The organism is Methanolobus sp., assembly GCF_016278365.1.
Lineage (GTDB): Archaea > Halobacteriota > Methanosarcinia > Methanosarcinales > Methanosarcinaceae > Methanolobus.
In genome coordinates, this window is record NZ_JADQBZ010000007.1 from 173,015 (window position 1) to 230,258 (window position 57,244).

Below are 57,244 nucleotides of genomic sequence, written 5' to 3' on the forward strand. Positions count from 1 at the left end.
ATGTTGAATATTACATTTGATCTTGACAGTGATCTTTTTAAGATTACTGATGCTACACTGTAGCACTTTATTCTTTTTGCCATGGCCGGACTATTTACTAATCGACCCAGTAGTCTTTATCCCTCTTTTCGCCACAGGGCATCCGAAGGATTTCAGGATATGGATACAGTATAGTATTATTATTCATATCCGTTCCACCATAAAGCACTACAGACAGTCGGAGAACTTCCGTCAGGGCATCCTCATCAACCCTATTCTCCCTGTAATTTACAAAGAGGTCTTCATAGTAATCCTTTTCGTGGGAGGACATCGATTCCTCGAAACAGGATAAGATGCTTCTTGCGGTATTAATCCTGGAATCGGCGTCTCCAGGCTTTTTCATGAGACTTTTAAGCAATTTCTCATAGGAGTCAACGGCCTCTATAAACTGTTCATACCCACCATTGGTATCATTTGCAAGTATGTTCGCAAGTAGCTCGCACATCTTCCCATACGTAGCACTATCGTAGAACGAGAACAGGAACATATTCTTTTTGTTGAATTCCACAATCTCTTCCATGGAGCCTGAAGCTTTGACATGCCTGAAGTCCGCAAAAGTGTACAGCTGGGTGAGAAAGTGGTGCCTTATCCTGTAATTGCGCAGCCTGTCATCCTCTTCCATCGGAAAACCGGAGTACTTAGCCAGAATCTTCTTTGCGAAGAATCCCGCACCTTTCTCAACTACGGGAGCCATTTCATTACCTGCGTAGACTTTTATGTTGCGTATCCCGATAGTAGGGGAGCCGGATTTGAATATGAAGCCGTCCACATCGTCCATGGAAGCCAGGAACTGATCAGTGAAAGCATCCATCCTGTCAGTCAGGTCTTCTCCGGTGGCTGGCTGGATCAATCTGTATTCATGCCCCTTTTTAACTATCCGAATGGGATCTCTCGGGACCCCCATACCAATATCACATTCCGGGCAGACCTTGAGGAAATCCACCAGCGGCATGAGATCCCTTATTATCTGTGACCGTACGAGTTGCCCGTTATACCTGACATTCTCAAATTCAAGACACTTACTTACAAGTACTATTGGACGCGGAAAATCTCTTTTCTCGATCATATGAAATTTACTCCTATCTCTTTGTATTGGCTTTTAGATCCTGCCCGAATGATGCAAGAAGAGCAAGCAGGAATTCCCATACCTTGAGAACCGAGGGAATGTAGAGCCTTTCATCCGGAGAATGCGGATTTCTTATGGTTGGCCCGAAAGATATCATATCCATACCCGGGAATTTCGAGCCTATGACCGCGCATTCAAGTCCTGCGTGTATCACTTCAGTTCTCGGTTCCCCTGCAAATGTTTTGGAATAAATATCCTTGCAGCGCTTCATAAGGAATGAGGATAGATCAGGTTGCCACGGAGAATATCCACTGCTGTGTGTAATATCCGCTCCTGCTGATCCTGCAATTAGTGCCACTTTCTTAGTGATTTCCTGTAACTCGGTATTAACAGAACTGCGCTGGCTTGTGACTATCACAAACCTGTCACCTACCTTGGCATCTTCGGCTCTGCCTGCCTCGGTCCTGATAGTCGCCAGATTGCTTGATGTCTGTACAATCCCGGGCATGTTTTCCGACATCCTGACAACTCCATGTGGCAGCTTTTCTAGGAGGGATACGATTGTCAGCCCCTGATCCCGGGACACTGGCAGCAAGCTCTCATCTGCGACCTGCAAGAAGATATTTATCGACAGGGCAGGATCGTACTCACTATACTCACTCCTGGCTCCTTCTTCAGTCTGCCTGATTATTGACACGGCGCTCTCATATTGATCAGGAGGCATGCTCACCAGAGCTTCAGCATGACGAGAAATAGCGTTATGGGCAGAACCGCCATCGATACTCAGGAGAAGCAGGCTGGTGCTATCCACGAGACTGTTGAGGGCAGACACCAGAAGTTTGTTGGCGTTAGCTCTTTTTTCATGAATATCCACACCTGAGTGACCTCCGGCCAGGCCGCTCACCACCAGGCAGTAAACACGGTGATTCTCCGGAAGTGATGTACGCTCCAGCGGCATGCTTATGGTCGTGTTCATGCCGCCGGCACAGCCGGTTATGAATACGCCTTCTTCCTCTGAGTCAAGGTTAAGCAGTATCTTCCCGGAAATAAAATCCGGCGTGAGCTCATTTGCACCTGTCAGCCCTGTTTCCTCATCTACAGTAAAAAGCAGTTCAAGTGGGGGGTGGGGAATCTCCCTGTGACGTGCAAGCACAAGAACTATCGCAAGCGCTATACCGTTATCAGCACCAAGCGTTGTGCCATCCGCTCTCACCCAGTCGCCTTCGATGATATGCCTTATGGGATCCTTACTGAAGTCATGTAGCGAGCCTTGCTTTTTCTCGCATACCATATCCATATGTCCCTGGATCACCACCAAGGGTGAGGTTTCATAGCCTTTTGAGGCAGGCACACTGATAATGACATTGTTCACGCTGTCGAACTTGAAGCTGAGGCCTGCTTCCAGGGCCTGTTCCTTAAGCCAGTTGGCTATGTTTTCCTCATGCCTGGAACATCGCGGAATGGTGTTAATATCCTCAAACACTTCAAGTATTTCCTTTGTGACCGTGTCCATGATTATTCTCTCGCTTACTTTTATTAGTACTTACCGTTAATAATGATCTATCCCTAAACCATGCCCTCTGAATAATAAAGAACAGGAGCTATCAGAAGAATGTTCTGCAAAGACCAATGCATAATAAGTGTAATTATGGGCGACATAGTGGAACAGAAAGTTGATGCGATAGTTAACGCAGCCAACAACTCGCTCCTGGGAGGAGGCGGGGTCGACGGGGCAATACACAGGGCTGCTGGCCTACAGCTCCTTGAGGAGTGCAGTATCTTGGGTGGCTGTCCCACAGGCGAGGCAAGGATAACCCAAGGTTACAGACTGCCTGCGAGGTGGGTGATACACACTGTAGGCCCTGTATGGGATGGAGGAAATTCCGGAGAGGAAGTGATGCTGGAAAGTGCGTACAGGAACTCGCTTGAACTTGCTGTGGAGTACGAGCTGCAGAGTATCGCGTTTCCTGGAATCAGCATTGGAGCGTATGGTTTCCCGGTGGGAAAAGCTTCAGTCATCGCAGTTAGAACAATAAGTGAGTTTCTTGCAAGTAATGACACTCTCACAGACATCCGGCTTATCTGTTTTAACGAAACAGCACTCTTAAGCTATTCAAAGGCATTAGATGAACTATTCCCGAGATGATCATTGGCAGATGCCTCCATCATTATGATGAGTACTATCATATTACGGGGTATAGAAATAATTATATATCAGAATATTAGAAGAGATATTGAACATATCTCAAAAATAGAGGGTCCAGGAAGGATTCTTAAGAATCAGAAGTGATATGGACATGGTGGTACGGGTTACCCGAACCCGTGGAAAACGGCAGACCCCGAAGAACAATTGCATTCATACCTAGTTGAGTATGAGCCTAATACCTGGTGGTGGGGTTCTTCGGGGTTCACTCTCATTTTTCGGAGTAAGCATTTATCTTTAAGGGGCATCTCTAGCACTCATGAAAGTCCTGATCATCAAGAACGCACAGCATGAAGGTCCGGGAATCCTTGAACACCTCCTGGAGAAGAATAGCATACAGTATGATATCATTGATCATGAACCCGGAATGATTTTTCCTGATCCAACCCAATATAATGCAGTCTTTGTTTTAGGGGGCTCGGACAGTGCTAACGATACAACCAGAAAAATGATTGACGAGCTGAGAATGATCAAGCTGGCAGTAGAAAGCAAAATACCATACCTTGGTATTTGCCTTGGGATGCAGGCTCTTGTAAAGGCATGCGGTGGAGATGTGCACAAGAACCCTATAAGAGAAATTGGGACAAGAGGGCCGGATGGTAATTTATTCACAATGGACATCTGCCCGGGAAAAGGAAATGACCCCCTGTTCAGCGGGCTGACCGGCCCCCTGAAGATATTCCACCTTCACGGCGAAACCGTTAGTCTGCCTGAAAATATGGAATTGCTTGCAACGGGAAAGTTCTGCAGGCATCAAATAATAAAGGTCGGCAAGAATGCTTACGGGATACAGGGACATTTTGAACTTACCCCGGAGATGCTCAATGAATGGATGTCAATAGACCCGGAACTTAAATGTGGGAACAGTGAACGAATTACACGCGACTTTCTTTCCATCTATGAGGAATACAGGAGCGACGGGGAAAGACTGTTCACTAACTTCCTGATGGCTGCAGGGCTTACTGAGTAGATGATATCACTTTAACAAGCTTGTAATCCTTTGCAAGTAAATTGAGCGCAATTAAATAAATTTAATAAATATATTTATCTGTACATGCACCTTATATGCTTTAAGGTGTACTGATGACAGGGATAAAGAAACATTCATACTTTGGGCAAATGCTGGCGCAGATATCTATTGTATTTATGCTTGCGCTATTATGTTTTGCTTTTATGACTCCCGCCTGCGCACAGGCAACCGTGACCATCTATCCATCCAGCCAGGATGTGTATACAAACAATACTTTCAGTATTTATGTCGATATTGAGCCGAAAGACTCTTTTCTAGGTGCACAACTCGACATAAGATTTGATAAGGACATCATTGTTGCAAACAAGGTGGAAGAAGGAAACCTCTTTGGCCGGGATAGTACCCCATATATATTCAACAGTGGAGCCATCGATAATTCTGCGGGTTCGGTCACTGGTTCATATGCCGTAACTTTAGGAGGGACATACATCACTGAGCCAGGTAATTTTATCCGGATCGACTGCACAACTCAAGGTAAAGAAGGATATAGTCCTCTTGAGCTCTCCAATGTCATACTGAGCAATTCTCTTGGTCAGCAAATCCCTGTTACCGTGAGAAACGGAGGGATTTTTGTTCGCAATGAGAATGAACAGCCGGAAACAATTGAAGATGGGCCTCTTGGAGGAGATGGAGGAGGGAGCGGAGGTGGCTCCGGCACATCAGAGGATGCAGCAAATATCAGTCTGAAAGAAGTGAAAACGGTTAATGTCATGAGCAACACAAACGTTTCCTATCCGTTCAGTGAACAGGAAAATCCTGTTCAATATATTACTTATTATTCCCTCAAGAATGCGGGCCAGATAACAAGCAGTATAGAAGTACTGAAAAACGTCTCAGTGACTGCGACAAATGTTCCGCCTGGAACGGTTTACAAACACGTTAATATTTGGGTTGGAAAACATGGATATGCAACAGAAGAAAATATAGAGGGAGCGGTTATTGGTTTTAGAGTGTCAAAGGAATGGATGAAAATAAATGGTTTTGATTCCAGTTCCATCAGAATTTACAGGTTTAATAATGGAGAGTGGAGAGAACTTCAGACCAATATTGCAGGCGATGATCAAGAATTCGTTTTCTTCAAGGCGGATACACCCGGCTTTTCTCCATTTGCGATTACAGCTTTTGCACTGGCTACAAGCAGCATGGAAAGCAATTACCATGTGTTCATGGATATGAAAACAGATACTTATGAGATAGCAGAAGGCCCCGATCTGGAAAATGAAGCATCTGTAACCGGACAAGATAGTGATAATAAGCAGACGCTTGGTCAGAACTCAGCATTGTTCCTTCTAGTGGCCCTGATAAGTATTACCATAATAAATGTCTTCCTGAGAAAAGAATGATCTTCTCCCAGGAATCATCTTCTTTTTAGCAAAACCCAGTTTAAGTTGTACTGTTAATTGTATTGTCAGCATTGCCAGGGATTGTTTCCGATGCTGGAAGGGTATTATTTTCCGGACTGCTCGAATTGTTCAAATTGCTCAAATTGCTATTATTCGTGCTGAGGGAAGAGACCTTCAGGAGATCATCGAGTTCCCTCACTGTTTCGTCACTCACATCATTTCCAATTATCCAGGCAAAATTGAATACCTGTTGACTTGGATGTGTCGGATCTGGCTTGAGGACCTGCAGGTAAGAACGCAGGGTATCCTGAAGTTCACCGTCAGGCCCTGTCAGGAGGAGAAAACCATGTTTCCCCATGTGGGACAGCACTCCGCTTGGCACTATGACCCTCCAGTCATCCGGGCTTGCCAGCAGCATATTATGCCCGGGTTCTGCATATCCCCATCCAACACTACGAGGCCTGTAACCCACAAGCCATGAGGTCCTGTGGCCGCTGTCTTTATAGCCTGCCCACCTTACTGCCATTTCCTGAGGTGTGTCCCCCGGAATACGCTGGACGTGACCGTACTGTGAAAGCTCTGCCATGACATCTTCATCAACAACTGATGACGGAGCAAACACATATATGTAAGGGTAGTAAGGCCAGCGTTTCTCAAGCATCCTGCGCGTTTCCTCAGGCACACCTTCAGGAGTAACAAAAGCAAATCCATCCCCTTGGTGTGCATTCCAGTTCGCTGCAGGATATGCATACTCAAGTGCATCGGTCGAAGCGATAAAGACGATCTGCCGGTGATTGGATTCAAGGACTGCAATATATTCATCCAGTACCTCTGAAAGCTCGATCGGATTTGATGCAGAGATAACGCGAGGTTTCATTTTCAACTGTTTAACCTCTTCAGCCACGCTCTGGTCAATATCCCCTACAATATAGACCTGCACGTTATTATCCATCATCACTCCCTCAGGCCTGAGTCTTTCAAGCTCATCCCGGGTTTCTTCCGGGATGGTTGTGCCATTCTCCGTGACAAAGAGCATAGGCGCATTGACCGGCATGTGCTGAAGCCGGGTCGTTGCAAGAGCCACTGCAGGGTCATCGTCCCTTACAAGCACGACGGCGCCGGGCCTGTCCTTATCCTGGGCAGAAGCGTATATCGCCTGGGAATATGCCGTTGCGGTCAGCAGGTAGTTATCACCCGAAAGCCTGGCTGTGCTCCCTGTTAACTCAAGCAGGTCCTCATTCTGCAAGGTGCTTACATTAAGCGGCTCACCCTGAGGTTCCCACAGTGAGACATATACCAGAGTCAGTAATAGTGAGAGAATAGCTACTGTAAGTAAAGTGTAGACAGGCTTCATCACATATCTCCCTCCTTCCATCCAGCTTTCACCATGAAGTAATTAGGAACAAGGGCGACGAAAAAACCCACGCTTGCAGCAACCCACAGAGGTGTCACCCAGAGCCATATGTCTTCACCGGACATCCAGCCCCTCCACATCATGACATACCATGCGGTCGTGAACATCCCGATTGAAGCAGCAATCATTGAAACAGCAACTACAGGAAACGCTTTGCGGACTCCTGCAAAGTAATTCATTTCCTTCATATCAGCCATCATAGGCCCCATGTAAAAGAGGGTCGAAAGAATGATAGCAGGAATTACCATTATGAGCCACATAATGGTGGTCATGGGAGAGCCTAACCAGAATACCGATGTAAACTCGAAACTTCTCAAAAGAGGCAGTCCAACGAACTGGAAAAAGTACATGGAGGCTATCATAAGTGGCATCCCGATTCCGATACTCATAATTGTAGCTGATAAGGCTCTTGCCCATGGAGGGCGGGTGAACTTTATCATCGGACCGGAAATTATCGGTCTTTCGTGATAGGACATCAGAAAAGCCAGAATTCCAACGGGCCCGAGCACCAGGATAGCCATTGGCCAGTAAAGCCGCGGGTAGAAGGAGCTGTATGGCAGCCGCCTGGGCATTATGAACAGAGCCCATATTGCTCCGAAAAGTCCTATGAAGAACCAGGACCACCCAAGTAAGGCGAGTCCACTTGCACCTGCAACCTGGTCTTTGAACGAATGGACTTCGAGTCCAAGGTCAGCTCTTGCCTGCGCATTGTAACTCACGCTTTGAGGGCCTCCCACAACCCTGACATTCATGAAGGGACCGTCCGATGGAAAATTAAAGAAATCAGGAGATAGTCTCCAGAAGTACTGGTCCACATAATCGTTCAGGTCTCCTGGAGCCGTATACAACAGAGGTCCGTAATTACCCTGGTATGCCATGGGTATGCCGGCAGCTGCAAACTCAGGTGTCTGCGGGTTTGCAAGTACGAAATTGTAGTACGCATCAAAGTGATAGGTCTCATCCATGCCCCACCCGAAGTTACCCCAGCGGCTTCTTGCCCAGAGAAGAGAGTGCTTGTAGATATTCTCATCTGCTACCCGGTTTACCTCGCCGTAAGCTTCCAGCTCTTCAAGGGAAGTGTCAGATAACAAATATTCCGGGGCTGCTACCAGTATGAGTTTCTCATTCCCGGCGCTTCCATCGCCACTCCCAAGCGTATTTTGCAGGCTTTGAGGTATCGAGCCTTCTTCCACAGGAACTACAGGCGCACCGAAGAAAGCTGCGGTGTAGGCTGCGGGCAGGGCATAGGCAGGCTCATCCGCCGAAACGATCACAATAACAGGGCCATCACTGTAAAGCGACAGGGACTCCTCAACAAGCGAATCTATATCCACCGGGTTTTCTCCCATGCCATAGACCAATGTCTGGTTCCGTGCCGAGGCTATAGGTGCCATTACTGCAGCTGCCAGCGGGTCAGCAGGAGCCTCCAGTAACTGGGAGGGGAACATCCTGGACATGTAGCTACCAAGCTGAGCAGGTGTGTCTCCCGGCACTCTCTGCACATTCTTAAGAGTATATCCTATGCGTGTGTCCTGGTCTGCCCCGTTTCCATAAGCAGCAGAAAGAACCCATATGTATCCAACGGCACTAAGGATCACTGCAGCTGCCAGGACCGCAATTCCCCAGCTAAGCCACTTATTTATGTTCTGTCCTTTATGCCTGCTTTTTTCACCTGAGCTCCCGGTCTTGGCGGTAAGGAAGACCTGATTTGCAGAAGCCAGAGAAGCTATCATTGCGCCAAGACTTGCGCCAAATATAATAAAAAAAATGGTAACACTACTGTAAGGTGATGCGAAAAGCGGCTCAAGCCTTGGGATTGTGATCGCACCTTCTTCTGAAAGATATCCTGGCAGGCCGAAAACAAGCCCCCCAACAAAGGCTCCAATCAACGTAACCAAAAGAGACCTGGAAGTAAAGATCCTGCTCTTTCCAATAGTTTTGGAGTCATCCTTCTTGTTGTGACTATCCTCACTACCCATCTATTATTCCCCCCATGGAACCAGGTTGCTGTTACCTTGTAACAGCCAGCCTGTGAATAATAATCATTTAGGAATTAGATTTCCATCGTATAAATTGTTAAGTGCAGAGTGTTATGAATCTCTTTTTCGGAGCATTGTATTAAAAAAACAGGCATCTTGCTGATTATACTTACAGTACCGTTCCCGTCTTTAGGCTTTGCCTGGATAACCGTCCATATAATCAAAATACAAATAGTTTTATCCTTGTAAAAAAATCAGGTAGTATGTCATTCAAACCAATAGGTAAAGTAGTGAATTTTGCTGATGAAGAGACTATGGAACTGCTTGCACTATGGAGAGATGCTGTTAGTGAGGTCGAGCTAAATAAACATTCTCATGCATCATCATATGTGTTCGATGAATATTCACATTATATTGTTGTCCATGACCCTCTTGATATGGAATTTCCAAAGAGCAGAGATGAGTGGAACAAGCGGTTCTGCAGGGAAACAGGGATTTCGGTTGTAAAACTTATCAAACATGATGGTGACAGGCTTTACTTTAAAGGTCTGCTTGCTTTGAATAATTCATCAGTTTATGGCATTGTTCCCTACACGGCATTCGACCACCAGGAAGCTGCATACCCAAAGCTGGGAATGGAGAAACTCAAAAAAGAAGTTTTTGCTGAAGTAATACCGCTTGTAAAAGGAAAAGATATCCTGGATGTTGGTTGCGGGCTAGGGGCTGCGACGATGGAAATAGCACAGCACAGCAGGCCATCAAATGTTCTTGGAATCGACCTTCTGGAAGGGCTGATAAGACAATGCCGCATCAACGCTGAGATATATGGAATTGAAAATGCCACGTTTGAAGCTGCAAGCATATACGATCTGCCTTATGAGAATGAGAGATTCGATATGGTAACGTGCTTCTTCATGCTCCATCACCTTGATGATATTCCTAAAGCCCTGAGAGAGGTAAAAAGAGTGCTGACAGACGGAGGCAAAGTATTCGCAGCCGAACCGCTTGATCATCACCATGGTGCTAAGAGAGAAGGAAGAGACTGGGTAAAACTTTTTGAGGATGCGGGTTTTTCGGCCATATCCAGGAACATAAGCAAAGCAGTGTTCATTCAGGCAACTGCTGAGAAGTAGATCCAATGGAGGAAGCAGGTGCATAAGCACCCGCTTTCGAGTCTGTGTGCAACTTCATTTTTTAAAGGTAAATTGCTACTTTGGTTAGCAGCTCTATTGCACCCGGTTGTTACAAATACAACCCTTTGTAACACAATTTCTACTATGTCCCCATCTGGTATATAAAGATTGTGTGGCCGCTGATAATGTGAAAACGCAAGATAAGAAATGGAAAAGTTAAAGTATGTATTGTGCTAACAAGTAACATTCTAATTTTGAGGAGACAAAAAATGTTAGGCATAGACGACCCACAGATATGGATTGCATATTTGTTATGCTTCCTGAGTGCAATTGGATGTATTATCTACGGAATGATACACTGGAACGATGGCGGCGAAAATGAGGAGGGCTGCTGATGGCAGTCAGTACACCGATTCTCGGTATTGCAGTACTTATATACCTGATGGTAATCTTCTATCTGGGATGGCTGGGCTATAAACAGACAAAAAGTACAGAAGATTTTATGGTAGCTGGTAGAAAGGTTAATCCCTTAGTACTGGCCGTATCATATGGAGCTACGTTTATCAGTACCTCAGCAATAGTAGGGTTCGGAGGATATGCAGGAGCTTTCGGAATGGGTGTGCTCTGGCTTGTGTTCATGAATATCTTTGTGGGCATCTTCCTGGCTTTTGTCCTGTTTGGGAAAAGGACCAGACGCCTGGGTGTGAATCTGGGTGCGGTCACTTTTCCGGAGCTGATCGGAAGAAGGTTCCAGTCCCGTTTCATCCAGGGTTTCTCAGGCATCCTGATTACAGTATTCATGCCACTTTATGCAGGAAGTGTGCTCATAGGCGGGGCCCGGTTCATGGAAACTGCACTAAATATTGATTATAACAGTGCAGTCCTTATACTTGCCGTTATCGTCGCTGCCTACGTGATCACCGGAGGGCTCATTGCAGTTATGTATACTGACGCCCTGCAGGGAGCACTCATGTTTGTAGGCATGGGGATCTTGCTTGTCCTTACTTATATTAAACTGGGCGGTGTGGTGGAATCTCACCAGGCACTCACCAACATGGCCCATCTCGTACCTGCTAACCTGGCCGCAGTGGGACATACCGGATGGACGTCTATGCCCGTGTTCGGCTCACCTACCTGGTGGACGCTTGTTTCCACCATCATACTTGGAGTAGGTGTCGGTGTCCTTGCCCAGCCGCAACTTGCGGTCAGGTTTATGACAGTAAAGGACACCAGGTCGCTCAACAGAGCAGTGCTTTCAGGCGGACCTTTCATTCTCATGATGGCAGGTGTGGCATATGTTGTAGGAGCTCTTTCCAATGTACATTTCCTGGCAACCAGAGGCGTGATATCACTTGATGCTGCCGGAGGAAACATTGACAAGATAATACCAGAGTACATCAGCAGCGCAATGCCGGATTACTTTGTCATCTTCTTCCTGCTCACATTGCTTGCGGCTGCCATGTCCACTCTAAGCTCCCAGTTCCATACAATGGGTACTGCAATAGGACACGACCTCTACCGTGAATTCCTTATGAAAGGTAAGATCGGCAAAACTGTCACCGTCACCAAACTCGGTATTGCAGTAACGATCGTGATGAGCGTGGTTCTTGCATATATTCTTCCTTTTAGTGTAATAGCAAGGGCAACTGCCATATTCTTCGGACTTTGCGCTGCAGCATTCCTACCCATGTATACCGGGGCATTGTTCTGGAAACGCATGACAAAGGAAGGAGCCATAGCAAGTCTTCTTATAGGTACATTCACCAGCCTGTTCTGGCTTACATTCGTGCATGCAAAAGAGGCAAGTGCACTGGGTATAAGCAAGATGTTATTTGGAGTGGACACTATCCTGACAGGTACCTGGACTGTAGTTGATCCAATCCTCATAGCTACTCCGCTGGCCTTCCTGACAGCAATAATTGTAAGCCTGATGACTGTTCCCAGTCCGCAGGAACATATTGACCTCTGCTTCAAGAATTCAGCCATAAACGAAATGCATAGCAACACTGTGGAACTTTAATACTTTAACCGGAATGAGTGAGTATTCTGGCAGTCTACTGCCAGATGCTCATCTTTTGTATTTCTCATTTTAGCATATCTCATTTGGGATTCCTGTAGATTTCGGATAGATTTAAATATCGATGCCTGTTAATACATAACGCGGCGACTACTATTAGTTATATTATCAAATGAAACACGGTGACGAAAATGCTTGGAATTGACGATCCTCAAATATGGCTTGCTTATATGCTTTGCTTTTTAAATGCTTTAGGTTGCATCATCTATGGTGCGCTGAAATGGAATGATGGCGGAGAAGAGGAGGATTGCTAATGGCCGTCAGCACACCGGTACTCGGTATTGTCGTGCTCATCTACCTGATGGTCATTTTCTATCTGGGATGGCTTGGCTACAAAAAAACCCAGCAGACTGAAGATTATATGGTTGCCGGTAGGAAAATGAACCCCTACATCCTGGCAGTCTCATATGGAGCCACTTTTATCAGCACATCTGCAATCGTCGGGTTTGGGGGAGCTGCCGGTGCACTTGGCATGGGTCTTCTATGGTTGTCTTTTATGACTATCTTTGTAGGAGTGTTCATGGCTTTTGTGGTATTTGGAAAGAGGACCCGTCGTATAGGATTGAAACTAGGTGCAGTCACGTTTCCCGAACTCCTTGGGAGAAGATACCAGTCCCGTTTCATCCAGGGATTCTCCGGAATACTTATCGGTCTCTTCATGCCATTATATGCCGGAATAGTACTTATCGGAGGAGCAAGGTTTGTCGAAACCACCCTCAATATAAATTATGATGTCGCAGTCCTTATTCTTACAGTGATAGTTGCTGCCTACGTTATCACAGGAGGCATTATCGCAGTCATGTACACAGATGCATTGCAGGGTGCTCTCATGTTCCTTGGAATGGCACTTCTTCTTACCCTTACGTATGTCAAACTGGGCGGTGTAGTTGAAGCCCATCAGGCACTAACCAATATGGCTTACCTTGTACCCGAAAGCCTGCAGGCGGGAGGGCATCTTGGATGGACAGCCATGCCTGAGCTCGGGTCGCCCATCTGGTGGAACCTTGTATCAACATTGATCCTGGGCGTGGGAATCGGAGTGCTTGCCCAGCCACAGCTTGCTGTCAGGTTCATGACAGTGAAAGACGACAAGGCCCTGAACAGAGCAGTACTGGTCGGAGGACCCTTTATACTTATGATGACAGGTGTGGCCTTCACTGTAGGGGCACTCTCTAATGTATATTTCTTCGATAAGCTTGGCGTAATATCTGTGGTAGCCGCCGGGGGAAACACAGACCTTATAATACCTCAGTATATCAACAGCGCAATGCCCGATATTTTCGTTGTCCTGTTCATGCTGACTCTGCTGGCTGCAGCAATGTCAACGTTGAGCGCCCAGTTCCATACAATGGGAACTGCGATAGGACATGACTTCTACCGCGAGTTCCTGAAAAAGGGAGAACTTGGACAAACGATCAATATCACCAGAATGTCAATAGCAGTTACTATCCTTGTCAGCGTTGTACTCGCGTACATCCTGCCAATAAGTATTATAGCAACTGCTACAGCTGTTTTCTTTGGTCTTTGCGCGTCCTCCTTCCTGCCAATGTACACAGGCGCTCTCTTCTGGAAACGCATGACACGGAAAGGAGCGATAGCAAGCATGCTTGTAGGGGCTTTCACAAGCCTTTTCTGGCTTATATTCGTGCATGCAAAAGAGGCAAGTGCACTGGGTATAAGCAAGGCTCTCTTTGGTGTGGACACCATCCTGACAGGTACCTGGACGATTATTGACCCGATAATAGTCGCCACACCCTTGGCTTTCCTGACAGCGGTCATCGTAAGCCTGATGACAGAACCTGATTCTCAGGAACATATTGACCGCTGTTTCATGACTTCAACAGTGAATAATTAAAAATATAATTTATTTTTATATGCCACTTCTGATCTGAAATCATTGAAGCCTTCTGGCCGGAAACTGCCAGAGGTGATTTTCTAGCTAACCGACTTCATCATCTGTTTCTGCCAAGCGTTCCCGCAATAAAATTGAAAGGTGATTCCGGGATATTTTGGATAGGTTTAAATAGTGCTATGTGATAACATTTAACACGGTAACTATCATGATTTATTGTTAAATAGAAGGAGATGAAAAATGCTTGGAATTGACGATCCTCAAATATGGCTTGCTTATGTACTTTGTTTTTTAAGTGCCTTGGGTTGCATCATCTATGGTGCGCTGAAATGGAATGATGGCGAAGAAGAAGAGGGATGCTGATGGCTGTCAGTACACCAGTGCTCAGTATTGTCGTGCTCATCTACCTGATGATCATTTTCTATCTGGGATGGCTTGGCTACAAAAAAACTCAACAGACAGAAGACTATATGGTGGGTGGCAGGAAGATGCATCCTTATGTCCTGGCCATATCATACGGTGCCACTTTTATCAGCACATCTGCTATTGTCGGGTTTGGCGGAGCTGCAGGAGCTCTTGGTATGGGATTGCTCTGGCTTGCGGTAATGAACATCATTGTAGGGATTTTCCTGGCTTTTGTGATATTTGGAAAAAAGACCCGTCGCATAGGATTGAAACTAGGTGCAGTCACGTTTCCCGAACTCCTTGGGAGAAGATACCAGTCCCGTTTCATCCAGGGATTCTCCGGAATACTTATCGGTCTCTTCATGCCATTATATGCCGGAATAGTACTTATCGGAGGAGCAAGGTTTGTCGAAACCACCCTCAATATAAATTATGATGTCGCAGTCCTTATTCTTACAGTGATAGTTGCTGCCTACGTTATCACAGGAGGCATTATCGCAGTCATGTACACAGATGCATTGCAGGGTGCTCTCATGTTCCTTGGAATGGCAGTACTGCTTGCTTTCACTTATATTAAACTGGGCGGTGTTGTGGAAGCTCATCAGGCACTAACCAATATGGCTTACCTTGTACCCGAAAGCCTGCAGGCAGGAGGGCATCTAGGATGGACAGCCATGCCTGAATTCGGATCGCCCATCTGGTGGAACCTTGTATCGACACTTGTGCTTGGTGTAGGTATTGGAGTGCTTGCCCAGCCACAGCTTGCTGTCAGGTTCATGACAGTAAACAGTGACAAAGCCCTGAACAGGGCAGTACTGGTCGGAGGACCCTTTATACTTATGATGACAGGTGTGGCCTTCACGGTAGGGGCACTCTCCAATGTGTATTTCTTCAATAATCTGGATGTCATATCTATAGTGGCTGCCGGGGGAAACACAGACCTCATAATACCCCAGTATATCAACAGCGCAATGCCTGATGTTTTTGTTATCCTGTTCATGCTGACTCTGCTGGCTGCAGCAATGTCCACGATGAGTTCACAGTTCCATACAATGGGAACTGCTATAGGTCATGATTTTTACAGGGAGTATGTCAAGAAAGGGGAACTGGGACAAGCCATCAACGTCACCAAAATAGCAATACCGGTTACGATCCTGGTCAGCGTTGTGCTCGCGTACATCCTGCCGATAAGCATTATAGCAACTGCCACAGCTATTTTCTTTGGTCTTTGCGCAGCCTCTTTCCTGCCTATGTACACAGGCGCCCTCTTCTGGAAACGCATGACCAGAGAAGGAGCGATAGCAAGCATGCTGGTGGGAGCTTTCAGCAGCCTTTTCTGGCTTTTGTTCGTACATGCAAAAGAGGCTGTGCCCTTTGGTCTCAGCCAGGCTATCTTTGGAAAAGCGACACTCCTGAGCGGAACATGGACAGTCGTTGACCCGATAATAATTGCTACGCCTCTGGCTTTCCTGACAGCTATTATTGTAAGCCTGCTCACAAAACCAGTTTCTCAGGAACATCTGGAAAAATGCTTTGGTAAATAAGGAAAAGATAAAGATCAGGAGCTCCGATGCAGCCGAAAAAGGTGGACAGCTAGTAATGTCCACATTTCTTTTTTAGAATGACTGTCATTTGTAAATGTCCTGAAGTTCATTTCTAAGTTTTCTGAAGTTTCTGCACGAGGTTAAAAATGCTTTTCAGCATATTCTGCATGTTTGCTTTTTCCAAATAGCATTCAGGAACAGCGAATGATCAGAGAAAGGCAAAAGTCGTATGACGAGAACTAGAGGGGATATATATTTTATAACTATAATCGACTTTTGCCTTAACACTCTTCGACATACAGAAATATAAACCTAACCATAGGAGAAGTAAAAATACAGTTAAGGTAAGCATATCTTGGCTTATAGTTCAATAGAGTCATTTACCTTGAGAATGATGACGTTGATACCTGATGCCTTTTTTACATAAGATGTAAAAATAGATGGATCCTGCGAAATGCGATCATATGTATTATAATGCATAGGTATTGCAACTTTCGGGCGCAACATACTCACAGCGAGGGCTGCATCATAAGCATCCATTGTATATCGTCCTCCGATAGGTACTATTGCAACATCGGGTTTATACAGGTCCCCTATCATCTGCATGTCCCTGAATAAGCCTGTGTCGCCAGCATGATAAATACAGACATCTCCCACACGAATGATGAAACCTGCAGCCTTTCCGCCATCAAAGGAGTGTCCGGCTTCATCTATAGAGGATGAATGACAGGCATCGGTCATTGTAAGTGCAATATCCCCCAGTGTTATAGAGCCACCGATGTTCATTCCTTCTGTCAGGACATTCCTGGACCGGAGGTACTGTGAGAGTTCATGAATACAGGCCACCCTGCATCCGGTCCGTCGCGCTATCCTGACAGTATCACCCAGATGGTCAAAATGTCCGTGTGTGACTGCGATGAAGTCTGGCTCCACTTGTGTGGAGCGGACAGTTGCTGCAGGATTGTTATCAAGAAAAGGATCTATCAGCAACCTGTCTTTTGAGAGCACTTCAAAACACGAGTGACCAAGCCATGTCAGTCTGACATTATTCATGATCAGATTGTAGTTTTTATCCGACTAATAATTTGTCATAGAAGAATAGTTATATCCATATAACAAAATACATAAACAGACCTATGAAAAGCAATATGGAGATAGGCATAGTCATCCATGGCCCGGATATCATTGATTCGGGAATGGCGCTGAAGATAATAAAAACACTTGAAGGGTTCGGGAATACCAGCTCAATCATGGCAGGCACTATAGGTAAGACTGCCGTACTTGATGCTCATCTTGAGGAACTGATAGATATACAGGCATCTCTCAGGCCAAGCGCATGCATTGATAATTTCTTCATGACAAAAGATGTCGTTTTTCTGTTGAACCATGGTAAGACCATTGATAATGGACGCTTTTTTGCTAGCCTTGTAGTATGGAATCTTGAAAACCGAGATATAAAGCCACTTATCCAGATTGAGCGGCCTTCATGTGATGACGGGGAAGTGATACCGTGGAATGAGTCTTCAATTAACCTTGCCACAGAACTTGCTCAGGTGCTGGGGATTGGTTTGTCGGCAGTCCCGGAAGTGATTAAACCCATAAGCATTGAGGATCACGGGCACCGGATAGTGAGAAAAGTGTTCGGAGTACATCCCGGAGAGAATATACTCATTAATGGCATAGTGGTCGCCTATGCGCTCACCGGAGATGTCAGCGTTATCACAGAGAACGGTTTTATCACCGGGATAACAGGAGCCAGAATAAAGGAGCATGGCCTTGAGAAACTTCACAGATATGAGCAAAGAGCGCCTATTGACATCACGAAGTGCTGGATAAAAAGCGGCCCTCTGCGAGGCAACAACTTCTCAGCACGCCTGTATAAGGAAAAAAAGACAAGTGTTTTTACATCTGAAAGTATGCCCTTAAAAGAATTCATGAACCCTTCGGGCAGCATCAGGGCGGTCATTATTGACCATGAGGCAGAAAAGTCTTTTGAGCTGGCAGCTGGCGCGCAGGTAGCGGTCACTATAGGTGATGATACCACCGAGATTGCGGGGGATATACTCTACAGGCTTGGAGTACCCATCATAGGAATCACTGACGGGGATAGTGACGGCTTTGCACACAGGAAACACATATTTCCGGGATCTTTGGTGCTCAGGCTCCGGGCCGGATACGATGATATTGTCGGGAAAAAGATACAAGCCGAGATATTTGGTGGCAACAAAGATGCTTATTTCAACTCCTTAACGGAGTTGAAGAATAAAATTACATCTTTATCTAAAAACTGCGTGAATTTTACTCGAAATTATTAGTTTTTCAGGACTTTAAATATAACCATATATAACTTTAAATATAATAATTGCATACTATGTAGTAGAGCTCCTAGTGAGCACAATTAAATAAGGGGTTATTATGAAAGAATATGAAGTAAAAATACTGGATGACACAGACTACCGATTCATTGACGCATTGAAAAGTCTGGGAATGTCTAGGAACGTCGCCACAACGCTTACTTATCTCTCCAATGTGCAGGAAGCATCCTCACAGGAAATAGAGATGAGCACCGGACTAAGACAGCCGGAAGTAAGTGTTGCCATGAGGCAGATGCGCGAAAGAAGCTGGATAGATATCCACAACAAAAAAGCTATTGGAAAGGGCAGACCTACAAAGATCTACAAGCTTTCCGCTCCTGTTGAAGATATAATCAAGCATTATGAGCGCAAGATAATAGAAGACACAAGAACAACGATGGATGCTATTACCAAACTCAAGAACATCACACGTAAAATGTGATGCATGTTAGTTTTACGGTTAGTTTATCTATCGAAAGGTGGAGTCCCCTTTCCTGACAGCTGCGGGCCGGCAGGCAGGGGATGAAAACCACGTGTGTCATGAAACAAAATATCTCAATCCTTTTTTTCAGAGTACAACCTGTTCTCGAACAGGATTACAGTTAACTCACTCTTCCCTGCTTTCAGAATCATTGCCAGAGTTCATCCCTGTGATGCAATGCATATGATCGTTAAGCTGCCGGACATAGCCATCCCATCTATCGGAACGGCTTGTCCGTCTTTTAAAATGAGGACGGTCTCTTGATTGAGACCGATTGTTTCAAGAATCTTTTCATAAGTGGTTCCTTGCGAAACCTCTAATTCCGTATTCGAAATATCGCTGTTCAACACTTCAATGTGCATTTGTATGTTCAATCTGTTATTTCACCACCTTCTTTTACAAGGTCGTTGAGGTTTTCCTGAAGCAGTTTTTCATCGAGTTCTTCGTGTTTCTTTTCACCCTTACGTTCATAACCTCTTTTCTGGAACTTTGACATACTAAAGCACCTCGGTTAACATCTGTTGCTATAGGTTTTAATCTTTTCGGGCTCTGAGCCGAAAAAGAATATACTTGCAAGAGAAACTGGAAAAAAAAGGAAAAAAATCTAAAACAAAGTTAATCGTGCATTTGAAAATTAATTTGGACCATTATATTAATACGTGATAATATCAATATTACTAAGCGAGAAGTTCACTGAAACCGCGGCCCAAACAATATGAGCAAAAATAAATCGATTCAGGTATCAACTGATTTTCTGAAGCTGCTTGAAGGGAAGTGTTCACTTTTCTTCCACGAGGGTTCCAAGCAGACAGAGCCGTTGGCAGATATGATTACCAGCCTTGGTTTTTTTTCCAGCTTGCCTGTCATCTGTCTGCATTGGGGTAAAGCGCCCGAACATATGGCCAGGAATCTCCATGCAGACTTTTTACTCCTCCCTATTTCAAGGAACTTCACGAGTACTTTGATCGGACTGGGAAAACTGCTCGCTGATAAACAGCACATAATACTTATCCAGAATTTCGATGATATGGCATCCTCAGTAGACAGGAAACCTTTTCTCAAGTTCCTTGAGGCGCTTCTTAATAAGTGCATTGAAAAACGTTCAACCCTGCTGGCTACTTCCGGGACACGACTTAAGGATCTTGGATATGAAGCAAATATAAACGGCATTTTTAATAATATTTTCAGAGTTAATATCAGCAACATACAAAAAGTAGGATTGGACGGGCAGCCAAAGAACTGTTACAATCTTTATGGCGAAGAACTGGCCACTACACAGGTTGTGGATGTTGATATGGAAAAGATAAGAGAGATATTCAGGCTTACGCCTGAAGAACAAAATGAACTGGATGCTATTGCAAATAAGCAGATAAGAGACCTTAATATCACCTGACATAAAGTCTCATTATCTAATGATTAAGCAAAATCTCAGACCAATCTCTCTGCAATTTCTTTTAATTGCAAGCAGTAGTCACAATCCGGTTCATCTTCCATCACAAGTTTGCGCGACCAGGCACGTGCTACCGAATTATCAAAACTGATTGAGCCCATGAGCCTGGTACCAAGCTTTTTACTGAATTCCTTTACAACTTCATCGATCTCCTTGCGCTTATCAGAGGGAGTACGGTTAAAAAGCAGATATGCCCGGGTTCCCAGCTTGTCCGCCATACTGGAAAGAAGATAAGTTCCCCTTATATCCTGTACGTCGATGGTTGAGATGATAGTCGCCCTGTCAGCAATATTCATAGCAAGCAAACTGGACCTGTTAATACCCGGACTGCAATCGAACAGGAAATGATCAATGGAAAAGTCCTTATGGATGGTGTTTACAAGCTCAAGCATTTTTTCTCTGCCTTCTCCGGGAGTATCGAACATTGTGATAATATCTTCCTCACACGCCTTTGAAGGCACTATGTAAAGTTCATTGCTGCCATGCCTGTAAACCACATCAGATGGCCTGCACTGCCCCTGCAGGAAATCAATAAGTGTCAACTCATACTTGATGTCGAAAAGGGAATGGATGCCAGGGCCATTAACATCTGTATCGATAATGCATACCCTCTCCCCCCGCATCGATAGCAGCACGCCGAGGTTCCCAACAAATGTTGTTTTACCCGTTCCACCTTTATATGAATGAAAACTTAGCAGCACTTATCTCACCCCAGCAAGCGGTCAAGCTTGTCTTCTACTTCCTCGACTGCGGACCAGTGGCCATCTTCATCGGGCTCATCTTTTTTCTTCATCGAGTAGTATATTTTTTTACCTTTCCTTTCCCTCACAAGCCATCCACCCCGATAAAGTTCATTGAGGTATTTATTCTCAATGGATCTGTGCCTGCATGTAACTACACTTACTTCATCCGCGGTACATGACTTAAGGTCAGAAACAGCGAAGAGCGACTTACGGATAGAATCAGGAACTGTTAGAAAAACAGCCATTTTATCATCGATCTGGGGCGGGGAGTAAGTTTCGATTTTCGACAGACGCAACTCAAGGTTATTTAAACGTCTGTTTATATCATTAAGATACTCCAGGATATCGGGATCATTGTGCAGGTTAGACATAAATATCAGTGCATATTGTGATTGGACTACTATGTGTAAAATTTAATAGATGTGATAATATATAAGTTTGACTAATTAGAAATCTGGAAAATATCCGAAAGCATTAAAACAGGATAGAAGTTGCCTGTGCATACACTTACTTCTCGATAAATATATAAATAGACACAGCATGGAACACATGGTGAGAAAACATGAAAAGTTCATCTTTCATAAAAGGACTGGATGATATCCTATGCGGGGGATTTATCTCGCCGTCAACAGTCCTTGTTGCAGGGACCACCGGCACCGGCAAAACAAACCTCTGCCTGCAGTCTTTGTTCCATGCTTCCGGGAGAGGGGTGAAATGTGCATATATATCCCTGTTCTCAGGTTCAAGGGACAAGATAATATCAACCACCAGACAGCTTGATTTCTTCGATGAACAGGTGATCACTTCCGGAATGCTTGCCATCCACTCGATCAGCACAGATATCATCGCCAAAGGAGATTTCTCCATATTCGAATACATTACTGATAATGTCCTGAGCACTTCCCCGACCATGGTTGTCATTGACACTATAACGACCCTGGAAGCAATATGCAGTACTTTTGAGGAAAGAGAGTTTCGGGGCTGTGAACTAAGGACCTTCGTTCAGAACCTGTTCATGGAATTTGAAGAAAAGGGTATATTGCTCATTGTCACCGGAGAAATAAGCCCGGAATCCATTAATGTCAGCCACTGGTCATATATGGTGGATACAATCCTGTCCCTTGAAAAAAAAATTGCTGAGAATGGGCTTGAAAGGCATCTGGAAGTGATCAAGACACGTGGTAGCGACTTTATTCCCGGCAGGCATCCCTTTGTGATAAGCGTGAAAGGGATAGAATTGCTATAAAAGGAAACTGGGCTCCGGTACTCAGATACAGAGGCTTTCGAGAAGAATGTCCATCTCTTCTGAAAGCTTTCGATCCAGCAGGTGTCTGGAACTGGCCAGGTATTGTTCAAAATCAAGCACATCATTCTTTGAGATAGGTTTACCCATATTTGATTTGAACTTGAGGGATTCATATGAATCAACCAGTTCAGGCATGACCATCCGCGGATAGTTACATGCAAGCTGCCTGAGAAGGAACCTGGCTTTAGGATATGGCAGGATTAAACAATCCCTGTAGCGTGGTGATATACAGTCAGTGCCGCATATGACATCAAACATCAGCCTTTCCTTAAAGAAACGAGAAGCATCAGGATTATCAGGTTTTGTTATCACATTTGATCTCAAGGTTTTAGCAGCGATAGCAAAAAGGAGTCTACCGATTCCCATGTTCCGTGAAGATGGATGAACCTCAATACTGCGGAGGAGATGAACAGAGTGCTGAACAACATTTTTCTTTCCCCTGTGTATCTTTTCAATATTATCTGACACCTTCTCAAACCGGGCAAATCCAAGAAGCCGGTTGCTGGCATCAATGGAAACGAACAGCGCATGTCCTGAGGAAACAGAGGTTTTCATCAGGAAATCATAGGGTGTTGCAAATTTATTATGAAAATAATTGAATCCCGGCGTACTGGACAGGCCTACCTCAATCTTGAGATCGTCTACTACATCCTCCGATTCAAGCAGGCAGTAAGAGATATTCCCAGCCTTATGCAATATGCACATACCATTAACAGACATTTTCCCATACCGCTCTGTTATACGTTAGCCAGTTCCCTCAAAGTAAAATAAGTATATCTGCCCTTTTTAAAAGACAGCAGCAACTGAGCCTGCTCCATCTGACCGACAAGAGCTGATATCTCCTCAGAATCTAAACCGCATCTGGAGCTTATCTGATTCTCCAGTTGTTTCAGGGTCACAGGCCCGGAATCCTTTATTTCTTCAAGGACCATCTGCTCAATATGCCCAGAAGAGAACTCATCTGTACATGTATTCCGGGTACTCCCATTTTCAGACCTGAGCCGGACGAGCTCCTCTCGCACATTTAAAATATCTGCATGGATGTCTTGTATCTTTTCGGAGTCATGTATGGACTGGAGCACCTGCTGCTGCATATGTTCAAGAGTAATGTTGATCTCATCCCGCAAAGAAGCAACAGCTTCAGAGATAGTAAGCACCTCATCACGGTTCACTTTTAAATCCATACTCTCTTTAAGTGAAACCAGGTCAGATTGAAGTGCTTCAGGAGGTTCCTGAAAAGGAGACACAGTTGCAGTGTTATCCAGAGTGCGGAACTCCTCAAGGGTTTTGCCTAGTTTCCGTAATGCCTTTGTGTGGAGGTTTACTGCTTTTGTAATATTCTTCATCTGGGATTTGATCTCTTCGATTCCCTCTGCATGTGACCTGGTATCTTCGAGCTGGTTGTTCTGAAGCTCGGCCATGAATTGCATGTTCTCTGTCAGGTTTGTAAGTTCTTCAGTTATAACCGGCAACCTGGAAGATATCTTTTCAATGGACTTGTCATGGGAAACGACTTTTTGTACAGTATATTCCCGGCTGCCGGTTTCGACAAAAGACCTGAAGTCCTGTGAGCTAAAATTAGGAACCGCCTGGGACAATATCTTAAAAAGTTCAATATAGGTTGCATGGATCTGTTTTATTGAGACGAGCTTTGAGGACACGGCATCTGAGAGCCCCCTGACAAGGAATATTCCATTCTCAAACCTGAAAAAGTCAACTCCTGCACTGAACTGACGGACCTTATCCCTGGTATTCTCGACAATCTCTGACGATTCCCTGTCACCGAATATATTCAGCATGGCAGCATACAGATCGTTCAGGGTTTTGGCATAAGTTATCTCAAGCACATCGGGAGGGACCTTTGCAGCGTCAAGCGTTTCAGCACTGAGTGAATCCTCTGACTTTACGATCCTTCTGAGGCGTTTAGAGAATACATCGAAATCCCTTCTTAATTGTCTGAACTCAGCCTGCGGGGACATTTTAGACAACTCGGTGTGGATAGAAGAGATCGAACCGCCATGTTCACTGAATCCCTCGCTCACTTGCACCCGGAGCTCTTCTAATTCCCTCTCAAAGAGTGCCAGTTTCTCCTCCATTTCCCGGTGCCTGGAGTCAGAAACAGATGCATTTCCCATGTAAGGGGATTTTTTGGATATCTCAGCTTCTTTCCCAGAGCATTCCTCGTTGTACTCGTGACCCTGAAGGCTCCCTGCACCGTCATCAGCACAGTCAGAAGCAGGGGACGCAGGATTATCCTCTGCTTGAGTCCTGGCACATATCTCGCTACCCATCCTAGTACCACCACTTCATACAAACGACTCCAGTTTGTGTTTTATATCCGGGATCCACTCCGCCTCACACACATCAGCAACATAATCCCCATGCAGAGGGCGTATCTGGTCCCTGATGATCATCTCGACAAGCAAAGGCCAGAGGTCTTCTGTCATCCACTTGGGAGAAGAGGCGATCTCATTGAAGGCCATTGCAAGTGTAGGCTCCACCTCACCCCTGCCCATGACACCCGTAATCTTCTCCTTGATGTCAGCAAGTATCTCCATATTCTTTTTATATTCCGAAGACTGAGTGTACATCTCATTGAACACGATCTTGGCAAGTATGCGCAGTTCTGAAGCTACCTCTTCCGAATAATTCGATAGCTGGTCGGCCGTCATTGGACGTTGCTCAAATATGTGTTGTATGACCTCCCTTGCAACCTGTATCTTATGCATATCATCGGAAAGGTCAGCCTTACCCGCAAAAAGAGATATCAGGAGTGCACCTCTTCCCACGGATGAGAAGATGACAGTCCCAAAATCATATTCTATTACCGACTGCTTAAGTCCCATAGCAAGTTGCTGGCTTACATGCAGCAGATTGTGGCTGATGAGATTTGTCAGCTCAAATATCTTGGGACCTATACTATCAGGGATATACGAAGCGTATATTCTGCCATCTGCACCTGCAAATAGCAATACGTCGGCATCACTGGACTCATAGGTCCGTTTTAACTGTGAAACCAGGGCAAACTTCAGAAGAGATACATCTTCCAGGTCTTCCTTTGTCTTTTTAACCACCAAGTTCACCACTTCTGTACTATTACTGTATCATCTCTTCCAGATCACGGAGATTCTCGATCTCTATCAGGCCTTCTTCTTCAGGCTCCGCGACAACGGATTCAATCGGAGCTTTCACTGACAATTCCTTCAGGTCAAGCTGTATGTCAGAAGGCTTGCTCTCTTCTTTTCGTCGGGCGATCTCATCTTTGGTAAGCGCATCAGTAAGTCCCTGGGATTCGAAGAATATCTGCAGTGTTTCCTTAGGTGAGAATGGATAGGACCAATTCTCTTTGACATAGGCAAGACGCTCAAGCACTGTTTCGTTGGCACCAAGGTCTGCAGCTGTCCTTATAGCCTTGTTGAACAGATCGTCATACTTACGCATGTCTTCAGCTGACAACAGCGGAGTGGTACGCACTACAACCCCGATACCTCGCACGAATATGTAAGGATACACTTCCTCACCATGCCGTGTGGCACGCATTTTTATAATCTCCAAAGCCCTGTTGAAAGCACCGCCTATAGGGCGATAGGTAAGGTGGACTGCACCATCGGACATGTATATGGGTATAAGTACATCTTCGCCTATGGTCTCACCCGGAGCTGCATGCTCCTCGGTTGTTATCAGGACCGGACCCAGTTGCTTTAGAGTATAGAACAGCTTGGTGATTACCTCACGCTGCTCCTGCTTATCCTGGATAGCCCATGTAAGAGGCGTCAGGGGATCGATAACAACACGTGTCTTCACAGAGAAGTTCTTGTTCATCTCCACCAGTGCAGGCAGCTGCTCATCTACAAGCTTTACAAAATCCTTGCCCTTTGAATGGAAAAAGAATAACTCTTTTTCGTAATACTTATCCAGATTGAAACCAAGCATCTTTGCTTCACGCATTATCTGCTCAGGTGGCTCTTCCATGCTGATATAAAGACCATTCTCACCGTGTTCCAGCCCGTAATTAAGATACTGCATGGCAAAGGTAGATTTACCCGTACCACTTGAGCCAACAACAAGCAAGGTAGTATTATCTCTGACACCGCCTTCAATGACCCTGTCAAGACCTGCTATCCCGGTTGGGATCCTTCTCTCTCTGCTCATTCACATACCTCAAAGTCGATCGATTCAGGTTCATTTGCCTTCAATTCTCCCATTTCAACGGAAAGGATCAATGATTCATTACTATCAAAGGGAAAACTTTTCTCTACATATATAGCCTCGATCGAGGAGCCCATCACCAGCATATGATCGCTTATGTCAACCCATCCTAAATCGTTCTTCTTAACAACCTTTTTCAGCAGGATATTATTGGTTTTTGCATCCATACCTGCACATTCTCCCCTGTAATGTGATGATGGCGTAATAACACGGACCATTTTACCGATGAAATCTGAAAGATAATCATCCATGGAATCTTTTTTTGAACCGGACATTATGTGACCTCTTCTAACCTTTCTTCATCTTAGCCATAAGTTCGGCAAAACTGTCTGCTTTCTTAGCTTCTTCCGGAATCTCTACACTCCTTTCCGGTGCTACCTGCATGGCAGGCTGTGGCGGTACCGGAGCACTAGCCTGGACTTTTTGTGCCATTGCACCAAAGGCCGATCCAAAAGTATTGTGAGTTGAAGCTATAGATGCAAGCTCTTCCTGTGCTTTCCATGGCGGATCGAATATTTTCTCCGGCTTTTTCATGTTAGCTGCAAACTGCATGTAAGCGTGACCTATCTCAGAAAGCTTTCCACTATCCAATAGTTTATATATTGTAAGTGCCCTGACCCTCTCCACAAGCTCATTTTCATCAACTTGCGGCCTGATACCTGAAAGGATCATCTTGTCATTCTCATCGAGCAGGACCTGATAGGCAGATATTGGCTGGAGGGCTACTTTGAACTTACAGACCTGATCACCATTCTTGATGCATTCGATCTCCTCGACCGAGCATTCCAGCTCAAGCTCTTCGGTAAAGAACCTGTAAAGAGCGTCAGTGGTCGCAACACACACTTTCTGGTTATTCAGGGCAGGGTAACAATTACAGACAGGATTGTTCGGAACCGCAAAAATGTAATTCATCGGAGCGTATGATATCAACTGCATCGACCCCAGGCCTGCTTCCGCAAAGAGCTTGACATGGAAATTATATAGAGCAGTTGATTTGATGGCATCGATCGTGAATGACTTCAGAAGCTTTCGCGTCTCCTTCCAGGGAACTTTTGCCAGAGGGAACCTGTCGCTGATGTTCTGCTGTATCTTAAGCAACGCACCAAAAACACCCATGGATTGTGCAAAGCTACCTTCATTCATCGGAGGCGTTCCACCTGGCGAAGCGGTCATGAACGGGGGCAGGCCGGGAGGAACATCACTCATACTGCCACCTCCGCGGCAGGAAAGCTTTAAAGTGACACATCTTACATCATCTCCATAATCTGTTTCTTGCCTTCTTCTGTCAGGGTGCCGGAGTTATCACACAACTTCTGATCCCTAAGGCTCTTGAAACTGTCAGACAGTGTCTGGCTGTCAGCTCCGGTGAAGAATGCAAGTTTTTGCAGGTCGTTTACACCTGTGTACAACATATACAGTAATTTTTTATCAATATCAGAAAGGGACTGTTTCTTTGCAGGAGTGCCACATATTGGCTGAAGATATGTCTTTAAAGTGTTAATCACAGCCTCGTTACCTGCTAACAGGGCAACTGCCGGAGAGGTTGCGCCCTGAATGACACTGGATGCCTGTACGTAATCTATTATGAGAACATGAGAAGTGCCAATGGACCTTTGAGCCTTCATTTTTATAGAGTCCGTAACCTCCCTGCCTATCATTGTGATGTTCTGCAAAGGTATCGTTGACCAGCCCCCACCTTCCGAGAACCAGAGATTAAGATTGGTCAGATAAAGGACACCTTTTTCCCAGTTATCTGAATACAGGGAGTTGCCCATCATCACAGCCTTGAAAATATATGTTAGATCTACTTTTGCTATACCCTGCTCTTGAGCCATGAGTCTACACCTAATATTTGACCTTAATAACTAATATATAAAGATAATTATAATTAAACTATCTATGTACTACGTCTATTAATACTCTTCTATTTTAATAATAATATAAAATGAACCCGGGAGAAACACACTCATCCAGAGTATGTGAATGGAACTTCCGGTCAGCCAGTCTTTTTCAGTGGAAGGAAATAGCGCTCTTTTTTGCAGGACGTACATACAAAAGCGGTTCCGGGCTTTTTACCGTCCAGGAGGAATTTATCAGCCATATTTTCACCGCATTCACACGAGGAGAGCATTTTTTGGTTCCCGATAAATCCTTCCTGTACATCTCCGGCTATGGATGAAAGAGAATCACTTTGCAGAGCTACCTCAACTGCACTACCTTTTTCATGCTCTGCAATGCCTTTAATTTCATTCCCGGGTTGATCAGCACCCTTACTCATGTTCCCGACCTTACAGGTTGCAGGAACAGGTAGTTGAGGTTCTTTATGGGTAGCAGGCGTTTCCTTGGGAAACAATTTCATTTTACAGGCGGCTGTCCAGTCCTGAACCACACCCATGCCATCAAGAGACAGGCTAAGTTTAGTACCCTCATCAAGTATTAAATAACCCGGATGATCTGCCAGCTCAATAGGGTAATTCTTCGCAGGCAAACTGAAATTCAATGAACTGAAGAACCTCTTAGCCTCCAGATTCACGGGTTTTGTGATCATATGGCCCGGGAGGATTCTGGAGATAAGGATGAAAAGGGCGCGACCAAGGCCCTTATGGGAGAGGAGAGGAGAGATCTCGATTGCGCGGAGCACAAATATTGGCCTTCTGTCACTGGAAGGCTTGCTCCAGCTCTCATTCATCGACCAGCCTACGATATGATTATCCCGCACCGCCACAATAAGATATACTGTCGGCCTCTTAAGCCAGCTTTTGAAGTTTGCCATGTAGTCCGACATGCCAAGGTGCTTTTTAAAATAAGTGAACTCTCCGATTTCCAGCTTATCAAGCTCAAAAGGATGTTCAAGGACACAAAAACGTACTCCTTCGGCATTTTTTGCAATTTCGATCATATGGAAACACTCACTTTGTATGACAGAGAGCAGGTTTGTTCAGGTCCCAGTAAGGATTCAATATCAATTTCAATTTTGATAGTTTTTCCTGGAACTCCTTTCTCGTGTTTATATGCCGGGATGCAAGCAGGTCTACCTGGTCAATACCATCTTTAATTGTCCTTCTGCCCATAAGTCCTTCAAGTACAACTGCTGACAACAAACCGATATCCTCATGATAACCTCCTTCCAGCAGGCAGACAACTTTCCACTGGCTGGCAAGAAGATTGATCATATCATAATATCCATCGACAGTAAGATCAAGTTCTGATAAGGACTCTTTATGGTAGGCATCAAAACCACATTCCACGATAATAATTTCAGGATCGAATTTTCTCATTACCTTTTCGATGATGTCTTCAAAAAGTATGCCATACTCCCTATTCCCGGACCGGGGAGGCATTTCCATATTGATTGAAAGACCAAGCGCCGGACGGACACCTATGTCTTTTATGAATCCTGTGTAAGGATAAACTTTCAAAGGGTCCTGATGGACGGAAATGCATAGCACCTCCGGGTCGGCAGAAAATATGCCGTATGTGCCATCGGAAGCATGAGCATCTATATTCAGTATTGCTACTTTTTTGATTCCGAAGGCATGCCTCAGGAAATGAACCAGTATGGCTGAATTGTTAAATATGCAGAATCCACCCGAGGTACATTTTCCTGAGTGATGTCCCGGAGGACGCACTAAGGCAAAAGAATGATCACATGAACCATTCGCCACTACTTCGCCTGCACGTAGCACAGCGCCTATTGACTGGAGAAGAACATCAAAGGAACCTTCACACAGGTAAGTGTCCTTTCCGAGATTCTTCCGGGATTGCTGGATACTTGCTGTTACACTGGCAACATATTCTTCCGTATGCACCCTCAGTATATCTTCTATAGTGGCAGGTTCAGACCTGAATAAATAACATCCTCCGTCATCCAGGTACCTTCTCTCAGACAGGTATCTAAGTATCCGGTCCAGCCGGGATGGGTTCTCAGGACTGGGATATCCATTGAGCAGAGGATCATGCAGATGATGATTCTCATTATGAGTAAGGCCGACGCGGACTATACTAACACCTCATGAAGCATCGGGATAACTTTTTTTACTTCGTTTACTTTGTTCATGGCATCTGCGAATATTTGCTTCTGCTGATTCTGCCTGAAACTTGAGACTTCAAGTGTATCATGCATCGGATTTGGCTTTCCTTCAAGAGCGTTTAACACACTGTGGCATAGCTGCCCGTTAAGATCGTGATATCCTCCTTCCATCAGGAGCACAAAATTACTACTATGAACAGACCTTACTTTGGAAGTCATTCCATGGAAACCTTCTGATGTCAGGTTCAATCCGACGTTCTTCTCTTTGTAATAAGCATCAAATCCACACGAACATATTATAAATCCCGGCGAGAAGCTTTCTATAAGCGGGAGCACGACCTCGTCAAAGGCGAACATATATTCCGCATCCCCTGAACCCGGCGGCATCTCAACATTGACAGAATATCCTTTACCTGCCTTTGATCCGGTTTCTTTGGTGAAACCCCTTCGAGGATAGAATCCGTGAGGATCACGGTGCAAGGATACTGTAAGCACAGTCGGGTCATCATAGAATATTTCCATGGTACCATCCCCTGCATGTGCATCCCAGTCAAGTATCATTATTTTCTCTATGCCCTTTACTTCCTGCAGGTATCTGGCAAGAACAGCTGCATTGTTGAAAAGACAGAAACCACCATACCTGTTCCTTCCTGCATGGTGTCCTGGAGGCCTTGTCATGACAAAAGAGAAAGAGTACTGACCACCGGCAACCATATCGCCAGCTTTTACTGCAGCTCCTGCTGCCAGCTTTGCTATATCATAGGTATGAGGAGTGATATAGGTGCTATCACCAAGGAAACCGCCACCGTTTAAGGCATAATTGCTTACAAAACGTATATAAGAGTCATCATGTACCCGCAAGAGATCCTTCTCTGACGCCATCGGGAAATCATCTACCAGACTATATCGACTGCTTTGGAATATGTTGCTTTTCTCGAGATACCACATTGCTTTTGTGATCCTGTCAGGAACTTCAAATGTCTTGATAGAAAGCACAGAAGGATTATGTGCAGTATGTTTTCCACTATACAGAAAAGCTATTTTGCCGGAAGAAACTGTTTTTATTGCAGCATCAGGCACATTGTCAGGAACATCACCTTTAGAATCTTTCTTTTTAGGAAAAGCTTTCTGTTTAACTTCCAGTGCAGCTTTGATATTTAAGAAGGAATCCTTTCTTGTTGCTTTGTTAATTGAAGGGGTTAGTTGACCGGGGGAATGAACTCCTTTATCTGCTGAAACAGGCAAAGGACTAACACTGGAATTAGCAATTATTACGGGAGTATCACTACTGTCCTTTATTTCCCCAGAAGGTACCGGCTCAACTGGCTTGTTGACAGATTTTTTCACAACAGGGTCAAGAACTGTTGCAACTACCTGCTTTGGAACAGCCTTCAATGCTTCAGATACGATCTTTGAATAGATCAGGTCATCTTCATCCTTTACAGATACACGATCATCCTCCTGAATAGCAATATCAACTGATTGGAATTCCACTTCCCTGAATGCATCTGAAAAAAGAGCATTTCCTGGAAGGGTAAGAGGCCCGTCGTCAGTTGCTGTTGCATCGTCAGGAATATTCTCAGAGATTTCCTGAGAAGGCTGCTTCACTTCTTCCAGAGTAACGGGGAGGTTATCAGGGTTATCATCAGAAGTATCACTGGCAATACCGTCTTTAATCTCTTCCAGAAGTTTTGTAACTTCATGAGAAACATCAGAAAGGTTGGTGTCTTGAAGCTGATCGTTAAAGTAGGAAGACATTACGTCATTTAGCGCTTTCATGACATCGATATGCTCATTATCCTGCCTGCCTGCCTTTTCTTTTTGAGTTGCAGAAATGTTATCACCTCAAAAGTATGTTTACTGGACCTGGATCCATACCGGATCTAGCACACCCGTGTACCTGTTGCCCATATATTCAAAGACCACAGTGGGCTCTTCAACAGCTACCCAGCCTGCAAGCTTTGGTTTCAGAACCCATGTTCTTTTTGCAGTTTCGCCTGGAGCTATACTGTCAAAGAAAAGATTTATACTTTCGATATCCACAGTGTTCCCAAACTTTGCTTTGATGGCAAAGTTCACATATGGCTGCTGCGCAAAATTCTTTACCCACACATCAACAGCCGTCTTATTTCCAACAGTGACCTGCTGGGCAGGTACGAGTCTGATATACTGGGCAAGGGTTTCTTTGGGCAGTAATGCAGCATTGGAAGTATCTACTGTCCGATTCTGGCCTTTCATCTTTTTCTTGTCCTTCTTATTCAGGTAAACACCTGAACCCAGCATCATGACCGATGCCACGAATATTATTCCGGAATTATCAGCGATATCATCTATGACCGTTCGTTGAACCTCTATATTGAGTGCTGCTGCTTCACCCATTTCAAGAGGCAGGAAAGAAACGCGGGTGATTATCCAGCCGACCTCAGAATTCTGAAGTTTGAAATAGATAGGAATAATAAAAGTGTTCTTCTCCTTCCCGGATATGTCCAGGCTGGCAACAACACATTCAGCTTCCACAAGCGCAAGGGAATCGGATATTTCCATAGAAGATATATTCGTCTCCTTGATACCCCCTGCCTGGATGTCCTTGTTCTTGAATATCATCGTGATGCTTGCAGGTGCAAGGAAATCTTTGCCACTATACATACTAAAAGCTAAACCCGAATCATCTGCATTGACAGCATTCAAGAAATCCACAACTGTCGATTCGACCGACTCTTCAGAGGATTGACTAATGCAACCGCTTTGGAAGATGACAGATGCAAGGACAAGGATTAAAATGATATTAGATGACCTGTGTTTCATGTGAGCACCAAATGGATCGATAAAAATTATAGAGGTATTTTTATTGGAGATTATTTATTTTTATTCTTTTTAATTATATATAACGCTATTGATGCGAGTATGATCTCAATCACTACAAGGAGAGGGAGAAAGAAACTGCCCTTATAGAATGGTTCTTTCTGAAAAGTTACATAGGCTGCATATTCGAACGCAGGCTTGTCCTCTATCACAAAAGACCGTATACCACTTACTCCTTCCAACACAACACGGCCACCGTGCACTGACTGGGATGTATTGTCAAGTCCATCATAAGAGACCACTTCCATGCCTTTGGGAAGAACGAACTCCATGTTATCAATAAGAGGGTGGCCGAGTACCCATACACCATGTACTCCTGCGGAGAGAACAGAGCTCATACTGTACTGTACTGTTGTTGTCACGCTCAAAGTGGAATTATCCACCGGACCCTGTGCATTTACGAACTGAATATCGATAGAATCTATTGTCAGTGGAAGGGCACCATCATCAATCATGATATATTCCAGGAATTGCGCCCCGCCATTTGACAAGTAACGTTCCCGGAAATCCTCGATTTCTAAGGTGTCAAGAGTGCCATTATCATCTGTATCGAGGTCTTCCCTGAAAGCCAGGGCATCCGCATCGGTGTATGTCTCATTCACCGTAAATGTAATAGAACTCTCAAGCATTTCTATATGATTTGTAAACGAAGCTCCTGCTGAAGCATTTGAAACTAAGCAGCAGCAAAATATAATCAGGAGTAAACAGGTAGTGTTTTTGCTCATATCATCCCTCTAAAAAGATAAGGACAGCCAGGCTCATGGATAGAGCTGGACTGCTTCCCTTGTACCATAAGACGAAGGGGTTAAAAAGGTAGCCATCGTCGTTGCGCCCGATTCAGGCGTCAGTACTATCGTAACTGTTGTGCGCGGTCCAACGTCAAGATTGGAATCCCTCTGACCACCGGCAGTAGATATATCGCCAATGGTCGTATACGAAAGATCACTACCTGAGACAGTGGACACATATATAGTTGCAAGGTCCCCGGTATTCAGGATAGGATTTCCCTGGGTGAACGACGTATCATCGTCCCGGATCTTCTGTGCTGTAAAGAAATACCTTGCATTATGACCGGGAGTGGTCTGAGTAGATGTCAGCAGCTTTCCCAAATTCACAGATGCAGTAGCTGAGTCTGAGAAATCTGCCATCGCATACCCATGAGTCTTGTCATTGTTCGCATAGAGCAGATCGTTAGTGTTAGAACCATCGGAGATCGTAACTATCAGTTGGTTAAGGTCCACCGGGGCACTCCCTACATTCAGGCCAACCCGCATCTTCAGGAGAGAGACATTGCCAGCCATATCCGTAGCATTGTTCTTTGCCCGGACACCCTCAATGTTCTTGACGACCAGGTTAGATGAAACTTCCTGGGTTGCCTGCTTACCAGTAGACTGGGCCTGCTGCTGGAGAATGCCGGATGTCTGTATAAGTACAGAAGCAGCGACCGCAGCGATAAGCACCATGGCAATGAAGATAATAAGCGTACCAATACCAACCTGAGCCTGCACATCAGCGAGCATCCCAGTCTTCATTTTAGTCTTCATGGAAACCACTTCCGAAAAATTGGGTGATGTGTAGATTAGCTACACATCATTAGCTGCATCACGGATACAGCTGTACATTTTCCTTAACGCCGTAAGAGGAAGGCGTTACAAACTCAGCAACAGTGGCTGCACCTGATTCAGGTGTCAGTACAATATTCACTAGAGTTCTTGGAACAAGGGTCAGTTCTGAGGATACAAGTGTTCCCGTAGTCGATCCTATAGCACCGAGGGTAGCTCCTGTGGATGATGTGGTTGAAATGTATACCACAATAAGATCACCAGTATTCATTACAGGATTTGCCTGTGAGAAAGAACCGTCCTCATCGCGTATCTTATCGACTGTATAAAATTTACTAGGATTGGTACCCTCAGTTAACAATGCCGCCAAGTTTTCTGCAGATGTACCAGTAGATGAAAAATTGGTCATTACACCATAGGATTTACCATTGCCTCCATAGACAAGATTATGTGCAATCGTGCCATCTGTGATGGAGATTACTACTTGATTCACGTCAACAGGAGAACTCCCCACGTTAAGAGCTACCTGAAGTTTGAGTAGGTCAATGGTCTCAGAGAGATTTGCCCCAGTTTTTGCACGTACACCTTCGATGTTCTTGACCATCAGGTTAGATGATACTTCCTGGGTTGACTGCTTACCGGTTGACTGGGCTTTCTGCTGTAGTATACCGGATGTCTGGATCAGCACGGCTGCCGCGACAGCCGCGACGAGTACCATGGCGATGAATATGATAAGAGTACCAATACCCACCTGGGCTCGCGTGTTGGTTTTCATTAAATGTGTTCTGTTTGCTTTCATGTACAATCCTCCTATTATCCAGATATTATTGGATATGTAAATTATATATAATTCAAATATATATAATCATTGGTTGGAAATATCAAACTTCAAACACTATCTTTTTGTACTATTAGATTATTAATATATAATAATAAATAAAAATGAGGGATGAGGTCAAGATGAGTACCGGGATACTGTTAAATGCAACCATATGTTTTGCAATAGCCTTATCTTCTTTTGCTTTTGCATGGGTGCTTGCACGCGATGGCAAGGAGCATAATGAAAAGAGTAAACCTGCACTCTGGTCTCTCATTGTCTTATGGATACTTGTCGGACTAACCTACCTGCCTACAACAGTGAGGATGATAGCTGCATACATGGGAAATCAGCAACTCGACCTCTTTATGTATTATATTGCTGCAGTTCCCTTCTCTTTCGTTGCAGTGCCCTTGGTCTTCTTCATCCTGTATGTGATCATAGGTGACCAGAAAATAAGTGGCGTCATATCAGCCCTTTTTGTTCTGTTTGGTGCTGCTTACCTCGCGTTGTTCTTTTCCAGCGGGGTCATTGGCCCGACTATCACACCCCTGACATCCCTGTTCACTATCAACAGTGATATCGCAATAAACATCTACCTGATAGGGCTCTTTGTAATACCCACTGCAATGATAATAGGATTATTGTTCCTTATCTTCCTCCAGCGTATGCCAAAGAGGCTGCGTTACAGGACAGCTTTACCGTTGGTAGCTATTTCCTTTGTCTTTGATTTCATGCTTACCGACATGATAACGCTCGATGATGCAATGCAGCTTGCCGCACGAATTTTTGTACTCATCGGCACGGTACAGGCATTCCTCGCCTACTTCCCTCCACTGACCTTACAGGAAAAGCTAGGGATCCAAAAATATGAGTATAACCTGTACGAGAAGGAAGAGGATACAGAATTCGACGAATATGATGAGGAAGAGGCTGATATCAATGTCTGATGATATAGATGTCAGGCTTGAACAGCAAGTCGCTGAATTTTACCAGTCACTGGGTATACATCAGGGACCAGGGGATATCCAATACAGGCTCATACTGAAAGTCCTCAGTAAGAATGAGGGAAAGATAACAGAGTTCTCAGAGATACGCGAATACACTGATATGTTCGCAGATAAGGGAAGTATCGGTAGCAAGATGAAAACCATTTTCCAGCTTGAAGGCCTGGCAGAGAAAGTGAAAAGAGGCGGGTATACCATCACTGACAAGGGAATTACCGCATCTAATTTCCTCAAGGATACGACAGCTTTCTACAAGAAGAACAAGAGAATGGGCGAGATAATAGAAAGAATGCCCTGATGCAAATATCATATTTACAAAAATAAGATTGTTGGCACCTTACGGATAAAGGTGCACGTTCTCTTTGGTGCCGTATGAAGAAGGAGTTACGAATTCTGCAATTGTAGCAGCACCGGCCTCAGGAGTCAACACAATATTCACTGTCACCCTTGGCCCGACAACCAGATCACTTCCCTTTAACTCCATAGTTGCCAAAGAGCCCAGTTTTGTGAAGGACATATCGGCAGGAGCAACTACAGAAACGAAAAAGGTGACCATGTCGCCCGTATTTATGATTGGTTTGTCCTGACTAAAAGAACCATCTTCATCGCGAATCTTTTCTGCAGTGAAGAAGTACTTTGCATTGTCACCGGGAGATGCCTGCGTATCCGTCAGCAGTTTTTTCAAATGCACAGATGCGTTATTCGAAACTGAGAAACCTTTCATCACATACCCATGAGTTTTATCATTGTTGGCATATACCAGATTATTGGTAGTAGTACCATCTGTTATGGAAATGACAACCTGATTCACATCTACAGGGGAACTGCCAACATTCAGGCCCGCAGTGAGCTTCAACAGGGATATATTGTCTGCCATGTCAGTAGCGCTGTTCTTTGCACGAACACCCTCAATACTCTTTATCATAATATTGGACGATACTTCCTGTATTGCCTGTTTACCTGTGGACTGGGCTTTCTGCTGCAGAATACCTGAAGTCTGTATGAGCACAGCAGCAGCGACTGCAGCAACCAGAACCATAGCAATGAAGATGATAAGAGTGCCGATGCCTACCTGAGCTTGTAGATTGTTTTTTATTAAGCAGGTTCGGTTTGCTTTCGTATTTTATTCCCCCTTCAGCAGATGCGATATGTTAATTGTTCATTATGAATTATATTAAAATATGCAATCATATTAATAAAGAGATCAGTTGGAAATATCAAATAACAAACAAGTATTATCCAGATCCTGAATGAAACAAAGTGATGAGCCTGAGAGTAATATGAATATCTTGTCTGCAATGATGGCATATTTTTTAGCCAGGGTGCTAATTAAAATGTCTTTCTTTCAGGTCGCAAATAGCAAAATGCTGAGACGAATTATGAATAAAAAAGAATAAGGTGAAAGATCACCTTACGGATAAAGTTGTACGTTCTCTCTGATTCCGTATGAAGACGGAGTTACAAATTCTGCGATAGTTGCAGCACCTGATTCAGGAGTTAATACAATATTCATTGTTGCTCTGGGACCGACGACAAGACCGCTATTCTTTAGCGTACCAGTGTCTAGAGTATTCACCTTTGTGAAAGCTACATCTCCTGCAGAAACAGTAGAGACATAGAAGGTCATCAGATCACCTGTATTCATGACAGGCTTTTCCTGAGTAAAAGATCCATCTTCATCGCGTATCTTTTCTGCAGTGAAGAAATACTTTGCATTATCACCGGGTGAAGTCCGAGTATTTGTTAGAAGCTCTTTCAGATTTGCAGATGCATTGTTCGTCGTTAAGAAACCATTCATTACATTGTCATAAGTTTTGCCATTATTTGCATATACCAGATTATTGGTCGTAGTACCATCCGTTATCGAAATAACAACCTGGTTTATGTCAACAGGAGAGCTTCCAACGTTCAGACCGACATTAAGCTTCAACAGGGAAATATTACCTGCCATGTCAGTGGCATTGGTCTTTGCACGGACACCTTCAATGTTCTTGATCATGAGGTTAGACGATACTTCCTGGGTTGACTGCTTACCAGTAGCTTGTGCCTTCTGCTGCAGGATGCCGGATGTCTGTATAAGCACAGCAGCAGCGACTGCAGCAACCAGGACCATAGCAATGAAGATGATAAGAGTACCAATACCCACCTGGGCACGTGTATCCATACTAAGGTGCATTTTATTGTTTGCTTTCATAATACCTTCTCCTTTAAAACATGTACAGGATGACTGTACATGCCTTATCTTACGGATATAGTTGTACGGTCTCCTTGACACCGTATGAAGAGGGCGTTACGAATTCAGCAATAGTTGCTGCACCAGATTCAGGAGTTAGCACGATGTTTACAGTAGTCCTTGGGACAAGCTCCAATTGTGATGTCACTAAGGTTGAATTTGTATCAAGAGCACCCATATGAGAGAGCCCTACTGCATCATCCGACGTAGTTGCAAGATATACTATAATGAGGTCACCAGTATTCATTACAGGATTTGATTGTGAAAAAGACTTATCTTCATCGCGAATTCTATCTACAGTATAAAACTTAGTCGGATTTCCACTCACTGTAAGCAAGGTTTTGAGATTAGTCTCAGCAACATCACCGAAACTACCCATTCTGTCATCATAAGTTTTATCGTTGCCTGCATATACAAGATTATGCGCAATAGTACCATCAGTTATTGAGATAACTACCTGATTCACGTCGACAGGAGAACTACCTACATTGAGACCTACCTGAAGTTTGAGCATGTCAATTGTCTCTGAGGTATTGCTACTATCTTTTGCACGCACGCCTTCGATGTTCTTGACCATCAGGTTGGATGATACTTCCTGGGTCGACTGTTTACCGGTTGACTGGGCTTTCTGCTGCAGTATGCCGGATGTCTGGATCAGCACGGCTGCCGCGACAGCCGCGACGAGTACCATGGCGATGAATATGATAAGAGTACCAATACCCACCTGGGCTCGCGTGTTGGTTTTCATTAAATGTGTTCTGTTTGCTTTCATGTACAATCCTCCTATTATCCAGATATTATTGGATATGTAAATTATATATAATTAATTAATATATATAACATTTGGTTGGAAATGTCAAACTACAAACGAGACGCAATTACACAACGCAAATATATAAATAGATTTAATTAAATCAGATAATGAGAATGAAATGAATACAGGACTGCTCTTAAACAGCACAATTTGCTTCGCTATTGGCCTATCATCGCTTGCATTTGCCTGGGTTCTTTTAGCAAAAAATGAACAGAACAGGGAAACCAGTAGGCCAGCCCTCTTTTCACTTGTAGTATTCTGGACACTGGTAGGCCTGACATACCTGCCTACATCCGTAAGGATGATGGCTGCGTACCTGGGAAACATGGAGATAGACGCCATACTATATTTTATATCTGCAGTTCCCTTTGCTTTTGTTTCAGTGCCCATGGTCTTTTTTATTATCTATATAATAACAGGCAGTAAAAAGACCAGTGAATATCTTGCACTAGTATTCATATTTCTTGGGGCGGCATACCTTGCATTCCTATACGATAGCGGAATCATAGGCCCCGAAGTAACTGAGTGGGCATCCCTGTTCAGTGTAAACAGCGAACTTGCGATCCACATATACCTGATGGGACTTTTCGTTATACCAACAGCGATGATACTTGGACTTTTAATGCTCATCCTGCTACAGAGAGTACCAAAGAGGATACGCTACAGGACAGTCCTGCCTCTTGTGGCTATATCTTTTGTATTTGACTTCATGCTGACAGATGTCATTGCAATTATCGACGTCATGCAGGTCTTCTCCAGGCTTTTCGTCCTGATAGGGACAGTTCTTGCGTATCTCGCCTACTTCCCGCCTATGACAATACAGGAAAGGCTCGGCATTCAGGAACATAACATTGAAACATACGTTTTTGATGGTATTGAAAAAGAACTTGACACGCTGACACTGGATAGCAGGGTCTAGCCAGAGTTTAAGACAGAGTATGAGCGCTAGTTGTTATCATCCTATAAGCGATGAATCTATCTATCTTATTGGCCAAGGTTATTTTTCGGTATGCTTCTACCAATATAGTTAAATAGCATAAATCCTATGTACTTTTTTGTACATTAAAGAACAAAAGTGGTTATTTATGCATTCTGTTATCCAGGATATAATCAAATCGACTGAAGAAAGAGTAAAACTTATCAACCATTCTCAATGTGATAGATACTCATCTTCGGAGAAAAGAGACATTGTGGCAGCAATTGAAAAGAAGAGACAAGAGGGAAAAGTAGCTGTAATAGCAGAAGTTAAACCGGCCTCACCTCGCAGGAAACTGAAGGACATACCTCCTGAGGATGCAGCCGTTATAGCCAAGTTGATGGAAGATGCAGGCGCTGTGGCAATATCCGTGTTGACAGAGCCACAATTTTTCAGGGGGTCCCTGGATAACCTGCTGGCAGTCAGAGAAACTGTTAGCATTCCGGTGCTGCGCAAGGATTTTATCATTAACGGGATACAGATTGAAGAAGTAGGATCTGATATTGTATTACTCATCGCAAGCGTCCTTGGGGAATCGGTCAGGGAAATGGTCAGGCTTGTCCGGAGTAAAGGAATGGAGCCACTGGTCGAGGTCCATAATAAGGAAGAACTCGATATCGCCCTGTCAACCGATGCCCGCCTGATAGGGGTCAATAACAGGGACCTTAGTACACTTGAAACTGACCTTGAAGTTACCTCACGCCTGGCACCGCTTATTCGTAAGTACGATACGGAGAACGGGACCAGGCACATGATCATTAGTGAGAGCGGGATAAGCAATGCAGCCGATGTACGTAAAGTGATTGAGGCCGGCGCCGATGGGATACTTGTAGGCACGTCCATAATAGAAAGTGACGATGTTTATGCAAAAACGAAAGAGCTTGTTGAAGCGCTAAGATGATATTTTATGAAATAAGCGATATGGCAGAGGTTTTGAAATGAAAAGATCGATGTATGGACGATACGGAGGACAGTTCGTCCCTGAAGTGCTGATGCCGGCACTTGCTGAGCTGGAAGAGGCTTATGATACATACAAGGAAGATCCCTGTTTCCTTGAAGAGCTTGCCTATTACATGAAGGAGTTTGCCGGAAGGGAGACTCCGCTATACTTTGCCAGGAACCTCAGTAAGAAATACGGAACCAGGATATACTTGAAGAGGGAGGACCTTGTGCACGGAGGAGCGCATAAACTTAATAATACTATCGGGCAGGCCCTCCTGGCAAAATACATGGGCAAAAAGCGCCTGATCGCAGAGACGGGAGCGGGGCAGCATGGAACTGCAACTGCCATGGTGGGAGCAAACATGGGTTTTGAGACGGAAGTCTACATGGGAGCAAAAGATGTGCAGAGACAGCATATGAATGTTTACCGCATGCAACTTATGGGAACTACCGTGCACTCTGTGCAGTCCGGCTCAAAGACACTCAAGGATGCAATCAACGAGGCACTGCGTGACTGGGTGACCAATGTAGAGAATACTCACTATCTTATAGGTTCGGTTGTGGGACCCCATCCATATCCGATGATCGTCCGGGATTTCCAGAGCGTAATAGGTGACGAGGTCAAAAGGCAGATAATGGAAAAAGAGGGACGTTACCCTGATTCCATAGTTGCATGTGCAGGCGGTGGAAGCAATGCCATGGGTATATTCCACCCGTTCATTGATGACAGGGAAGTCCGGTTGTTTCCTGTAGAAGCAGGAGGATGCGGTCTGAAGAGTACAGCAAAGGAAGCGCTGCATTCTGCATCACTGTGTATTGGAGAGGACGGGATATTGCAAGGTGCACATACCCGGGTATTACAGGACAGGTACGGCCAGATACTTGAATCAAGTTCTGTTTCAGCAGGGCTGGACTACTCAGGAGTCGGGCCAGAGCTTGCCCACCTTGCTGATACTGGAAGGATAAATCCATGCAATGTTAACGATGAGGAAGCGCTGGAAGCGTTCTACGAGCTGAGCAGGACCGAAGGGATCATACCTGCACTCGAATCGTCACATGCCATAGCCTATGTGATGAAAATGGCGCAGAGCGGGGAGTTGGGTGACCTTGTGGTGGTCAATCTATCCGGAAGAGGGGACAAGGACCTTGAAACGGTTTTTAGTTTAAGGGAGATGAAGGACAGGGAGGTTTGCCTATGAGAATCCAGGATAAGTTTGCACAACTTAATAAAATGAACGAGAAAGCACTTATAGCATATGTATGTGCAGGTGACCCGAATGCGGAAGCTACGAAGGAGATCGTAGGTGCCCTTGTACGAGGAGGGGCAGATATCGTTGAACTTGGCCTGCCTTTTTCAGACCCTGTTGCTGACGGCCCCACCATACAGGCTGCTTCCCACCGCGCCCTGGATGAGGGAATGAACCCCGACAGGTATTTCGAGCTCATTGCATCGATCGATGCAGGTGTACCGCTGGTATGCATGACCTATTACAACCTCATCTACAAGAGGGGACTGGAGAAATTTGCCAGTGATTGTGCCAGGTCCGGGATATCAGGCATTATAGTGCCGGACCTGCCTGCAGAAGAGTCAGATGATCTTCACACAGCCTGTCGGGAGCATGGCGTTGACCTCATATTTCTGGTCACACCCGTTACCAATAAAGCAAGGATGGAAAAGATACTTGGTAAAACATCCGGGTTCGTATACATTGTTTCCCGGCTGGGTGTTACAGGAACACGGGCAGATGTCTCGCACTCTACAAAAGAGATACTTTCCAGGGTACATACGGATGTGCCAAAGGCTGTAGGCTTTGGGATATCTGACCGGGAACAGGCCTGTGAAGTAATAGCAGCTGGTGCAGATGCTGTGATAGTAGGCTCTGCTTTTGTGAACATCATCGCTTCGGGAGAGAATGTGAACGAAAGGGTCGAAACGCTGACAAGGGAACTCAAGCAGGCATGCAGAAGCGGAAACTAAAAAAGAATACCAGAAGAATATCCAAAGACTGAATGAGGGCGTAGTGCCCTTCATTCAGCGAATAGCTGATCCACGAACCATTGCGGATCGAATTTCTGAAGATCGTCGTAACCCTGACCCATTCCCAGGAACAGTATGGGCTTGCCTGTGATGTAGGCAATCGAAATGGCTGCCCCGCCTTTTGCGTCAGCATCCGTCTTGGTAAGTATGGAACCGCTAAGAGGCACTGCATCATTGAATTGCGAAGCCCTCTCAACAGCATCATTGCCTGCCACAGCCTCGTCAACGAAGATAAGCAGGTCCGGCGAACTGACACGACATACTTTTTTGAGCTGTGCCATAAGATTAATGTTAGTGTGCATGCGTCCGGCAGTATCGGAAAGCACAACGTCGACCTTATTTGCCTTAGCATGCTGAAGTGCATCATAGACAACCGCGGCCGGGTCACCCTGTTCCTGATGCTTGATGACCTTTACGCCCAGGTTCTTTCCATGGATGGCTATCTGGTCAATAGCTCCTGCCCTGAAAGTATCGCCTGCAGCTATAACTACGGAATAACCCTGATCGGTGAGACGCTTTGCAAGTTTTGCGATCGAGGTTGTCTTTCCCGTACCGTTAATTCCTACAAAGACTATATGTACCGGCTTTTTAGCATCCCGGATATAGTCATCGAAATCAAAGACATTGGCACTCATCACGTCATAAATAGCTTTCTTGAGGGCGATCTCAACAATCTCACCAGTATCCTTTCCGATACGGCGACGTGTGCCCACGAGCTGTCCTTTGACAGAATCAACAATAGCTTCAGAGACCGACAGCGCAATATCGCTTTCAAGGAGCGCCATCTGAAGATCCCATAAGGGTTCTTCCAGGTCATCCTCTTCAAGGATGAACTCTCTCTCCATAACAAAAGCTTTTGCTTTCTGGGCAAAACCAATCTTTTTTGCCCTCTCTTTCTCAGCCCCGGCCTTTTCCTGGTCAGTCTGAACCTTGACTTGTTCAGGGGCTGATCCCTGCTTTGGTTCTTCCTTTGATTCCGGCTCTTTTTTTGATCCCGGCCAACCAAAAGAGAACTTTCTTTTTTCAGGTTCCTTCTTATCGGGCTCTTTCTTTTCGGGTTCTTCAGTGCCAGGTTCCTTCTCCTCTGATACTACCTGTTCAGTTTCAGTTCCAACAGCGAGAATTGAAGGAGTTTCCTCTGCATCCGGGGCGACATCAGAAGTGATTACTTCAGTAACATCAATTATTTCCACATCATCGTCAAGGTCCGCCTCCTCTTCAGGCTCAATGGGAATCCCGGACTCTACAACAACTGCTTTTTCGTCGATCTTATTACCGATCTTATCCTTGAAACTGCTAAGTTTCGACTTGAGCTTATTGAACACTTACTTCAACCCGCAAATAAATAAAAAAAGGAATTATCTTGGAACCTGCGCCTGTCCCTGAGCTTGCTGATGTTTAGCAATGAATGCTTCGATAGCCTGCATCTGCTGGCTTATCTTGGACAGTGAAGCAGACATGTTCTCAAAGGCTTTTTCAAGCCTTTCTTTGCGGTGCGCCATAATCTCTTTTGCGTCACTGAGCGGGCGCTCAACGCTTATGCCTGCACCAAGATCAATTACTATATTATCAACACGCGCGATGTTCGCATATACAAATGAACCGGAACCTATCGGGAACATCATTTCCGTACCTTCTTTGACGTTAAAGAGCTCTTCGATGGTGCTCAGGGCTTTAGTGCAATCTTCAGCAGACATTTTTACCATAGTCATCTGCTGTTGCAGGAGCTCTGCACGTTTCTGGAACTCACGGTGCTGCATTACGAGTGCCCGGGGATCCTGTTCATTCACACCGGACATGGCTTACGCCTCTGTTATGCTCTCAATCTTGATGTAGTTTCTTTTGATTCCGTGTTTGCTTCCGAATAAGGAGTAAACCTTATCGAGGGCGTTCTTCTCATTATGGCTTTCGACCATCTTTGCGAATCTTTCCCATGCAACACCTGCTTTGAAACTACCTTTGACCTGGAAATTCTTCATATGAAATCACCTTTAATAATCCATGTATAGAATAATCTGTTTAGATACCCAGTGCATCCTCTATTCTTCCGAGCTCATGGCCGGAGGTCTGAGACCCTGCAACATAGCCCTTGGAATTTGCAATAAGGCCGGAGCCTACCATCTGAGTGCCGAAGTTACTGGTGCCGATATCTACAGGAAGCCCGAAAAGCTCCTCAAGCACTCCCAGTTCTTCTGCGCTGGCCCTTGGATGTACGAGCAAGCCCTTGTTGGTCGCAACGCCTGCCATTCCAACGGTTCTGATGCCACCGATGGTGCCTCTGCGGACATCTACCTTCAGGGTTTCTGCGATTATCCCTACTGCCCTGTCGGTCATTTCGGGATGGACCAGTGCCGCCGTATCATTGGCAAGCACAATATTACCTATTGCATTCAGTTTACTGGGTACGTAATGAACCGGGACTCCAATCTCATCAGAGCCTTTTACGGTAGCGTGGCTCGCAACAAGAAGGCCATTAGAATTACCTCTGCACAGGGAACCTACCACAATACTACCATTGATAAGTGTCTGAAAAGTGCGGACACCCAGGATATCCTCAAGTACAGCGCATATGTCCGCCCTTGTACCCGAAGGTACGAGTGCGATATCCTCGGTGCAGGTTGAAAAAGCCCCTATTATGGGGCTTTCATCGATGCTCAATGTACGTATCATTATCTACCGTATATGTTGTGGATGAGACGGGCCTTACATTTATGCAAGTTCTGCCTGAACCTCTCCGTCCTCGAATTTTGCCGCTCTTACACGGATAGACAGAGGTGGTTTCTCAGTACCGCGTTCCCATATCTTCTCATTGATGGTCTTGTCAAGTTTTACCATTTCAGGTTCTACCTTCATGTGTTTTGTAAGGTACAACCTAATGGCTATCATAGCCTTGCTGGCCCTCTTCCATCTTGGTACTTTTTTAATAGAGCGGAGAGGGATAGTATAGATCTGTTCTTTTACTGCGTCATCTACCATGGTCATCACCTACTTACTTCACATCAAGACTGTTTCTTCTCCAGTTTCTTCTCTTGGGGTGGCCCACGACCTTCCTGTTGGTCTTGATTATAGCCCACACGGGAACCCTGTGGTTCTGCCTGTGTGCCTTTGCCAGCCTCATTTTCTGTCCTTTGGTTTTATGGCTCACTTGTCTCACCTTATGAATTGTATTATAATATGAAATACCGATAGAGTTTCAATCTATAACATGATTATTGTATAAATCTTTAATCACATATACAGACAGTTTGAAGCTCTTTGCCTGATACCCTTTTTCGTTCAATTACATGCGATTGGATATGCGAGGGGAACAGTTCATTAATTCTCTGTTCACCAGCCCTTATCCGGATAAGTTCCCTGAGTTCGGTTTCGTAATCAGCCTTGATCACACTTTCACTCAGGCCTTCCTCGATCACAAGATGCTCTTTTACCAGCTCATTGACCACAACACGCCCGAAGCCTTTCAGAGGGGATATATAGCTGACCCCGTACTTGTCCTCGATGCTCCTTATCTGGGAGATCTCCGGCACCGGTACGCGATCATCACGCCTTATTCCATCAGCAATGAACCTGACATCCGAATCATTCGCCAGACTTTTGATCGCTGCCAGATGGATGTGATCTATTGCCCTCTTTGGGTATCCGTCCTGAATAAGCAGTTCATACGCTTGTTCAAGCACCTGCGATTCAAGTTGGACGACCCTGTGTGAAAATCCCAGTTTATCCGCAGCCTCCCTGGCAACATCCCCTACGGGAAGCACCGAGAAACTGCAGGTAACAAGTTCAACCTCAAAGAACCGCTCCAGCAGGATAGCTGCAAGGGAACTGTCTTTTCCTCCGCTGAACAGCACTGAGACCTGCATCAAGATCTGCTCACATGCGTTTTATTGTTGGTTCGCGCTTTGGGGGCTGTAACTGGACCAATAGCTGTTTGAGTTTCTCATCATCTATCTTTGACTGGATCCGGCCATTCTGTGCAAGCGTTATCAACTGGGACTCTAGTTGCTCTACCATCTCTTTACGCGACATCTTTAATGTCGTCATGCGCTCGCGCGCCTCAGGCGTAAGGATCTGGCGAAGCAGTGCCTGTTTCTTCGCATCCATTTCAGCACGTGCCTGCTCCTGCTGCATTGCCGCCTGCATATCGCCTGGGGCCATTTGCTGCTGAGCAGCCTGCTGCTGCTGAAGTTGTTCAAGCCTTTTCCGTCTTATGTTTTCAAGATCATCCGCCATGGAATTCACCTCCGGTATAAAGAGATGTTAGCATTATATCCTTATAGCATTATTGAACAGGTATTCAGGCTCAATATTTTGCAAGGCCCGGGATCTTCTCCACGAGTTCCTTTTTAACCTCGTATGCGGAATTGTCCAGAAGGGACTGTCCCGGCGGGGCTACCACACGGCCGCTCTTGAGGGAGCGCACAAGACCTGCTGCTTCAAGCTGCTGCAGGGCTTCTCTTGCGATAGAGCCACTGCCCTTTACCTTATGGTTGGGGCTTACACCCATGTTCTTGTTGCCACCATACACAGAGCGCAGTCTTTCCACACCTATGGGACCCTGGGTATATACAGTTCTCAGGACCGCAGCACAGCGGGTGTACCACCATTCTTTGTCAGTCGGAGGTAACTCCTTGTGTGAGCCGGTCTTTACGTATGCGGCCCACTCAGGCGGGTTAACCTTGTCATTCTCTTTAAGCTTCTCTGCTACCTTACCGATCAACTCGGCTGCAGGAACATCATATGCAGTTGTCATTAATATTCTCCTTATTTTTGATAAATATCTATTTCGGACTCAAGGAAATAGATTCTTTCGTTCGTGCTGGAGTTTGTTGTGTAAACTATTGAGTAGTATATACCCTTTTCGGCAGATATTCAGGTATCAGGCCAATTATCAGGCCCAATATGAATAACTATCTGCTGAGAACCGCCCTATTTCCGGAAGGTCTGTTCCCTGCCCGGCCCTACAGAAATGTATGTGATTGGCACACCCATCTTCCTTTCAAGATAAAGAACGTAATTCTGTGCAGCCTCGGGAAGGTCGCCAAAGCTTTTGACCCCGGTCAGGTCGCTTTCCCATCCTGGAAGATTCTCATAGACCGGCCTGCATCTTGAAAGTTCAGCGGTCCCCTCAGGCGGATAATCAACGATCAGGCTGTCAAGTTCATAGGACACGCACACCCTTACCTCATCAAGTCCTGAGAGGACGTCCAGTTTTGTGAGTGCCAGGGAAGTGTACCCGTTGAGATAGATAGCCTTTCTGAGCAAAGGAAGATCGAACCACCCACAGCGCCTCTCCCTCCCGGTAGTAGTGCCGAATTCTTTGCCCACCTGCTGGATCTGCCTGCCTGTCTCATCGGTAAGTTCAGTTGGCAGAGGGCCCTCCCCTACACGTGTGATATATGCCTTCACAATGCCAAGCACCTCATCTACTTTAGTAGGGCCAACACCCAGGTTAGCACAGGCGGAACCTGCCACAGTGCTGGAAGAAGTAACGAACTTCTGTGTGCCATGGATAACATCCAGATGAGTACCCTGGGCACCCTCCGCAAGCACATTTTTGCCATCTTCAATAGCCTTGTTGACCTCATAGGAGACATCTGTCACATAAGGAGCCAGGCGGCGTCCCAGTTCCAGATACTTATCCATAAGATCCTTTCTGGTCACAATAGAAGGGTCACCCTCAAGTTCCTTTATAGCCGCCTCTTTTGACGGAGCGAGTTCAAGCAACCTGAGCCTGAGCCTTTCAGGGTCTACAAGGTCAGCCATACGAACCTCATCCCTGGCAACTTTGTCAATATAAGCAAAACCAATGCCTCGTTTGGTCGTACCGATCTTCTCGGTCCTTTTGGACTCCCGCAGGCCATCCAGTTCAACATGATATGGCATAATAATGCTGGTTTTGGCATCCACACCTAGTTTTTCAGGAGTCAGCACAATGCCGCCCTGTGCCAGCATGTCCATTTCCTGTGCAAGAACCTCCGGGTTCAGTACAGTACCCGGACCTATCAGCACTCTGGAATCCAGCAGGAAACCGGAAGGTATAAGATGGAGTTTGTATACGTCCGTTCCTACCTTCACCGTGTGCCCTGCATTGTCCCCACCCTGGAAACGGACAACCACATCATAATCCTCTGACATAAGGTCAACTATCTTTCCTTTACCTTCGTCGCCAAACTGCGCACCTGTGATGATCGTGAACATGGATGCAGGATTATGCCTGTTGGCTTAATAAAGTTTTGATTGCTGCTTATAAGTCTTCGTCAAAGACCACCATGCGCATGCCTTCATCAAAATTGGCTGAACTACCTGCCTTATAGCACCTCAGGGTCTTCGCTATCCTCATATCGATAAGAGTGTCAACGAGCTTCTCAGCCAGGCTCAGGGTTACATTGAATTCAGACTGGAGCATATACACAGCATCAGGTCTTTTAATAGAAAAGTTACAGAAGGCCGACCTTTTATCAGATGAGCAGGTAGGATAGCCCTCGCATTTGACTACCCTTGAGCTATTTTTGAAATGAATAGCGAGCCCCTGCCATGAATGGACATTATGCATGCCTTTTATCCCATATATGTTGGATTTGGTGCGTTCTTTGGAGCGGATCATAATAAAAAGTAGGTTCTTTTTTTATAATTATCTTTTGTATATAACCCAATACCCAAATCATACAAAGAAGTTATAGAACACACTGAAAGGCTTCGAATAGAGAGGGTACAGGTAATAGATGGCGCCTCCTGATATGTCATCCAACATCAGGTGCGATATAAATCCTGCACCTGCGAATATTCCTACGGATAAAACTTTTGTCCTGTCACGGTAAATAAAATAGCCGACTGTCAGGGCGCTGATAAAGAAAACGATGCCAAAGAACAAGGAATGTGTGGGCACCGGCCCTATTGTCACATGTTTAAGGTTGCCGTGCAGTATGTAATTCCACAGGGCCGGCACATCCGGAAAGAGAGAACCAAGACCTCCGGCTATAAGCAGCACACCCAAATGCCCTGCATCATTCAGACGCAACTTGTCTTTGAAAGCCATTGCTGTCATGCAAAGCACACCTGCCAGCAGAACGCAGAACATGAAAAAGAGCAAATGGCCTGGAGGATATGGCATTGTCACCTCTCGCCATTGTTTCCTGGTTCTTTCTCAGATTCTCTCTTGATATCATTCATGCTGCAGGCTCCGGTCATAGCAATACAAGAGGCAGCACCACAAACAGTACTACATTAGCAACACCATGAGCTGTAGCAACCAGTGGCAGGCTGCGAGTCCTCTGGAACATATAACCAAGTATGATTCCCACAGCAAAAATATAGGTCATCTCTATGACCTCACCTGAGATAGAATGCATTACCCCAAAAAGCAGGCTCGCTGCAAGCAATCCGGGCGCCATTCCGAACAGGCCTTCAAGTTTTACCTGTATCAGGGACCTGAATATCAGCTCCTCCATCAGCCCTACATAAAAGAATACAATGCTGGCAAATATCAGAATAAAGAGCTCCGACAGACCCGGTATGACATAACCTGAGCCTACTATAAAGTATTCTCCGGTCCCAAGAATAACACCAGCAATGATAGCCAGGGGAATGTAAAAGACAATATGTTTATAGGAGACTCCAAGCTGAACATCGGTCAGGCCCTGATGTCTTATCAGCAAATAGACAGGCACCAATAACGGAACATACACTGCTATGAACATCAATAGTGACGCTTCTGATACCGGCATGGAAACATTGATCAGCCTTAGAAGGGGCAGAAGCATCAGTGCCTGAAGTGCGTGTATTCCCTGACGGTTCCTTATAACCACTACCAGAAAGGGCATGCTGATCAGTATCAGGAAATGAAGTGACATACCCCCATTGATGTTGCCTGCAAATAGAAGTAATTCCGCAAAGACAATGGCCATAAACAATATGGCGACTGTTCTTCCGGGAGACATCGATCGAATAACGAACCATTTGTAAAAACTGCTTTGATGATAGCGCTCTTCATCTGAAGAATGTTGAACTCTTTCCCATTTCAGATTGTGCTGCTTTTTATGAAATGCATCACTATGATATGTATCTTCCTCACACTCCACTTTAACTCCCCGCTACTTGAATTACCCGTGTTCAGTTTTCGTTTACATCTATCCAAAGGTATAGTTCCCTATAGGGTTCTGAAAGGTCTGCATCTTTGTAAAGCAGGAATTGCAGCTTCATGTCGTTGCCAGATATTTCAGGTGTAAAGGACAATGTCCTCTCCCAACGTTCATTGTTCTCAATACGTATATTTTCCTCTTCAGTCTGCAGGGGAAGAGGATTCCCATCAAGCAGGACAGCCAGCCGGTAGTCGACTGTCTCTTCTTCCTGGTTCATCACACCCACTATTACTTCACCGCTGTCGCCACGATTTAAGCTTACCGGATACCTATCTGACATACCATCAGGCCCCAGTATATAAAACTCAGTGAAACCCTCACCCTGCCGTGGATTTATGGTGACGTATGCGACCGTGATTGCAGACATAAATACAGATATTAACAGTAGCAATGCCAATGCAGTTTCCAGGCGGGAGCGCTTCCCTTCCGGAGAAGAACTCCCCGATAACCTGAAAAATGATCCGGGAATAGAGAAAGCATCCCCTTGCGGCAGCCTGCGGCGGCGAAAGAACGCAACTGCACACATTACCAAGGTTACAATAGAAATTGATATTACCAGAGAATCAGTGTTCATGCCCCATGAAGTGTAGAGAAGACCATATCCAATGAAAGGCACAAGTGCAACGCTCAGTCCTATACTGAATGCAATCCTTTCAGCACCTGAAATTTCATCCTTCCGGGGGAAAAGGGCAGCTGTCATAGCATATCCCGGCAGGAACAATACGATAAGGATCGCGGGCAAAATGCGCAACTCCGTTGTATTGATGAAAGGATTGAATACAAGCATATTCGTAAGCAGTACACCTGCAACTATGCCCAGAATATCCCAAGGTACCCTACTTTTGACCATAATTTGACACCACTCAATAAGGCATAGGTATGAAGACTTATAAAAATGTTTCAACCCGGAATAAGAAACACTCTGAAACTTACCGGGTCAAGCCAGTATTACATACAAAATGTCCGGATTTTACTAAGCTATTTAAAGCAACTATGTCAGATATTTTCTGACAGCAAATGTTAAGTCTTTTAACTGAATATTAGAAGAGGGATTTCAAGTTAAGGGTTGAGTGTAAACAATAGGTTGAGTGTGTAATATGCCAATAGTTCTTACCCATCCAAGCGTACTTATCGATCTGACCTCAATAGAGAATTTAAGTATGTATAATAATGTGGGATTATCAGAGTACAGCATTTTCGGGGTTGCTGCACTTGTAATACTTCTTGCATCCAAAAAGATGCTGAAGGAGTCGGACAGATGGGGCCAGGATATCAGCTCGGTTCTGGAGATGGGTATCATACCACTGATAATAGCATTTATTGCAATACTTGCTTTCAATATAATGCGATTTGTCGGGCAATAAATTGGCATCTTTCATTAAGTAATTAGAAAGGCACTGGTAAATCCTGTGTCAGGGATTGGATATCTAAAGTGGTACAAGCATGAGTAAATCTTATTTGTTAGAATCCGTAAAAACAAAGACTACATGGAATGTCGATAGTTTGTCCCTCAGTATGAGAGATCCATTGTTCAGGAACTCAGCTTTCCTTGTTCTTGGAAGGCTATTGAATGTGGGAGTGGGATTCTTTTTCTGGCTTATAGCTGCCAGGCTCTACCATACAGAAGAGGTTGGTGTTGCGACGGCCCTTATCTCCTCTGTCACATTGATAATGTTCATCGCAAGTTTTGGCTTTAACTTCTCACTGATACGCTTTATAAAGATAAGTGGCAAAGAGAGCGTGCTGAATACATCAATATGCATTACTACGACAGCTGCGGTTGTAGTAGGAATAGCATATCTGCTCATCCTAAAGGTGTTCTTTGAGAACAGCGCCCTTATACAGAACGCTTCTTACGGGCTCTTTTTCCTGCTTACTGTAGTGATGCATTCGATATATTTCATAACAGGCGAATCTTTCAAGGCTTTAAGGGATACAAAAGATTACTTTATGCAGAACACCGTCCTTTCTACCAGAGTGCTGCTACTGTTTCCTCTTGTGTTCCTGGGAAGTTTCGGCATATTCGGTGCAATAGGAGCGGCATATTTACTGGCGACCATATATAGCATATTTATCCTGAGCAGGCGGATCAAACTCAACTACAGGATAGACAGGGATTACTTAAAAAAATCATTCAGTTTCTCTTCCGGTAATTATATTTCAAACTTGTTGTACGAAAGTCCTTCATTATTAATGCCTCCTATAATACTAAGCATGATAGGAAAACAGGAGGCAGCTCTTTATTATATCGCTATGGCTGTGAGCAGTCTGATATGGATAGCGCCTATGTCCCTCAGTGCCTCACTATTTATTGAGGGCAGTTACGGAGAGAACCTGAAAAAGAATGTCCTCAAATCAGGAAAGGCAATACTTATTGTGCTTATACCCAGTATTTTTTTCATATATTACTTCGGTGGTTTCGTGTTAGAGATATTTGGCCAGGACTACGTTGAGGCCCTGCCACTTTTGCATGTATTGGTTCTGTCAAGCTTCTTTGTGGCTGTGCATGACCTGTTCATTCCCATTCTCAACATAAAGATGAGGATAAGCAGCCTGATAAAACTGAATTTTGTAAGATTTTGTCTGTTGTTAGGATTTTCCTACATCTTCCTTCGTGACTATGGGCTTATCGGATTCGGATATGCATGGACATTTACACACATCCTGCTTACAGTAATAACACTCTGGCTTTCCAGAAAAGAGGGATGGATTTAAATCATTTCGTGAAAATTTAGTGTGGGTTTAAGGTGGTTGGTAAATTGTGGAGTTTTATCAATAAATATGAAAATACGTATAGAGTTTTACTTATAGGAAGTTGTCTGGTTGCAATTGCTGGTGTGATATTACCGCTGGTATCCGGGCAGACCAATCTGGCTATGCTTGGCTCATACTTAGCCATTCCCATGATATTGGCCCCGATCTTATATGTCAGACAGAAGAACAATGCAGATAGTTTCAGTGAGATAGACAGCAAGTACTACAATCTCTTCCCTGCAGCCTTTTTCTTCTTCCTGGCAATATCCATCATATTGCTCTATACCAGCTACATAAGGCCATACACTTATTATGCAGTCATCACTGTCATGGCAACACTAATACTGTTCCAGATACTCTTCTTCCAGAGTAACAGAAGCAGGTCAATGTTAATACTCTTCCAGTCAAGCCTGTTACTACTTGATCTCATATGGGGAGTGAACCTGAATTACTTTTTCTCCATCGAAAGAACAGATTCGTTCTTTCACTCGTGGATGATCCAGATACTGGTGGAAGAAGGCGCCATTAATGAGTACTTTGATCTCTACAAGACATTTCCTCTATGGCACATATTATGTGCCTCTTTTTACAAGATAGCTGCCCTGGATATTTCGTTCTACAGGGCAATGTACTTTATAAACGGCATCATCTTTGCAGCCATTCCTCCAGGAATCTACATTCTTTCAAAGAGGCTGTTCAATGAAGAAAAAATAGCGCTTCTTGCTGCTCTTTTTGTATCATTCTACCCGGACGTGCTCAAATACGGAATAGCGGCACTTGCCAGGAGCCCCATATCACTTTTAGGCATGCTGCTCGTAGTTGCACTATTATACCACAGGAGTTTCGCTGCTACATTGGTTGCTGTCGCAATGACGATTTCCATCATTGTGTTCCATACTGTATCCATACCCTTTGTAATAGTTGTACTGGCAGTACTATACTTGCTCCAGAAAGTATATGGCACTCTGAATGAGCAAAAGATAGTCGATATTGATTACATGATGTTTGCCACTATCGCGATGTTAGCCTACTGGATGTATATTTCTCTGGACCTGTTTGCAACCCTTATAGGAAACATAATGGCGGCAGCTCCTGACGAGATTACAGCGACCGGGGTATTCCGGGCTCCACTGAATGAACTGTTCAACTACCTGCATTATTCACCGCTTCTGCTCTTTTTGCTCATAGGGTCACTGGAAGCCATGAAAAAAGATCATGTGTCGCAAACTGCAAAAATCATATGTCTGGCAGGATTACTGTTCACAGTTGTGTCCTTTCCAGGTCCTAGTTTACTCATTACGAAACTGGGTGGGAACTTCAATATTGACAGGTTTGGAGAATACGTGTTCTTTATAATTGTCATTGCTGTATCATTTGGTTTCTACACGCTTTATACCAGATCCAAAAAACCCCTCAAAAGTGTCCTGATAATACTGTTCATGGTCCTTGTATTTCTCTCTGTATCCAACGATTTTATCGCCTCGGACAATCCGCTTGTAAAACGCCCATTCTATACATTCTACCTGACAGAGGAAGAGATTAACGGATTTGATCATGCAGGCAATACAGCAAGAGGATTTGTGATGTCAGATTTTGTCACATACAGGTACATGGAAACTGCACATTACAGGGAGAACGGCCATATGCTGGAAGTGAACCCCCATGATTTGAATTTCCTGAGAAGTGGGCCCTCAGACCTTATATTGATACGAAAAGGAGAACTTGAAGAAAGGCCATTAAGGTTCCTTATCAGCGACCAGGGATTCATAAAATGGCCCAGTATGAGTTCTGCACTAGAATATTACTATTCCGATAACGAAGAACTATGGTCATCCCTGAATAGATATAGCAAGATATACGATTCCAGCAGTATTGACACTTACATATGATATCTGAATAAAAATAATATAATACGTGGTAAAATGTGTGGGATTACAGGATTTAACTGGAAAGATGGGTTAATGCTTCAGAAAATGGGCGAAGCCATCAAACACAGAGGACCGGATGGAAATGGGACCTATTTAGGTAGCAATATCTCATTAGGACACCTGGAACTGGCGGTACTTAATCTTTCAGAAAATGGCCATCAACCCATGTTCAGCGAAGATAAGAACCTTATATTGATATTCAATGGCAGAATCTATAACTTCCCATAACTCCGAGAAAAATTAATATCGAAAGGTCATCAGCTGGAAAGTAAGAACGATGCTGAGCTTATACTCCATTGCTATCAGGAATATGATACGGACTGTGTCCGGCATTTCAACGGGATGTGGGCATTCTGCATATATGATAAAACAAAAGAGACTCTTTTCCTGAGCAGGGACAGGTTTGGAATAAAACCGCTGTATTATCACTATGAGAATGGCAGGTTCATTTTCGCCTCAGAGATCAAGGCTCTTCTTGAACACGATATCCCCAGAAAAGAGAACAGGGCAATTAT

At 44.8% G+C, this 57,244-nt stretch carries 64 protein-coding genes and 1 pseudogene (2 of these 65 cut by a window edge); 25 read left to right on the forward strand and 40 right to left on the reverse strand.

Annotation, left to right across the window (positions count from 1 at the left end; genetic code table 11):
* Positions 1-20, forward strand: the final stretch of a protein-coding gene (locus QZZ22_RS08260) for a hypothetical protein (RefSeq protein ID WP_292464101.1). Its footprint begins 328 nt before the window's first position; only the last 20 of its 348 coding nucleotides appear in the window; its start codon lies beyond the left edge, outside the window; it ends in the stop codon at positions 18-20.
* A 77-nt stretch (positions 21-97) separates the two neighbouring features.
* On the opposite strand, the gene QZZ22_RS08265 is transcribed toward QZZ22_RS08260, so the two are convergent.
* Entirely contained in the window at positions 98-1,105 is a 1,008-nt protein-coding gene (locus tag QZZ22_RS08265) for a DUF523 and DUF1722 domain-containing protein (protein ID WP_292463973.1), read from the reverse strand.
* 13 nt (positions 1,106-1,118) lie between these two features.
* Positions 1,119-2,618: an aminoacyl-histidine dipeptidase gene (locus QZZ22_RS08270; protein WP_292463974.1), complete on the reverse strand. Its 1,500-nt coding sequence runs from the start codon at positions 2,616-2,618 to the stop codon at positions 1,119-1,121.
* Positions 2,619-2,717: 99 nt separating this feature from the next.
* On the opposite strand from QZZ22_RS08270, the gene QZZ22_RS08275 reads away from it, so the two are divergent.
* The 3 genes from QZZ22_RS08275 to QZZ22_RS08285 all read left to right on the forward strand — a co-directional run bounded on the left by QZZ22_RS08275 (position 2,718) and on the right by QZZ22_RS08285 (position 5,681).
* Positions 2,718-3,251: an O-acetyl-ADP-ribose deacetylase gene (locus QZZ22_RS08275; RefSeq protein ID WP_292463975.1), complete on the forward strand. Its 534-nt coding sequence runs from the start codon at positions 2,718-2,720 to the stop codon at positions 3,249-3,251.
* A 316-nt stretch (positions 3,252-3,567) separates the two neighbouring features.
* Positions 3,568-4,278 (forward strand): type 1 glutamine amidotransferase, encoded by a 711-nt coding sequence (locus QZZ22_RS08280; RefSeq protein ID WP_292463976.1) that lies wholly within the window; start codon positions 3,568-3,570, stop codon positions 4,276-4,278.
* Between the two features lie 113 nt (positions 4,279-4,391).
* On the forward strand, positions 4,392-5,681 hold the full coding sequence (locus QZZ22_RS08285; RefSeq protein WP_292463977.1) for a PGF-pre-PGF domain-containing protein: 1,290 nt from the start codon (positions 4,392-4,394) through the stop codon (positions 5,679-5,681).
* A 40-nt stretch (positions 5,682-5,721) separates the two neighbouring features.
* On the opposite strand, the gene QZZ22_RS08290 is transcribed toward QZZ22_RS08285, so the two are convergent.
* Positions 5,722-7,056, reverse strand: coding sequence for a cell wall-binding repeat 2 family protein (locus QZZ22_RS08290; RefSeq protein WP_292463978.1), 1,335 nt, complete (start codon positions 7,054-7,056; stop codon positions 5,722-5,724).
* On the reverse strand, positions 7,035-9,074 hold the full coding sequence (locus QZZ22_RS08295; RefSeq protein ID WP_292463979.1) for a DUF4396 domain-containing protein: 2,040 nt from the start codon (positions 9,072-9,074) through the stop codon (positions 7,035-7,037). The genes QZZ22_RS08290 and QZZ22_RS08295 overlap by 22 nt, the downstream gene beginning before the upstream one ends.
* A 263-nt stretch (positions 9,075-9,337) precedes the next feature.
* Here QZZ22_RS08295 and QZZ22_RS08300 point away from each other — a divergent pair, with 263 nt between their 5' ends.
* From QZZ22_RS08300 to QZZ22_RS08330, 7 genes are all read left to right on the forward strand, one after another.
* Complete coding sequence (locus tag QZZ22_RS08300) at positions 9,338-10,207, forward strand: class I SAM-dependent methyltransferase (RefSeq protein WP_292463980.1); 870 nt, start codon at positions 9,338-9,340, stop codon at positions 10,205-10,207.
* Positions 10,208-10,476: 269 nt separating this feature from the next.
* Positions 10,477-10,602 (forward strand): symporter small accessory protein, encoded by a 126-nt coding sequence (locus QZZ22_RS08305; protein WP_292463982.1) that lies wholly within the window; start codon positions 10,477-10,479, stop codon positions 10,600-10,602.
* A complete protein-coding gene (locus QZZ22_RS08310; protein ID WP_292463984.1) occupies positions 10,602-12,227 on the forward strand; it encodes a sodium:solute symporter family protein in 1,626 nt (541 codons plus the stop codon). Before QZZ22_RS08305 ends, QZZ22_RS08310 begins: the two co-directional genes overlap by 1 nt.
* Positions 12,228-12,415: 188 nt before the next feature.
* Positions 12,416-12,538: a symporter small accessory protein gene (locus tag QZZ22_RS08315; protein ID WP_292463986.1), complete on the forward strand. Its 123-nt coding sequence runs from the start codon at positions 12,416-12,418 to the stop codon at positions 12,536-12,538.
* Positions 12,538-14,139, forward strand: a complete 1,602-nt coding sequence (locus tag QZZ22_RS08320; RefSeq protein WP_292463987.1) for a sodium:solute symporter family protein — start codon at positions 12,538-12,540, stop codon at positions 14,137-14,139. Before QZZ22_RS08315 ends, QZZ22_RS08320 begins: the two co-directional genes overlap by 1 nt.
* Before the next feature lie 237 nt (positions 14,140-14,376).
* Entirely contained in the window at positions 14,377-14,499 is a 123-nt protein-coding gene (locus QZZ22_RS08325; protein ID WP_292463989.1) for a symporter small accessory protein, read from the forward strand.
* Positions 14,499-16,085, forward strand: coding sequence for a sodium:solute symporter family protein (locus QZZ22_RS08330; RefSeq protein WP_292463991.1), 1,587 nt, complete (start codon positions 14,499-14,501; stop codon positions 16,083-16,085). The genes QZZ22_RS08325 and QZZ22_RS08330 overlap by 1 nt, the downstream gene beginning before the upstream one ends.
* Positions 16,086-16,445: 360 nt before the next feature.
* On the opposite strand, the gene QZZ22_RS08335 is transcribed toward QZZ22_RS08330, so the two are convergent.
* Positions 16,446-17,138 carry a metal-dependent hydrolase gene (locus QZZ22_RS08335; RefSeq protein ID WP_292463993.1) on the reverse strand — a complete coding sequence of 231 codons (693 nt, stop codon included), beginning with the start codon at positions 17,136-17,138 and terminating at the stop codon, positions 16,446-16,448.
* A gap of 83 nt (positions 17,139-17,221) precedes the next feature.
* On the opposite strand from QZZ22_RS08335, the gene QZZ22_RS08340 reads away from it, so the two are divergent.
* On the forward strand, positions 17,222-18,400 hold the full coding sequence (locus QZZ22_RS08340) for a DUF2117 domain-containing protein (RefSeq protein WP_292463995.1): 1,179 nt from the start codon (positions 17,222-17,224) through the stop codon (positions 18,398-18,400).
* A gap of 100 nt (positions 18,401-18,500) precedes the next feature.
* Positions 18,501-18,881, forward strand: coding sequence for a hypothetical protein (locus QZZ22_RS08345; protein ID WP_015052395.1), 381 nt, complete (start codon positions 18,501-18,503; stop codon positions 18,879-18,881).
* A gap of 200 nt (positions 18,882-19,081) precedes the next feature.
* Here the strand turns inward: QZZ22_RS08345 and QZZ22_RS08350 are convergent, their stop codons facing one another.
* Together QZZ22_RS08350 and QZZ22_RS08355 are read right to left on the reverse strand one after the other, a co-directional pair.
* Positions 19,082-19,294: a hypothetical protein gene (locus QZZ22_RS08350; RefSeq protein ID WP_292464001.1), complete on the reverse strand. Its 213-nt coding sequence runs from the start codon at positions 19,292-19,294 to the stop codon at positions 19,082-19,084.
* Positions 19,291-19,416: a hypothetical protein gene (locus QZZ22_RS08355; protein ID WP_015052396.1), complete on the reverse strand. Its 126-nt coding sequence runs from the start codon at positions 19,414-19,416 to the stop codon at positions 19,291-19,293. Before QZZ22_RS08355 ends, QZZ22_RS08350 begins: the two co-directional genes overlap by 4 nt.
* Before the next feature lie 219 nt (positions 19,417-19,635).
* Between QZZ22_RS08355 and QZZ22_RS08360 the strand changes: the two genes are divergently transcribed.
* Complete coding sequence (locus tag QZZ22_RS08360; RefSeq protein ID WP_292464004.1) at positions 19,636-20,313, forward strand: hypothetical protein; 678 nt, start codon at positions 19,636-19,638, stop codon at positions 20,311-20,313.
* Between the two features lie 35 nt (positions 20,314-20,348).
* Here the strand turns inward: QZZ22_RS08360 and QZZ22_RS08365 are convergent, their stop codons facing one another.
* A complete protein-coding gene (locus QZZ22_RS08365) occupies positions 20,349-21,071 on the reverse strand; it encodes a MinD/ParA family protein (protein ID WP_292464006.1) in 723 nt (240 codons plus the stop codon).
* A gap of 5 nt (positions 21,072-21,076) precedes the next feature.
* Positions 21,077-21,484 (reverse strand): hypothetical protein, encoded by a 408-nt coding sequence (locus QZZ22_RS08370; protein WP_292464008.1) that lies wholly within the window; start codon positions 21,482-21,484, stop codon positions 21,077-21,079.
* A gap of 191 nt (positions 21,485-21,675) precedes the next feature.
* On the opposite strand from QZZ22_RS08370, the gene QZZ22_RS08375 reads away from it, so the two are divergent.
* Positions 21,676-22,359: an ATPase domain-containing protein gene (locus QZZ22_RS08375; protein WP_292464010.1), complete on the forward strand. Its 684-nt coding sequence runs from the start codon at positions 21,676-21,678 to the stop codon at positions 22,357-22,359.
* Between the two features lie 21 nt (positions 22,360-22,380).
* Here the strand turns inward: QZZ22_RS08375 and QZZ22_RS08380 are convergent, their stop codons facing one another.
* From QZZ22_RS08380 to QZZ22_RS08445, 14 genes are all read right to left on the reverse strand, one after another.
* Entirely contained in the window at positions 22,381-23,139 is a 759-nt protein-coding gene (locus QZZ22_RS08380; protein ID WP_292464012.1) for a GNAT family N-acetyltransferase, read from the reverse strand.
* Between the two features lie 17 nt (positions 23,140-23,156).
* Complete coding sequence (locus QZZ22_RS08385; RefSeq protein WP_292464014.1) at positions 23,157-24,710, reverse strand: hypothetical protein; 1,554 nt, start codon at positions 24,708-24,710, stop codon at positions 23,157-23,159.
* 15 nt (positions 24,711-24,725) lie between these two features.
* Positions 24,726-25,493 carry a hypothetical protein gene (locus tag QZZ22_RS08390; RefSeq protein ID WP_292464016.1) on the reverse strand — a complete coding sequence of 256 codons (768 nt, stop codon included), beginning with the start codon at positions 25,491-25,493 and terminating at the stop codon, positions 24,726-24,728.
* 22 nt (positions 25,494-25,515) lie between these two features.
* Positions 25,516-26,571 (reverse strand): ATPase domain-containing protein, encoded by a 1,056-nt coding sequence (locus tag QZZ22_RS08395; RefSeq protein ID WP_292464018.1) that lies wholly within the window; start codon positions 26,569-26,571, stop codon positions 25,516-25,518.
* Positions 26,568-26,903 carry a hypothetical protein gene (locus tag QZZ22_RS08400; protein ID WP_292464020.1) on the reverse strand — a complete coding sequence of 112 codons (336 nt, stop codon included), beginning with the start codon at positions 26,901-26,903 and terminating at the stop codon, positions 26,568-26,570. The genes QZZ22_RS08395 and QZZ22_RS08400 overlap by 4 nt, the downstream gene beginning before the upstream one ends.
* 13 nt (positions 26,904-26,916) lie before the next feature.
* Entirely contained in the window at positions 26,917-27,834 is a 918-nt protein-coding gene (locus tag QZZ22_RS08405) for a hypothetical protein (protein ID WP_292464022.1), read from the reverse strand.
* A 41-nt stretch (positions 27,835-27,875) separates the two neighbouring features.
* Positions 27,876-28,463: a hypothetical protein gene (locus QZZ22_RS08410; protein WP_292464024.1), complete on the reverse strand. Its 588-nt coding sequence runs from the start codon at positions 28,461-28,463 to the stop codon at positions 27,876-27,878.
* A gap of 161 nt (positions 28,464-28,624) precedes the next feature.
* On the reverse strand, positions 28,625-29,527 hold the full coding sequence (locus tag QZZ22_RS08415; protein WP_292464026.1) for a hypothetical protein: 903 nt from the start codon (positions 29,525-29,527) through the stop codon (positions 28,625-28,627).
* 10 nt (positions 29,528-29,537) lie between these two features.
* Positions 29,538-30,629, reverse strand: a complete 1,092-nt coding sequence (locus QZZ22_RS08420) for a histone deacetylase (RefSeq protein WP_342765094.1) — start codon at positions 30,627-30,629, stop codon at positions 29,538-29,540.
* Complete coding sequence (locus QZZ22_RS08425; protein WP_292464028.1) at positions 30,626-32,437, reverse strand: histone deacetylase; 1,812 nt, start codon at positions 32,435-32,437, stop codon at positions 30,626-30,628. The genes QZZ22_RS08420 and QZZ22_RS08425 overlap by 4 nt, the downstream gene beginning before the upstream one ends.
* A 78-nt stretch (positions 32,438-32,515) precedes the next feature.
* Positions 32,516-33,463: a hypothetical protein gene (locus tag QZZ22_RS08430; protein WP_292464030.1), complete on the reverse strand. Its 948-nt coding sequence runs from the start codon at positions 33,461-33,463 to the stop codon at positions 32,516-32,518.
* 50 nt (positions 33,464-33,513) lie between these two features.
* Positions 33,514-34,245, reverse strand: a complete 732-nt coding sequence (locus QZZ22_RS08435) for a hypothetical protein (RefSeq protein WP_292464032.1) — start codon at positions 34,243-34,245, stop codon at positions 33,514-33,516.
* Between the two features lie 33 nt (positions 34,246-34,278).
* A complete protein-coding gene (locus tag QZZ22_RS08440) occupies positions 34,279-35,064 on the reverse strand; it encodes an archaellin/type IV pilin N-terminal domain-containing protein (protein WP_292464034.1) in 786 nt (261 codons plus the stop codon).
* A gap of 58 nt (positions 35,065-35,122) precedes the next feature.
* Positions 35,123-35,881 (reverse strand): archaellin/type IV pilin N-terminal domain-containing protein, encoded by a 759-nt coding sequence (locus tag QZZ22_RS08445; RefSeq protein WP_292464036.1) that lies wholly within the window; start codon positions 35,879-35,881, stop codon positions 35,123-35,125.
* Between the two features lie 143 nt (positions 35,882-36,024).
* Between QZZ22_RS08445 and QZZ22_RS08450 the strand changes: the two genes are divergently transcribed.
* On the forward strand, positions 36,025-36,849 hold the full coding sequence (locus QZZ22_RS08450; protein ID WP_292464038.1) for a hypothetical protein: 825 nt from the start codon (positions 36,025-36,027) through the stop codon (positions 36,847-36,849).
* On the forward strand, positions 36,842-37,204 hold the full coding sequence (locus tag QZZ22_RS08455) for a hypothetical protein (protein WP_292464040.1): 363 nt from the start codon (positions 36,842-36,844) through the stop codon (positions 37,202-37,204). The genes QZZ22_RS08450 and QZZ22_RS08455 overlap by 8 nt, the downstream gene beginning before the upstream one ends.
* Positions 37,205-37,243: 39 nt before the next feature.
* Here the strand turns inward: QZZ22_RS08455 and QZZ22_RS08460 are convergent, their stop codons facing one another.
* The 3 genes from QZZ22_RS08460 to QZZ22_RS08470 form a co-directional block, all read right to left on the reverse strand.
* Entirely contained in the window at positions 37,244-38,002 is a 759-nt protein-coding gene (locus QZZ22_RS08460) for an archaellin/type IV pilin N-terminal domain-containing protein (RefSeq protein ID WP_292464103.1), read from the reverse strand.
* A gap of 315 nt (positions 38,003-38,317) precedes the next feature.
* The gene (locus QZZ22_RS08465) at positions 38,318-39,100 is read right to left on the reverse strand and encodes an archaellin/type IV pilin N-terminal domain-containing protein (protein WP_292464042.1); all 783 of its coding nucleotides are present in this window, start codon (positions 39,098-39,100) and stop codon (positions 38,318-38,320) included.
* Between the two features lie 49 nt (positions 39,101-39,149).
* Complete coding sequence (locus tag QZZ22_RS08470; protein ID WP_292464044.1) at positions 39,150-39,911, reverse strand: archaellin/type IV pilin N-terminal domain-containing protein; 762 nt, start codon at positions 39,909-39,911, stop codon at positions 39,150-39,152.
* A 160-nt stretch (positions 39,912-40,071) separates the two neighbouring features.
* Between QZZ22_RS08470 and QZZ22_RS08475 the strand changes: the two genes are divergently transcribed.
* The 4 genes from QZZ22_RS08475 to trpA all read left to right on the forward strand — a co-directional run bounded on the left by QZZ22_RS08475 (position 40,072) and on the right by trpA (position 43,849).
* The gene (locus tag QZZ22_RS08475; RefSeq protein ID WP_292464046.1) at positions 40,072-40,872 is read left to right on the forward strand and encodes a hypothetical protein; all 801 of its coding nucleotides are present in this window, start codon (positions 40,072-40,074) and stop codon (positions 40,870-40,872) included.
* Positions 40,873-41,038: 166 nt separating this feature from the next.
* Positions 41,039-41,830 carry an indole-3-glycerol-phosphate synthase gene (locus QZZ22_RS08480; RefSeq protein WP_292464048.1) on the forward strand — a complete coding sequence of 264 codons (792 nt, stop codon included), beginning with the start codon at positions 41,039-41,041 and terminating at the stop codon, positions 41,828-41,830.
* Between the two features lie 37 nt (positions 41,831-41,867).
* Positions 41,868-43,070 (forward strand): tryptophan synthase subunit beta, encoded by a 1,203-nt coding sequence (gene trpB / locus QZZ22_RS08485; RefSeq protein WP_292464050.1) that lies wholly within the window; start codon positions 41,868-41,870, stop codon positions 43,068-43,070.
* Positions 43,067-43,849 carry a tryptophan synthase subunit alpha gene (gene trpA, locus QZZ22_RS08490; protein WP_292464052.1) on the forward strand — a complete coding sequence of 261 codons (783 nt, stop codon included), beginning with the start codon at positions 43,067-43,069 and terminating at the stop codon, positions 43,847-43,849. The genes trpB and trpA overlap by 4 nt, the downstream gene beginning before the upstream one ends.
* A 50-nt stretch (positions 43,850-43,899) precedes the next feature.
* Here the strand turns inward: trpA and ftsY are convergent, their stop codons facing one another.
* The 14 genes from ftsY to QZZ22_RS08560 form a co-directional block, all read right to left on the reverse strand.
* Positions 43,900-45,234 carry a signal recognition particle-docking protein FtsY gene (gene ftsY / locus QZZ22_RS08495; protein ID WP_292464054.1) on the reverse strand — a complete coding sequence of 445 codons (1,335 nt, stop codon included), beginning with the start codon at positions 45,232-45,234 and terminating at the stop codon, positions 43,900-43,902.
* Positions 45,235-45,267: 33 nt separating this feature from the next.
* A complete protein-coding gene (gene pfdA / locus QZZ22_RS08500) occupies positions 45,268-45,708 on the reverse strand; it encodes a prefoldin subunit alpha (RefSeq protein ID WP_292464056.1) in 441 nt (146 codons plus the stop codon).
* 3 nt (positions 45,709-45,711) lie between these two features.
* Positions 45,712-45,888, reverse strand: coding sequence for a 50S ribosomal protein L18Ae (gene rpl18a, locus QZZ22_RS08505; RefSeq protein WP_292464058.1), 177 nt, complete (start codon positions 45,886-45,888; stop codon positions 45,712-45,714).
* 40 nt (positions 45,889-45,928) lie between these two features.
* On the reverse strand, positions 45,929-46,579 hold the full coding sequence (locus QZZ22_RS08510; protein ID WP_292464060.1) for a translation initiation factor IF-6: 651 nt from the start codon (positions 46,577-46,579) through the stop codon (positions 45,929-45,931).
* Between the two features lie 39 nt (positions 46,580-46,618).
* On the reverse strand, positions 46,619-46,885 hold the full coding sequence (locus tag QZZ22_RS08515; protein WP_292464062.1) for a 50S ribosomal protein L31e: 267 nt from the start codon (positions 46,883-46,885) through the stop codon (positions 46,619-46,621).
* Positions 46,886-46,898: 13 nt separating this feature from the next.
* Positions 46,899-47,054 carry a 50S ribosomal protein L39e gene (locus QZZ22_RS08520; RefSeq protein WP_292464064.1) on the reverse strand — a complete coding sequence of 52 codons (156 nt, stop codon included), beginning with the start codon at positions 47,052-47,054 and terminating at the stop codon, positions 46,899-46,901.
* A 79-nt stretch (positions 47,055-47,133) separates the two neighbouring features.
* The gene (locus QZZ22_RS08525; RefSeq protein ID WP_292464105.1) at positions 47,134-47,769 is read right to left on the reverse strand and encodes an asparagine synthase-related protein; all 636 of its coding nucleotides are present in this window, start codon (positions 47,767-47,769) and stop codon (positions 47,134-47,136) included.
* A gap of 10 nt (positions 47,770-47,779) precedes the next feature.
* Positions 47,780-48,157 (reverse strand): DNA-binding protein, encoded by a 378-nt coding sequence (locus QZZ22_RS08530; protein ID WP_292464106.1) that lies wholly within the window; start codon positions 48,155-48,157, stop codon positions 47,780-47,782.
* 52 nt (positions 48,158-48,209) lie between these two features.
* Positions 48,210-48,659, reverse strand: a complete 450-nt coding sequence (locus tag QZZ22_RS08535) for a 30S ribosomal protein S19e (protein ID WP_292464066.1) — start codon at positions 48,657-48,659, stop codon at positions 48,210-48,212.
* Between the two features lie 176 nt (positions 48,660-48,835).
* Positions 48,836-50,107, reverse strand: coding sequence for an adenylosuccinate synthase (locus QZZ22_RS08540; RefSeq protein WP_292464068.1), 1,272 nt, complete (start codon positions 50,105-50,107; stop codon positions 48,836-48,838).
* Between the two features lie 46 nt (positions 50,108-50,153).
* The gene (locus tag QZZ22_RS08545) at positions 50,154-50,513 is read right to left on the reverse strand and encodes a hypothetical protein (RefSeq protein ID WP_292464070.1); all 360 of its coding nucleotides are present in this window, start codon (positions 50,511-50,513) and stop codon (positions 50,154-50,156) included.
* Positions 50,514-50,570: 57 nt separating this feature from the next.
* A complete protein-coding gene (locus QZZ22_RS08550; protein WP_292464072.1) occupies positions 50,571-51,020 on the reverse strand; it encodes a metal-dependent hydrolase in 450 nt (149 codons plus the stop codon).
* A 73-nt stretch (positions 51,021-51,093) separates the two neighbouring features.
* Positions 51,094-51,987 carry a CPBP family intramembrane glutamic endopeptidase gene (locus QZZ22_RS08555; RefSeq protein WP_292464074.1) on the reverse strand — a complete coding sequence of 298 codons (894 nt, stop codon included), beginning with the start codon at positions 51,985-51,987 and terminating at the stop codon, positions 51,094-51,096.
* A 31-nt stretch (positions 51,988-52,018) separates the two neighbouring features.
* Positions 52,019-52,897, reverse strand: coding sequence for a DUF1616 domain-containing protein (locus QZZ22_RS08560; RefSeq protein WP_292464076.1), 879 nt, complete (start codon positions 52,895-52,897; stop codon positions 52,019-52,021).
* 247 nt (positions 52,898-53,144) lie between these two features.
* Between QZZ22_RS08560 and QZZ22_RS08565 the strand changes: the two genes are divergently transcribed.
* From QZZ22_RS08565 to asnB, 4 genes and pseudogenes are all read left to right on the forward strand, one after another.
* Positions 53,145-53,411, forward strand: coding sequence for a hypothetical protein (locus tag QZZ22_RS08565; RefSeq protein WP_292464078.1), 267 nt, complete (start codon positions 53,145-53,147; stop codon positions 53,409-53,411).
* 79 nt (positions 53,412-53,490) lie between these two features.
* The gene (locus tag QZZ22_RS08570; RefSeq protein ID WP_292464080.1) at positions 53,491-54,762 is read left to right on the forward strand and encodes an oligosaccharide flippase family protein; all 1,272 of its coding nucleotides are present in this window, start codon (positions 53,491-53,493) and stop codon (positions 54,760-54,762) included.
* Positions 54,763-54,884: 122 nt separating this feature from the next.
* Complete coding sequence (locus tag QZZ22_RS08575) at positions 54,885-56,690, forward strand: hypothetical protein (protein WP_292464082.1); 1,806 nt, start codon at positions 54,885-54,887, stop codon at positions 56,688-56,690.
* An 84-nt stretch (positions 56,691-56,774) separates the two neighbouring features.
* Positions 56,775-57,244, forward strand: a pseudogene (gene asnB, locus QZZ22_RS08580) (asparagine synthase (glutamine-hydrolyzing)) (it continues 1,354 nt past the right edge of the window).

Coding starts and splice junctions, on each gene's coding strand:
- QZZ22_RS08265 (WP_292463973.1), bottom strand. CDS start 1,105: ATGATCGAGAAAAGAGATTTTCCGCGTCCAATAGTACTTGTAAGTAAG.
- QZZ22_RS08270 (WP_292463974.1), bottom strand. CDS start 2,618: ATGGACACGGTCACAAAGGAAATACTTGAAGTGTTTGAGGATATTAAC.
- QZZ22_RS08275 (WP_292463975.1), top strand. CDS start 2,718: ATGTTCTGCAAAGACCAATGCATAATAAGTGTAATTATGGGCGACATA.
- QZZ22_RS08280 (WP_292463976.1), top strand. CDS start 3,568: ATGAAAGTCCTGATCATCAAGAACGCACAGCATGAAGGTCCGGGAATC.
- QZZ22_RS08285 (WP_292463977.1), top strand. CDS start 4,392: ATGACAGGGATAAAGAAACATTCATACTTTGGGCAAATGCTGGCGCAG.
- QZZ22_RS08290 (WP_292463978.1), bottom strand. CDS start 7,056: ATGGAAGGAGGGAGATATGTGATGAAGCCTGTCTACACTTTACTTACA.
- QZZ22_RS08295 (WP_292463979.1), bottom strand. CDS start 9,074: ATGGGTAGTGAGGATAGTCACAACAAGAAGGATGACTCCAAAACTATT.
- QZZ22_RS08300 (WP_292463980.1), top strand. CDS start 9,338: ATGTCATTCAAACCAATAGGTAAAGTAGTGAATTTTGCTGATGAAGAG.
- QZZ22_RS08305 (WP_292463982.1), top strand. CDS start 10,477: ATGTTAGGCATAGACGACCCACAGATATGGATTGCATATTTGTTATGC.
- QZZ22_RS08310 (WP_292463984.1), top strand. CDS start 10,602: ATGGCAGTCAGTACACCGATTCTCGGTATTGCAGTACTTATATACCTG.
- QZZ22_RS08315 (WP_292463986.1), top strand. CDS start 12,416: ATGCTTGGAATTGACGATCCTCAAATATGGCTTGCTTATATGCTTTGC.
- QZZ22_RS08320 (WP_292463987.1), top strand. CDS start 12,538: ATGGCCGTCAGCACACCGGTACTCGGTATTGTCGTGCTCATCTACCTG.
- QZZ22_RS08325 (WP_292463989.1), top strand. CDS start 14,377: ATGCTTGGAATTGACGATCCTCAAATATGGCTTGCTTATGTACTTTGT.
- QZZ22_RS08330 (WP_292463991.1), top strand. CDS start 14,499: ATGGCTGTCAGTACACCAGTGCTCAGTATTGTCGTGCTCATCTACCTG.
- QZZ22_RS08335 (WP_292463993.1), bottom strand. CDS start 17,138: ATGAATAATGTCAGACTGACATGGCTTGGTCACTCGTGTTTTGAAGTG.
- QZZ22_RS08340 (WP_292463995.1), top strand. CDS start 17,222: ATGAAAAGCAATATGGAGATAGGCATAGTCATCCATGGCCCGGATATC.
- QZZ22_RS08345 (WP_015052395.1), top strand. CDS start 18,501: ATGAAAGAATATGAAGTAAAAATACTGGATGACACAGACTACCGATTC.
- QZZ22_RS08355 (WP_015052396.1), bottom strand. CDS start 19,416: ATGTCAAAGTTCCAGAAAAGAGGTTATGAACGTAAGGGTGAAAAGAAA.
- QZZ22_RS08360 (WP_292464004.1), top strand. CDS start 19,636: ATGAGCAAAAATAAATCGATTCAGGTATCAACTGATTTTCTGAAGCTG.
- QZZ22_RS08370 (WP_292464008.1), bottom strand. CDS start 21,484: ATGTCTAACCTGCACAATGATCCCGATATCCTGGAGTATCTTAATGAT.
- QZZ22_RS08375 (WP_292464010.1), top strand. CDS start 21,676: ATGAAAAGTTCATCTTTCATAAAAGGACTGGATGATATCCTATGCGGG.
- QZZ22_RS08380 (WP_292464012.1), bottom strand. CDS start 23,139: ATGTCTGTTAATGGTATGTGCATATTGCATAAGGCTGGGAATATCTCT.
- QZZ22_RS08385 (WP_292464014.1), bottom strand. CDS start 24,710: ATGGGTAGCGAGATATGTGCCAGGACTCAAGCAGAGGATAATCCTGCG.
- QZZ22_RS08395 (WP_292464018.1), bottom strand. CDS start 26,571: ATGAGCAGAGAGAGAAGGATCCCAACCGGGATAGCAGGTCTTGACAGG.
- QZZ22_RS08400 (WP_292464020.1), bottom strand. CDS start 26,903: ATGTCCGGTTCAAAAAAAGATTCCATGGATGATTATCTTTCAGATTTC.
- QZZ22_RS08405 (WP_292464022.1), bottom strand. CDS start 27,834: ATGAGTGATGTTCCTCCCGGCCTGCCCCCGTTCATGACCGCTTCGCCA.
- QZZ22_RS08410 (WP_292464024.1), bottom strand. CDS start 28,463: ATGGCTCAAGAGCAGGGTATAGCAAAAGTAGATCTAACATATATTTTC.
- QZZ22_RS08415 (WP_292464026.1), bottom strand. CDS start 29,527: ATGATCGAAATTGCAAAAAATGCCGAAGGAGTACGTTTTTGTGTCCTT.
- QZZ22_RS08425 (WP_292464028.1), bottom strand. CDS start 32,437: ATGAAAGCGCTAAATGACGTAATGTCTTCCTACTTTAACGATCAGCTT.
- QZZ22_RS08430 (WP_292464030.1), bottom strand. CDS start 33,463: ATGAAACACAGGTCATCTAATATCATTTTAATCCTTGTCCTTGCATCT.
- QZZ22_RS08435 (WP_292464032.1), bottom strand. CDS start 34,245: ATGAGCAAAAACACTACCTGTTTACTCCTGATTATATTTTGCTGCTGC.
- QZZ22_RS08440 (WP_292464034.1), bottom strand. CDS start 35,064: ATGAAGACTAAAATGAAGACTGGGATGCTCGCTGATGTGCAGGCTCAG.
- QZZ22_RS08445 (WP_292464036.1), bottom strand. CDS start 35,881: ATGAAAGCAAACAGAACACATTTAATGAAAACCAACACGCGAGCCCAG.
- QZZ22_RS08450 (WP_292464038.1), top strand. CDS start 36,025: ATGAGGGATGAGGTCAAGATGAGTACCGGGATACTGTTAAATGCAACC.
- QZZ22_RS08455 (WP_292464040.1), top strand. CDS start 36,842: ATGTCTGATGATATAGATGTCAGGCTTGAACAGCAAGTCGCTGAATTT.
- QZZ22_RS08465 (WP_292464042.1), bottom strand. CDS start 39,100: ATGAAAGCAAACAATAAAATGCACCTTAGTATGGATACACGTGCCCAG.
- QZZ22_RS08470 (WP_292464044.1), bottom strand. CDS start 39,911: ATGAAAGCAAACAGAACACATTTAATGAAAACCAACACGCGAGCCCAG.
- QZZ22_RS08475 (WP_292464046.1), top strand. CDS start 40,072: ATGAATACAGGACTGCTCTTAAACAGCACAATTTGCTTCGCTATTGGC.
- QZZ22_RS08480 (WP_292464048.1), top strand. CDS start 41,039: ATGCATTCTGTTATCCAGGATATAATCAAATCGACTGAAGAAAGAGTA.
- trpB (WP_292464050.1), top strand. CDS start 41,868: ATGAAAAGATCGATGTATGGACGATACGGAGGACAGTTCGTCCCTGAA.
- trpA (WP_292464052.1), top strand. CDS start 43,067: ATGAGAATCCAGGATAAGTTTGCACAACTTAATAAAATGAACGAGAAA.
- pfdA (WP_292464056.1), bottom strand. CDS start 45,708: ATGTCCGGTGTGAATGAACAGGATCCCCGGGCACTCGTAATGCAGCAC.
- rpl18a (WP_292464058.1), bottom strand. CDS start 45,888: ATGAAGAATTTCCAGGTCAAAGGTAGTTTCAAAGCAGGTGTTGCATGG.
- QZZ22_RS08510 (WP_292464060.1), bottom strand. CDS start 46,579: ATGATACGTACATTGAGCATCGATGAAAGCCCCATAATAGGGGCTTTT.
- QZZ22_RS08515 (WP_292464062.1), bottom strand. CDS start 46,885: ATGGTAGATGACGCAGTAAAAGAACAGATCTATACTATCCCTCTCCGC.
- QZZ22_RS08525 (WP_292464105.1), bottom strand. CDS start 47,769: ATGCAGGTCTCAGTGCTGTTCAGCGGAGGAAAAGACAGTTCCCTTGCA.
- QZZ22_RS08535 (WP_292464066.1), bottom strand. CDS start 48,659: ATGACAACTGCATATGATGTTCCTGCAGCCGAGTTGATCGGTAAGGTA.
- QZZ22_RS08540 (WP_292464068.1), bottom strand. CDS start 50,107: ATGTTCACGATCATCACAGGTGCGCAGTTTGGCGACGAAGGTAAAGGA.
- QZZ22_RS08545 (WP_292464070.1), bottom strand. CDS start 50,513: ATGATCCGCTCCAAAGAACGCACCAAATCCAACATATATGGGATAAAA.
- QZZ22_RS08550 (WP_292464072.1), bottom strand. CDS start 51,020: ATGCCATATCCTCCAGGCCATTTGCTCTTTTTCATGTTCTGCGTTCTG.
- QZZ22_RS08560 (WP_292464076.1), bottom strand. CDS start 52,897: ATGGTCAAAAGTAGGGTACCTTGGGATATTCTGGGCATAGTTGCAGGT.
- QZZ22_RS08565 (WP_292464078.1), top strand. CDS start 53,145: ATGCCAATAGTTCTTACCCATCCAAGCGTACTTATCGATCTGACCTCA.
- QZZ22_RS08570 (WP_292464080.1), top strand. CDS start 53,491: ATGAGTAAATCTTATTTGTTAGAATCCGTAAAAACAAAGACTACATGG.